Origin of the sequence: Sphingobacterium multivorum, assembly GCF_900457465.1 — a bacterium.
Classification (GTDB): Bacteria; Bacteroidota; Bacteroidia; order Sphingobacteriales; family Sphingobacteriaceae; genus Sphingobacterium; species Sphingobacterium multivorum.
Window position 1 is genome coordinate 1 of sequence record NZ_UAUU01000011.1, and the last position, 57671, is coordinate 57671.

General features: G+C 40.1%; 45 protein-coding genes, 2 tRNA genes, 2 rRNA genes and 4 pseudogenes. 34 read left to right on the plus strand and 19 right to left on the minus strand.

The window, feature by feature from the left end:
- The first annotated feature begins 142 nt into the window (after positions 1 to 142).
- The 5 genes from DTA23_RS16885 to mnmL all read left to right on the plus strand — a co-directional run bounded on the left by DTA23_RS16885 (position 143) and on the right by mnmL (position 4773).
- Positions 143 to 216: transfer RNA gene (locus DTA23_RS16885), tRNA-Ile, on the plus strand.
- 11 nt (positions 217 to 227) lie between these two features.
- Positions 228 to 301 (plus strand) — tRNA-Ala (locus DTA23_RS16890).
- A gap of 231 nt (positions 302 to 532) precedes the next feature.
- Positions 533 to 3416 (plus strand): 23S ribosomal RNA (locus DTA23_RS16895).
- Between the two features lie 109 nt (positions 3417 to 3525).
- Positions 3526 to 3637: ribosomal RNA gene (gene rrf, locus DTA23_RS16900) — 5S ribosomal RNA — on the plus strand.
- Positions 3638 to 3831: 194 nt separating this feature from the next.
- A complete protein-coding gene (gene mnmL / locus DTA23_RS16905) occupies positions 3832 to 4773 on the plus strand; it encodes a tRNA modification radical SAM protein MnmL/YtqA (protein WP_070570068.1) in 942 nt (313 codons plus the stop codon).
- A 148-nt stretch (positions 4774 to 4921) separates the two neighbouring features.
- Here mnmL and DTA23_RS16910 read toward each other — a convergent pair whose 3' ends face one another.
- Together DTA23_RS16910 and DTA23_RS16915 are read right to left on the minus strand one after the other, a co-directional pair.
- Entirely contained in the window at positions 4922 to 5389 is a 468-nt protein-coding gene (locus tag DTA23_RS16910) for a pyrophosphohydrolase domain-containing protein (RefSeq protein WP_070570070.1), read from the minus strand.
- 94 nt (positions 5390 to 5483) lie between these two features.
- Positions 5484 to 7100, minus strand: coding sequence for a pseudouridine synthase (locus DTA23_RS16915; RefSeq protein WP_112375475.1), 1617 nt, complete (start codon positions 7098 to 7100; stop codon positions 5484 to 5486).
- A 242-nt stretch (positions 7101 to 7342) separates the two neighbouring features.
- On the opposite strand from DTA23_RS16915, the gene DTA23_RS16920 reads away from it, so the two are divergent.
- On the plus strand, positions 7343 to 8155 hold the full coding sequence (locus tag DTA23_RS16920) for a lytic transglycosylase domain-containing protein (protein WP_112375476.1): 813 nt from the start codon (positions 7343 to 7345) through the stop codon (positions 8153 to 8155).
- A gap of 97 nt (positions 8156 to 8252) precedes the next feature.
- Here DTA23_RS16920 and lolA1 read toward each other — a convergent pair whose 3' ends face one another.
- The gene (gene lolA1 / locus DTA23_RS16925) at positions 8253 to 8906 is read right to left on the minus strand and encodes an outer membrane lipoprotein periplasmic chaperone LolA1 (protein ID WP_112375477.1); all 654 of its coding nucleotides are present in this window, start codon (positions 8904 to 8906) and stop codon (positions 8253 to 8255) included.
- 1 nt (position 8907) lies between these two features.
- A pseudogene (locus DTA23_RS30470) lies at positions 8908 to 11642 on the minus strand (FtsK/SpoIIIE family DNA translocase).
- Between the two features lie 276 nt (positions 11643 to 11918).
- On the opposite strand from DTA23_RS30470, the gene DTA23_RS16940 reads away from it, so the two are divergent.
- Positions 11919 to 12428: a GNAT family N-acetyltransferase gene (locus DTA23_RS16940; protein WP_112375478.1), complete on the plus strand. Its 510-nt coding sequence runs from the start codon at positions 11919 to 11921 to the stop codon at positions 12426 to 12428.
- Between the two features lie 121 nt (positions 12429 to 12549).
- Here DTA23_RS16940 and tyrS read toward each other — a convergent pair.
- Positions 12550 to 13834: pseudogene (tyrS, locus tag DTA23_RS16945) on the minus strand (tyrosine--tRNA ligase).
- Between the two features lie 103 nt (positions 13835 to 13937).
- Here tyrS and DTA23_RS16950 point away from each other — a divergent pair.
- Both DTA23_RS16950 and DTA23_RS16955 read left to right on the plus strand, forming a co-directional pair.
- Positions 13938 to 14621 (plus strand): ACP phosphodiesterase, encoded by a 684-nt coding sequence (locus DTA23_RS16950; protein ID WP_112375479.1) that lies wholly within the window; start codon positions 13938 to 13940, stop codon positions 14619 to 14621.
- 80 nt (positions 14622 to 14701) lie between these two features.
- Complete coding sequence (locus DTA23_RS16955; RefSeq protein WP_112375480.1) at positions 14702 to 16396, plus strand: amino acid permease; 1695 nt, start codon at positions 14702 to 14704, stop codon at positions 16394 to 16396.
- 88 nt (positions 16397 to 16484) lie between these two features.
- Here the strand turns inward: DTA23_RS16955 and rlmF are convergent, their stop codons facing one another.
- From rlmF to DTA23_RS16965, 3 genes are all read right to left on the minus strand, one after another.
- Entirely contained in the window at positions 16485 to 17195 is a 711-nt protein-coding gene (gene rlmF / locus DTA23_RS16960; protein WP_370445154.1) for a 23S rRNA (adenine(1618)-N(6))-methyltransferase RlmF, read from the minus strand.
- Positions 17095 to 17397, minus strand: a complete 303-nt coding sequence (locus DTA23_RS29315; protein ID WP_256604112.1) for an RlmF-related methyltransferase — start codon at positions 17395 to 17397, stop codon at positions 17095 to 17097. The genes rlmF and DTA23_RS29315 overlap by 101 nt, the downstream gene beginning before the upstream one ends.
- A gap of 77 nt (positions 17398 to 17474) precedes the next feature.
- Entirely contained in the window at positions 17475 to 19421 is a 1947-nt protein-coding gene (locus DTA23_RS16965) for a KUP/HAK/KT family potassium transporter (protein WP_046671947.1), read from the minus strand.
- Positions 19422 to 19680: 259 nt separating this feature from the next.
- Here DTA23_RS16965 and DTA23_RS16970 point away from each other — a divergent pair, with 259 nt between their 5' ends.
- Positions 19681 to 20115: a T9SS type A sorting domain-containing protein gene (locus tag DTA23_RS16970; protein ID WP_070563202.1), complete on the plus strand. Its 435-nt coding sequence runs from the start codon at positions 19681 to 19683 to the stop codon at positions 20113 to 20115.
- Positions 20116 to 20229: 114 nt separating this feature from the next.
- On the opposite strand, the gene ispG is transcribed toward DTA23_RS16970, so the two are convergent.
- Both ispG and DTA23_RS16980 read right to left on the minus strand, forming a co-directional pair.
- Positions 20230 to 22245, minus strand: coding sequence for a (E)-4-hydroxy-3-methylbut-2-enyl-diphosphate synthase (gene ispG, locus DTA23_RS16975; protein WP_172462447.1), 2016 nt, complete (start codon positions 22243 to 22245; stop codon positions 20230 to 20232).
- A gap of 45 nt (positions 22246 to 22290) precedes the next feature.
- Positions 22291 to 23238: a toast rack family protein gene (locus tag DTA23_RS16980; RefSeq protein WP_112375482.1), complete on the minus strand. Its 948-nt coding sequence runs from the start codon at positions 23236 to 23238 to the stop codon at positions 22291 to 22293.
- A 246-nt stretch (positions 23239 to 23484) separates the two neighbouring features.
- Here DTA23_RS16980 and DTA23_RS16985 point away from each other — a divergent pair, with 246 nt between their 5' ends.
- From DTA23_RS16985 to DTA23_RS17000, 4 genes and pseudogenes are all read left to right on the plus strand, one after another.
- Positions 23485 to 24219 carry an MlaE family ABC transporter permease gene (locus tag DTA23_RS16985; RefSeq protein WP_112375483.1) on the plus strand — a complete coding sequence of 245 codons (735 nt, stop codon included), beginning with the start codon at positions 23485 to 23487 and terminating at the stop codon, positions 24217 to 24219.
- A 9-nt stretch (positions 24220 to 24228) separates the two neighbouring features.
- Positions 24229 to 24986: pseudogene (locus tag DTA23_RS16990) on the plus strand (ABC transporter ATP-binding protein).
- 107 nt (positions 24987 to 25093) lie between these two features.
- Complete coding sequence (locus DTA23_RS16995) at positions 25094 to 25999, plus strand: class I SAM-dependent methyltransferase (protein ID WP_112375484.1); 906 nt, start codon at positions 25094 to 25096, stop codon at positions 25997 to 25999.
- A gap of 135 nt (positions 26000 to 26134) precedes the next feature.
- Positions 26135 to 27670: an IS1182 family transposase gene (locus DTA23_RS17000; protein WP_070560775.1), complete on the plus strand. Its 1536-nt coding sequence runs from the start codon at positions 26135 to 26137 to the stop codon at positions 27668 to 27670.
- 154 nt (positions 27671 to 27824) lie between these two features.
- On the opposite strand, the gene DTA23_RS17005 is transcribed toward DTA23_RS17000, so the two are convergent.
- From DTA23_RS17005 to DTA23_RS17015, 3 genes are all read right to left on the minus strand, one after another.
- Positions 27825 to 29603 carry a hypothetical protein gene (locus tag DTA23_RS17005; RefSeq protein ID WP_112375485.1) on the minus strand — a complete coding sequence of 593 codons (1779 nt, stop codon included), beginning with the start codon at positions 29601 to 29603 and terminating at the stop codon, positions 27825 to 27827.
- A gap of 83 nt (positions 29604 to 29686) precedes the next feature.
- Complete coding sequence (purU, locus tag DTA23_RS17010; RefSeq protein WP_112375486.1) at positions 29687 to 30529, minus strand: formyltetrahydrofolate deformylase; 843 nt, start codon at positions 30527 to 30529, stop codon at positions 29687 to 29689.
- Positions 30530 to 30566: 37 nt separating this feature from the next.
- Positions 30567 to 32420: a DNA topoisomerase IV subunit B gene (locus DTA23_RS17015; RefSeq protein ID WP_070563183.1), complete on the minus strand. Its 1854-nt coding sequence runs from the start codon at positions 32418 to 32420 to the stop codon at positions 30567 to 30569.
- Positions 32421 to 32587: 167 nt separating this feature from the next.
- Here DTA23_RS17015 and DTA23_RS17020 point away from each other — a divergent pair, with 167 nt between their 5' ends.
- Both DTA23_RS17020 and DTA23_RS17025 read left to right on the plus strand, forming a co-directional pair.
- Positions 32588 to 33742 carry an SPFH domain-containing protein gene (locus DTA23_RS17020; RefSeq protein ID WP_112375487.1) on the plus strand — a complete coding sequence of 385 codons (1155 nt, stop codon included), beginning with the start codon at positions 32588 to 32590 and terminating at the stop codon, positions 33740 to 33742.
- A 23-nt stretch (positions 33743 to 33765) separates the two neighbouring features.
- A complete protein-coding gene (locus DTA23_RS17025; protein WP_112375488.1) occupies positions 33766 to 34875 on the plus strand; it encodes a TFIIB-type zinc ribbon-containing protein in 1110 nt (369 codons plus the stop codon).
- A gap of 71 nt (positions 34876 to 34946) precedes the next feature.
- On the opposite strand, the gene DTA23_RS17030 is transcribed toward DTA23_RS17025, so the two are convergent.
- The 4 genes from DTA23_RS17030 to DTA23_RS17045 form a co-directional block, all read right to left on the minus strand.
- A complete protein-coding gene (locus DTA23_RS17030) occupies positions 34947 to 35942 on the minus strand; it encodes a hypothetical protein (protein WP_112375489.1) in 996 nt (331 codons plus the stop codon).
- Positions 35943 to 35976: 34 nt separating this feature from the next.
- On the minus strand, positions 35977 to 37086 hold the full coding sequence (locus DTA23_RS17035; RefSeq protein ID WP_112375490.1) for a hypothetical protein: 1110 nt from the start codon (positions 37084 to 37086) through the stop codon (positions 35977 to 35979).
- A gap of 10 nt (positions 37087 to 37096) precedes the next feature.
- Positions 37097 to 37843 (minus strand): hypothetical protein, encoded by a 747-nt coding sequence (locus DTA23_RS17040; RefSeq protein WP_112375491.1) that lies wholly within the window; start codon positions 37841 to 37843, stop codon positions 37097 to 37099.
- Positions 37844 to 38081: 238 nt separating this feature from the next.
- Positions 38082 to 38579: a cupin domain-containing protein gene (locus DTA23_RS17045; RefSeq protein WP_046671961.1), complete on the minus strand. Its 498-nt coding sequence runs from the start codon at positions 38577 to 38579 to the stop codon at positions 38082 to 38084.
- A 197-nt stretch (positions 38580 to 38776) separates the two neighbouring features.
- Here DTA23_RS17045 and DTA23_RS17050 point away from each other — a divergent pair, with 197 nt between their 5' ends.
- The 9 genes from DTA23_RS17050 (at position 38777) to atpG (ending at position 46985) form a co-directional block, all read left to right on the plus strand.
- Positions 38777 to 41002: a helix-turn-helix domain-containing protein gene (locus DTA23_RS17050; RefSeq protein ID WP_112375492.1), complete on the plus strand. Its 2226-nt coding sequence runs from the start codon at positions 38777 to 38779 to the stop codon at positions 41000 to 41002.
- Between the two features lie 83 nt (positions 41003 to 41085).
- Positions 41086 to 41301 (plus strand): AtpZ/AtpI family protein, encoded by a 216-nt coding sequence (locus tag DTA23_RS30475; protein WP_112375493.1) that lies wholly within the window; start codon positions 41086 to 41088, stop codon positions 41299 to 41301.
- The gene (locus DTA23_RS17060) at positions 41298 to 41684 is read left to right on the plus strand and encodes a hypothetical protein (RefSeq protein ID WP_046671964.1); all 387 of its coding nucleotides are present in this window, start codon (positions 41298 to 41300) and stop codon (positions 41682 to 41684) included. The genes DTA23_RS30475 and DTA23_RS17060 overlap by 4 nt, the downstream gene beginning before the upstream one ends.
- Before the next feature lie 106 nt (positions 41685 to 41790).
- The gene (atpB, locus tag DTA23_RS29320) at positions 41791 to 42987 is read left to right on the plus strand and encodes a F0F1 ATP synthase subunit A (RefSeq protein WP_239468755.1); all 1197 of its coding nucleotides are present in this window, start codon (positions 41791 to 41793) and stop codon (positions 42985 to 42987) included.
- Positions 42988 to 43021: 34 nt separating this feature from the next.
- Positions 43022 to 43210 carry an ATP synthase F0 subunit C gene (atpE, locus tag DTA23_RS17070; protein WP_021188666.1) on the plus strand — a complete coding sequence of 63 codons (189 nt, stop codon included), beginning with the start codon at positions 43022 to 43024 and terminating at the stop codon, positions 43208 to 43210.
- A gap of 96 nt (positions 43211 to 43306) precedes the next feature.
- Positions 43307 to 43807 carry a F0F1 ATP synthase subunit B gene (locus tag DTA23_RS17075; protein ID WP_112375495.1) on the plus strand — a complete coding sequence of 167 codons (501 nt, stop codon included), beginning with the start codon at positions 43307 to 43309 and terminating at the stop codon, positions 43805 to 43807.
- A gap of 29 nt (positions 43808 to 43836) precedes the next feature.
- The gene (atpH, locus tag DTA23_RS17080; protein WP_112375496.1) at positions 43837 to 44379 is read left to right on the plus strand and encodes an ATP synthase F1 subunit delta; all 543 of its coding nucleotides are present in this window, start codon (positions 43837 to 43839) and stop codon (positions 44377 to 44379) included.
- Between the two features lie 54 nt (positions 44380 to 44433).
- Positions 44434 to 46008, plus strand: coding sequence for a F0F1 ATP synthase subunit alpha (gene atpA / locus DTA23_RS17085; RefSeq protein WP_070563151.1), 1575 nt, complete (start codon positions 44434 to 44436; stop codon positions 46006 to 46008).
- Between the two features lie 77 nt (positions 46009 to 46085).
- The gene (gene atpG, locus DTA23_RS17090) at positions 46086 to 46985 is read left to right on the plus strand and encodes an ATP synthase F1 subunit gamma (RefSeq protein WP_070563149.1); all 900 of its coding nucleotides are present in this window, start codon (positions 46086 to 46088) and stop codon (positions 46983 to 46985) included.
- Positions 46986 to 47055: 70 nt separating this feature from the next.
- On the opposite strand, the gene DTA23_RS17095 is transcribed toward atpG, so the two are convergent.
- Complete coding sequence (locus tag DTA23_RS17095; protein ID WP_112375497.1) at positions 47056 to 48102, minus strand: 3-oxoacyl-ACP synthase III family protein; 1047 nt, start codon at positions 48100 to 48102, stop codon at positions 47056 to 47058.
- A 78-nt stretch (positions 48103 to 48180) separates the two neighbouring features.
- On the opposite strand from DTA23_RS17095, the gene DTA23_RS17100 reads away from it, so the two are divergent.
- The 3 genes from DTA23_RS17100 to DTA23_RS17110 all read left to right on the plus strand — a co-directional run bounded on the left by DTA23_RS17100 (position 48181) and on the right by DTA23_RS17110 (position 51881).
- Positions 48181 to 48462, plus strand: coding sequence for an ATP-dependent Clp protease adaptor ClpS (locus DTA23_RS17100; protein ID WP_046671971.1), 282 nt, complete (start codon positions 48181 to 48183; stop codon positions 48460 to 48462).
- A 307-nt stretch (positions 48463 to 48769) separates the two neighbouring features.
- Positions 48770 to 51004, plus strand: coding sequence for a TonB-dependent receptor (locus DTA23_RS17105; protein WP_256604129.1), 2235 nt, complete (start codon positions 48770 to 48772; stop codon positions 51002 to 51004).
- A 67-nt stretch (positions 51005 to 51071) separates the two neighbouring features.
- Entirely contained in the window at positions 51072 to 51881 is an 810-nt protein-coding gene (locus DTA23_RS17110; protein ID WP_083295832.1) for a 3-keto-disaccharide hydrolase, read from the plus strand.
- A 32-nt stretch (positions 51882 to 51913) separates the two neighbouring features.
- Here the strand turns inward: DTA23_RS17110 and DTA23_RS17115 are convergent, their stop codons facing one another.
- The gene (locus DTA23_RS17115; protein ID WP_070563144.1) at positions 51914 to 52618 is read right to left on the minus strand and encodes a YjjG family noncanonical pyrimidine nucleotidase; all 705 of its coding nucleotides are present in this window, start codon (positions 52616 to 52618) and stop codon (positions 51914 to 51916) included.
- 213 nt (positions 52619 to 52831) lie between these two features.
- Between DTA23_RS17115 and DTA23_RS17120 the strand changes: the two genes are divergently transcribed.
- The 6 genes and pseudogenes from DTA23_RS17120 to DTA23_RS17145 all read left to right on the plus strand — a co-directional run bounded on the left by DTA23_RS17120 (position 52832) and on the right by DTA23_RS17145 (position 57652).
- Positions 52832 to 53707, plus strand: a complete 876-nt coding sequence (locus DTA23_RS17120; protein ID WP_070563141.1) for a sensor histidine kinase — start codon at positions 52832 to 52834, stop codon at positions 53705 to 53707.
- Entirely contained in the window at positions 53697 to 54404 is a 708-nt protein-coding gene (locus DTA23_RS17125) for a response regulator transcription factor (protein ID WP_070563139.1), read from the plus strand. Before DTA23_RS17120 ends, DTA23_RS17125 begins: the two co-directional genes overlap by 11 nt.
- A 10-nt stretch (positions 54405 to 54414) precedes the next feature.
- Positions 54415 to 54933, plus strand: a complete 519-nt coding sequence (locus DTA23_RS17130; RefSeq protein ID WP_236560284.1) for a hypothetical protein — start codon at positions 54415 to 54417, stop codon at positions 54931 to 54933.
- 74 nt (positions 54934 to 55007) lie between these two features.
- Positions 55008 to 55971, plus strand: a pseudogene (gene hemE, locus DTA23_RS17135) (uroporphyrinogen decarboxylase).
- Between the two features lie 171 nt (positions 55972 to 56142).
- Positions 56143 to 56682 carry a CopD family protein gene (locus DTA23_RS17140; protein ID WP_070563133.1) on the plus strand — a complete coding sequence of 180 codons (540 nt, stop codon included), beginning with the start codon at positions 56143 to 56145 and terminating at the stop codon, positions 56680 to 56682.
- A gap of 76 nt (positions 56683 to 56758) precedes the next feature.
- The gene (locus DTA23_RS17145) at positions 56759 to 57652 is read left to right on the plus strand and encodes a proline and serine-rich protein 1 family protein (RefSeq protein ID WP_070563131.1); all 894 of its coding nucleotides are present in this window, start codon (positions 56759 to 56761) and stop codon (positions 57650 to 57652) included.
- Positions 57653 to 57671 lie beyond the last annotated feature (19 nt).

Genomic DNA, 57671 nt, shown 5'->3' on the forward strand with positions numbered 1-57671 from the left:
GCGGCTGGAATACCTCCTTTCTAGAGTATCGAAGATCGGTGCTCGTCACGTTACATATGATTGCAAAGAAGAAAAACATCAGAAGAAAGTGCCCGCCCCGAAAGGAGCAGGACCGAGAGAGATAGATGAACAGGAAATAGCTAGTCCCGTAGCTCAGTTGGTTAGAGCACTACACTGATAATGTAGGGGTCAGCAGTTCAAATCTGCTCGGGACTACGAAAAGTTAAGGGGAATTAGCTCAGCTGGCTAGAGCACCTGCCTTGCACGCAGGGGGTCAACGGTTCGAATCCGTTATTCTCCACATCTCCGGGAGGAACATCGACAGATGCTCCGAAGAAACAAACCGGAAAAAGAGTTCTTTGACATATTGAAAGAGAAAAAAAATTACAAGAGAAGACAACAGTATAGAGACAATACGTGTATGTGTTTGATGTAGAGAGGAGACCCTCGGTGAATGCCGAACGAATCTCTGCGTAGCATATGGGTATATATATCAAAAGCAGCCGCATAGTAGCAAAAGGCTATGCCGGTGAAGAAAGTAAATAAGGGCACACGGGGGATGCCTAGGCTCTCAGAGGCGAAGAAGGACGTGATAAGCTGCGATAAGCTACGGGGATTGGCAAATGCGAACCGATCCGTAGATTTCCGAATGGGGCAACCTGACTATTTGAAGAATAGTCGTATAAAACGCGAACGCGCTGAACTGAAACATCTAAGTAGGCGTAGGAGAAGAAAATAACAATGATTTCCCAAGTAGTGGCGAGCGAACGGGAAAGAGCCCAAACCGTTTATGTTACGGCATAGACGGGGTTGTAGGACCACGACATTGTACAGCGCTATGAACTGGAAGCAGGTGGGAAACTGCGCGACAAGGGTGAGAGCCCCGTACAGGTAAAGAATGTTGACATAGTGGTATCCTGAGTACCGCGGGACCGGAGAAATCCTGTGGGAATCCACCAGCACCATCTGGTAAGGCTAAATACTCCTGAGAGACCGATAGTGAACCAGTACCGTGAGGGAAAGGTGAAAAGAACCCCGAACAGGGGAGTGAAAAGAACCTGAAACCGTGTGCTTACAAGCGGTTGGAGCAGGCAGGTCCTGTGACAGCGTGCCTTTTGCATAATGAGCCTACGAGTTACTCTTGTCTGGCAAGGTTAAGTCCTTCAGGGACGCAGCCGAAGCGAAAGCGAGTCTTAATAGGGCGCATAGTCAGATGAGGTAGACGCGAAACCTTGTGATCTACCCTTGGGCAGGTTGAAGTTGCAGTAACATGTAATGGAGGACCGAACCGATAAACGTTGAAAAGTTTCCGGATGACCTGAGGGTAGGGGTGAAAGGCCAATCAAACTGGGAAATAGCTCGTACTCCCCGAAATGTTTTTAGGAACAGCGTCGGCGTAGAGTTTGATAGAGGTAGAGCTACCGATTGGGTGCGGGGGAGTCAAATCCTACCAAATCCAGACGAACTCCGAATGCTATCAAATATAGCCGGCAGTGAGGCTTTGGGTGCTAAGGTCCAAGGCCGAGAGGGAAAGAACCCAGACCATCAGCTAAGGTCCCCAAATTCGTTCTAAGTTGAACTAACGAGGTCCGGTTGCCCAGACAGCTAGGATGTTGGCTTGGAAGCAGCCATTCATTTAAAGAGTGCGTAACAGCTCACTAGTCGAGCGGCCGGGCGTGGATAATAAACGGGCATCAAGAACGGTACCGAAGCTATGGATTTGCATTGAAAGATATGCATCTGGTAGGGGAGCATTCCATCGCCGGGGAAGCAGTTTGGCAATGAACTGTGGAGGTTATGGAAAAGCAAATGTAGGCATAAGTAACGATAAGGCGGGTGAGAAACCCGCCCACCGAAAGACCAAGGTTTCCTGATCAACGTTAATCGGATCAGGGTCAGTCGGGACCTAAGGCGCACCCGAAGGGGGCAAGCCGATGGACAACTGGTTAATATTCCAGTACTCTTCATAACTGCGATGTGGTGACGGAGTAGTGACACTGCCGCGAACTGACGGAATAGTTCGTTGAAAGGCGTAGGTATTGGAGTTGTAGGCAAATCCGCAACTCTAGCTGAAACCCAATAGTACAGCAAAGCTCCGGTGGCGCTGATAGAGCAGGTAAACAGACTTCCAAGAAAACCCGCTAAGCTTCAGGTTATGAAGACCCGTACCGCAAACCGACACAGGTGGTCGAGGAGAGAATCCTAAGGTGCTCGAGTGAGTCATGGCTAAGGAACTCGGCAAAATGGCCCTGTAACTTCGGGAGAAGGGGCGCTGTCTCTGAGAGGAGCAGCCGCAGTGAAAAGGCCCAGGCGACTGTTTAACAAAAACATATGGCTTTGCAAAATCGCAAGATGAAGTATAAGGCCTGACACCTGCCCGGTGCTGGAAGGTTAAGAGGGGATGTCATCGCAAGAGAAGCATTGAATCGAAGCCCCAGTAAACGGCGGCCGTAACTATAACGGTCCTAAGGTAGCGAAATTCCTTGTCGGGTAAGTTCCGACCTGCACGAATGGTGTAACGATCTGGGCGCTGTCTCAGCCATGAGCTCGGTGAAATTGTGGTATCGGTGAAGACGCCGATTACCCGCAACGGGACGGAAAGACCCCATGCACCTTCACTATAGCTTAACATTGAGATTGGGTACAGGATGTGTAGGATAGGCGGGAGATGTTGAAGTGGCTTCGCCAGGAGTCATGGAATCAACCTTGAAATACCGCCCTTTCTGTATTCGGTTTCTAACTCCTTAATGAGGAGGACATTGTTTGGTGGGTAGTTTGACTGGGGTGGTCGCCTCCAAAAAGGTAACGGAGGCTTTCAAAGGTAAGCTCAGTACGCTTGGTAACCGTACGCGGAGTGCAATGGCATAAGCTTGCTTGACTGTGAGACCGACAAGTCGAACAGGGTCGAAAGACGGACATAGTGATCCGGTGGTTCTGTATGGAAGGGCCATCGCTCAAAGGATAAAAGGTACGCTGGGGATAACAGGCTGATCTCCCCCAAGAGCTCATATCGACGGGGAGGTTTGGCACCTCGATGTCGGCTCGTCACATCCTGGGGCTGGAGAAGGTCCCAAGGGTTGGGCTGTTCGCCCATTAAAGTGGCACGCGAGCTGGGTTCAGAACGTCGCGAGACAGTTCGGTCCCTATCTGTTGTGGGCGTTGGAAGTTTGAGTGGATCTGACCTTAGTACGAGAGGACCGGGTTGGACAGACCTCTGGTGAACCTGTTATGCCGCCAGGTGTACGGCAGGGTAGCTACGTCTGGAATAGATAAGCGCTGAAAGCATCTAAGTGCGAAACTAGCCACGAGATGAGACTTCCTTATAGGGTCGTAGAAGATGACTACGTTGATAGGCCATAGGTGTAAAGGTTGAGAGACCAAAGCCAAGTGGTACTAATAGCCCGAAGCTTTCTCAAGCAGACAGACACTGTTGTCTTCCTCTTTAATTTTTAAAATGATCTTTCAATATATATGTCAGTTGGCCTGACGATGATATATTATCATAAGACAGACCAATAAAGATTTTTAGGTGCCTATATCGGCGGTGTCTACCTCTTCCCATTCCGAACAGAGTAGTCAAGCCCGCCAGAGCCGATGGTATTGCCGTAACAGGTGGGAGAGTAGGTCGGTGCCTTTTTTTACACGGAAGCCCTTGCTGGAAACAGTCAAGGGCTTCTTTCGTTTAGCTACCTGCCTATCTATTACTGTAAAAATAGTGTTTATCCTTACAACTGATATCTTTTACAATGACGCAACAATGGGTGATGTCATAGTGCTTTGTTCCTGAGCAATAATACAATTATGATTTTTATTGAGTAACTTTGCAGCGCAATGGGTACATTATTGGACAACGGAATTAAACCGTATAATCATTACGGGGCTTATTTAAAGCAAAAGTATAACGGACAGAAAGTGTTTAAAGTGATTGTGGATGGTAATTTTACCTGCCCCAATCGTGATGGTAGTAAGGGCTATGGTGGTTGTACGTACTGTAATGTAGATTCTTTTACACCGGATACTGCCCGGAAAATTCCTTCTATACGCGAGCAGGTGGAATCGGGTATTGAAAGAGCACGTAATAGCTATGGCGCTGAGAAGTTTATTATTTATTTCCAGCCAAATACAAATACATATGCGCCGACTCATCTACTGAAGATGATGTATGATGAGGCTTTAAGTATTGATCCTGAAAATACTTTGGGTCTTTCTGTGGGTACACGTCCTGATTGTTTGGATTTTGAAAAGATAGCATTGTTGGAGTCTTATACAGATCGTTACGATGTGGATTTGGAAATGGGTATGGAATCTATTTACAACGATACATTGGAGCAGATCAATAGAGGCTGTTCTCACGACGAATTTGTTCAGGCCATGAATATGCTGAAAGATACTCCGTTGGAGCTTTGTGTGCATACCATCTTTGGCTTCCCGTGGGAATCTGAAGAAATGATGTTGAAATATGCAGATGAAATCAACCGCTTTCCACAAATTAAATTTGTGAAGTTGCATCACTTACATATTGTAGAGGGATCTATTATGGGCGTTAAGTTCAAACGTGAGCCTTTTGAACTTTTCTCGATAGAAGGTTATACGGAATTCTTAGCAAAGTTTATTCCTCGATTGCGTCCTGATCTGATCATTCAACGTATTTTCGGGATTGCAGATAAAGAATTGTTAATTGCTCCGAATTGGGGCTTACCGAAATCAGGTATTCAAACATACATCGATAAGGGATTGGAAGCACGTCAGGTCGTGCAGGGGAGTCTTTTTTAGCCGTTCCTAATATTTTATACTCTTTTGATAGATCATTGTATGCTATCGCGTTTAATGAATATATTCAGCGCTATAAAAACAGCAAAGGCTTCTCTAATGAAGCCTTTGCTGTTTACCTACAAAAAAAGGGTACGATTACCATCTTTATTTAGCCCTCAACAATTGTTTTTAGATCGGCTGGAGAGTAATTGATGGATTTTAACGTTTTATTGTCAGCTGTTCTGAATACCAGAAATTTGCCATCAACTTCTTTATAATAGGATTCTACACCTTTTAATTTATAGTGCTCCTGTGTAGCGATGGCTTCTGCTTCGTCTTTACATGCTTTGCTCATATTGGAACGTTGAACTTCATCAAAAAGAGCAGAGAATTTATCTTTTAAACCAAATTCCAATACCGCTCCAGCAAGTACATATTGAATGTCACATAGCGCATCTGCAATCTCGACCAAATCTTTATCCCGGATGGCCTCTTCTAATTCTTTTAATTCCTCAGCGATCAACGATACCCGTAAGGCACATCTTTGTTCAGATGGAATAGTAGGCGTGTCTAGGATTGGATGTTGGAATGTTTTATGGAATTCCGCAACGGATGAAAGTGTTTTCGGATCAGTCATATTCTTTGTTTTATTATTTGAAAGAGCAAATATAAAAAATAAAGGACGGTTAACTGAATGACCGTCCTTTATTTTTATTTATCTGCTTAAGCGATTAAATCAGGTGCTTTAACTGCACGATTTCACGCTCTTCTAAATATCTCCAACGGCCACGTGGAAGGTCTTTTTTCGTTAAGTTTGCATAAACCACACGATCCAATTTAACGACTTCATATCCTAATGACTCAAAAATACGACGTACGATACGATTTTTCCCCGAGTGGATTTGGATACCGACTTCACGTTTCGATCCGCCTTGAACATAGCTCAAGTCATCTGGTTTAATTACACCGTCCTCTAATTCGATACCAAAGCTGATTTTGTTAAAATCGCCTTGTGTAAGGCTTTTGTTTAACTCGACATTATAGATTTTGCTGATGCTGTTGCGCGGGTGTGAAAGTTTTTCAGCAAGACTACCATCATTTGTCATCAAAAGTAGTCCTGTTGTGTTTCTGTCAAGACGACCAACAGGATAGATTCTTTCTTTTGTCGCTTTAGAAACAAGTTCCATTACGGTATGACGCTCCTGCGGATCATCTGTAGTCGTGATATAATCTTTTGGTTTGTTCAACAAAACATAAACATTTTTTTCACGTTTTAGACGTTCGTTGTTGTAACGGATTTCATCTGTTGCAGGATCCACCTTGGTACCCAATTCCGTAACAGGTTCTCCATTTACCCAAATAACACCAGCAGTGATAAGCTCATCCGCTTTACGTCTTGAACAGATACCAGCATTGGCGATGTAACGATTTAAACGAACTAAGCCGTCATCTTCTGCATCCTCTGCTTTTTTCTTTGGACGTTTAATATATTGTTTATCACCAAAGTTTTTGTTGTCGTCAAAATTTCTACTTTTATCGCCATCAAACTTTCTGTTAGAAGGTCTTGAAGAGTCATTTCTGTCTGAACGTTTGAAACTGTCTCTTTTGTCAAAAGAACGCTCTGATCTATCGAATGATCTTGGGCTGTCATTTCTGTCTGAACGTTTGAAGTTATCTTTTTTATCGAAAGAACGCTCTGAACGGTCAAAAGATCTTGGAGCGTCATTTCTGTCTGAACGTTTGAAACTGTCTCTTTTGTCAAAAGAACGTTCTGAACGGTCAAAAGATCTTGAAGAGTCATTTCTGTCTGAACGTTTGAAACTATCTCTTTTATCAAAAGAACGCTCTGAACGGTCAAAAGATCTTGAGGAATCATTTCTATCTGTACGTTTGAAACTATCTCTTTTATCAAAAGAACGTTCTGAACGGTCAAAAGATCTTGAAGAGTCATTTCTATCGGAACGTTTGAAGTTATCTTTTTTGTCAAAAGAACGTTCTGATCTATCAAATTTATTGAAGGAATCTTTTTTGTCAAAAGATCTTGAAGAATCATTTTTATCAAATGAGCGGCCTCCTCTACCAAAGGATTTTTCTGAATTATCTTTTGAACGGAAGGAATTGTTATCTCCTCGGAAGGAAGGTTTGTCTGAGAATTTTTTAGATCCGAATGATCTGTTCTCACGATTATCATCTTTTCTGAAAGAGCCTCTTTCAGATTGGTCATTCGACCCATATGATTTTTTTCCGAAACTATTGTTCTTATCGCCTCTAGATTTGAAACTATCTGAGTTGCCTCGTGACTTTCTGGAGTTGTCATCACGACTGTTCCTTTTATTGCTGAATGGCATTGTGTTTTGCTAAAATGTGAACGACAAAGTTAGGTATAATTTTGGGTTTTGCGAAAAAATCCTTATCTTTTTGTCTTTTCTTGAATTTGCTGCGTTTTTACGCTAACAAACCCGCTTTAAGTTGTCTAGAATGTAACTATTTGTTTTTTAAATAAATAGTGTTTACCTTTGTACCCTTGAATTTGAACCAAGCTATTTTTTGATCGATTGCAGTCGTGGATAGGGTAGCATTAAGGGAGTGAATGATAAGAAAGAAAGTTTTATGTAGTAGTTTGATTTTGTTTGCTTTATTGCTGTCAAAGTTATACTCAACCCCACACAACAATGCTTCAAACGGCGATAAGATCGTTGAACCGAAGCTCGTAGTAGTTCCCGTTCATCATGGGGATGAAGAAGAAAAAAAAGAAAAAAGCAATTCCTTTGAATCGTATATGAATTCATTGACATTTGCCGAAGATTCATTACCGATGGATCGTCCGCTTGTGGAAAGTAAATTGCGTAAATTTTTCAGTCGATTCTCGTTTAAAAAAACAGGATCGTACGATATGCACAAAAAGGCAGAGACCTACTTGCCTATGATTGCAAAGATCCTTAAATCACATGGTATTCCGGAAGATTTCAAGTACATTCCATTGGTGGAAAGTGGCCTTAGTAAAGCTGTTGTTTCATCGAAGGGAGCTGGTGGCTATTGGCAATTTATGCCGGCAACAGCCCGTTTGTATGGCTTAAAAGTCAATGGTACGGTAGACGACCGAAAGGATCTTGTTAAATCTACGCATGCTGCAGCGAGATACCTCAAATACCTCTATGGCCAATTTGGTAACTGGACCTTGGTTGCTGCGGCGTATAATGTTGGTGATGGCAGTTTAAGAGGTTCTATAAGAAGACAAAAAAAGGACGACTATTTTGCCTTGAAATTGAATAATGAAACGGGTTCGTATGTGTACAAACTTGTTTCTATGAAGGAAATTATCGAACATCCACAGAAGCATGGCTATTCACGTTATGCCAATAAAGAAAGTGAGACGTTGGATAAGGAACCGAACATGCTGTAAAATAGTGTACTTCACAATAAAAAGGGCTTTCCACTGCATAGTGGAAAGCCCTTTTTATTGTACTGTCTTTAATCAGACCTGTAGTATTGTTCTATTTTTACCTCAGATCGACGATGTCGAAGCCTTTATAATCATTTTTGTTGAATACGAATAGACTACCGGAAAGCGCCTTATTACCTTCCTGAGAAGTTAATGTATACGTATAGCGATTACCACTTTTATCAAATACGGTGGTATCATAGATCAGACTGCTTGCTTTGTTAATGCGCAGCTTGATCTTTGAATAGTTTTTTTTGCTATCAAGAGGACTTAATTCAACAACACTTAGTGTAAGCCCTTTTACCTTTTCTGTATTGGTCAAGGTATATTTAAAACCGGTGGTATAAAAGCTGAATATATTTGTTGGATTGATCTCGTTGGTCGAATTGCTTGCTTCTGAGATTTCAACTTCTTTTTCCGCTTTCATGATATTCCACTGTGTCTTGGAATCCGATATCAATACTTGATTTTTGGTATTGAGCTGGTACTTGTTGTTACTCTTGTCCAGGTATATTGTTCCGGCATCAGTATGCGAGCCGCCATTAGCTTGTTTAATATCTAATGAGAAATTGGCCTGTATTGTTTTGTATGCATTGTACTTTTGGCTTACTTTCGTCAGTAGCGCCTTGGCAGCAGCGTCATTTTGTGCATAACTGTTTTGGCTGTATGCCATGATTAGCAGACCTACAATAAACCATACTTGTTTTTTCATCTTAGTTGTCCTTTCTTAACGTCTCCAAAAATTGTTCTAATGAATACTCATCTGGATAAAGCACTTCCCGGGCCTTACTTCCTTCAAATGGACCTACAATTCCTGCAGCTTCCAATTGATCGATGATTCGTCCTGCTCTGTTATAACCCAATTTTAATTTACGTTGGATTAATGACGTAGAGCCTTGCTGATGCATGACAATCAATCGGGCAGCTTCTTCGAACAACTGATCGCGGTCTTTGGGGTCAAAATCTACACTACCAGAACCATCTCCGTTTTCGTCTACGTACTCCGGAAGCATAAATGCCGAAGGATAGCCTCGTTGCGCACCGATGTAATCGGAAATTTGTTCAACCTCAGGCGTATCCACAAAAGCACATTGAATACGTATCAAATCACTTCCAGTCGCTAGAAGCATGTCACCCCGACCGATCAACTGATCTGCACCGCCTGTATCTAGAATGGTCCGTGAATCGACTTTCGACAACACACGGAATGCCAGACGTGCAGGGAAGTTGGCCTTGATTGTACCGGTAATGATATTGACAGAAGGACGCTGGGTTGCAATAACCAGGTGAATTCCTACCGCACGGGCCAATTGTGCCAATCGTGCAATCGGTGTTTCGACCTCTTTTCCTGCTGTCATCATCAAGTCGGCAAACTCATCAACAATAAGAACGATATATGGTAAGAATCGATGACCCTCCTCAGGGTTTAATCTGCGATTGATAAATTTTGCATTATATTCCTTTAAATTCCGTACCTGCGCATTTTTTAACAAATCATAACGTTGATCCATTTCTATACAGAGGGAATTTAAGGTGTTGATTACTTTCTTCGTATCGGTGATAATCGCATCTCCGTCGTCAGGCAATTTTGCAAGGAAGTGGCGCTCTACTTTTTTGAATAGAGAAAGTTCCACTTTCTTAGGGTCAACAAGGACAAATTTTAGTTCGGCTGGATGCTTTTTATACAGTAGAGAGGTCAGAATCGCGTTAATACCTACTGATTTACCTTGCCCGGTAGCCCCCGCAACCAGAAGGTGAGGCATTTTAGCTAAATCGGCAATATACACTTCATTTGAAATTGTCTTACCTAAAGCGATCGGGAGATCCATATCTGTTTTCTGAAACTTCTCCGTAGCAAGGACCGATCGCATGGACACCATTTCCGGACTGGAGTTTGGTACCTCAATACCAATAGTTCCTTTTCCGGGCATCGGTGCAATGATCCGGATACCTAAGGCCGCAAGACTTAAGGCAATGTCATCTTCCAGATTTTTGATTTTTGAAATCCGTACACCTGGTTTTGGTATAATTTCATACAAAGTCACCGTTGGTCCTATCGTTGCCTTGATGCTTTCGATCTCGATGCTATAGTTTCTCAGTGTATCAACAATCCTATTTTTGTTCGCTTCGAGTTCCTGTTGATTGATGGTAATTTTACCACCACCATAGTCCTTCAATAAATCCAATGCCGGATGTTGGTAGCCAGAAAGATCCAATTTTGGGTCATACTGTCCGAATTGGGCCACAAGATCACTGGCGGTAATTTCTTTTTCCTCTTTGATATCTTCGACCACCAGACCGGGTACTGCATCGGGTTCAATAATAGCTTCTGGCTCTCGTTGGGGTTCTGCTTCGATTTTCGGCGCTTGATATTCCTGGATTAACGGTAAGTCTTCGGCTTCAAATTCTTCATTTGGCTGATCAATTGTAAAACTGATTGAAGGTGTATTCTCTGTTCTTTCAAGCGGACTATCGTCGAAGGTGAGCACCACTTTGTCCTTCGGATCAATTTGTACTTCGGGTACAGGTGATGCGTAAAGGCAGGACGCTGAAGTTCTTCCTGTACCTCTTTGTCCCGAGCAGATTGAAATCGCTCATTGATTGACGTTGACCGTTGGAAAGATTCTCGCACCGACTGGATGGAATCATCTTCAATATGAATTTTGTTTCTAAGATTTTGTGGAGCGTATTCATCCTCATCCTCTTCGTCCGTATCTTCGGAGAATGACTTGGATTTCCTGTTACTGAATAGGACAAATTTAAAATCGAGGTTGTAAAGTAAGATCAATGTCGTCAGGTAGGCAAAAGCCAATATACAGCCAACGCCGACAATGCCAACTTGTGCTTCCAATAATTTATTGGTCCAAAAGCCAAATTTGCCCTCAAGCATATGCGGTGTATCGGCCATAAATCCATGCAGGAAGCCTAATGTTACCGAGATAAAAACGATAGCAACGAAAGAATAGACTACCGTACGGTACAACGGAAGTAATGATTTCTTGAACAACAGGCGATATCCTAAAATGAATAATACCGGGATAAAAAGAAAAGATGCGACACCAAACCATTCGTACATGAATTGGTTGGCAAGCAATGCACCAAATTTCCCTAGTTTATTGTCAACAACGGGTAGATCAACACTTTCATCATGAATTTCTTCCGTAGATCTAAATAATGTTGACCATCCGCCATTAGTTTTTGCGATATAACTTTGATCGTCTTCCCAAGTGAATAGGTAGGATACGAAAGCGGTAGCAAATGCTAATGAAAGCAAGATCAATAAAATCCCTAATATCTTGACAGCCTTTTGCTGTGCATCAGAATAATCTCTTGGTACACTATTTTTTTGACTTTTTTCTTTTTTAAATGTTGTTGATTCCTTTTGAGGGGCACGTTTGCCGGAAACTGAATTCCCTGTCTGCCTAAATGTATTTCCTTTGTTTGACATTGAAAAGCTCACAATTATACTGCTTACAAACTTAGTTATTTTGATAGTATTTTAAAGATGCCGATAGCCTAATTATTTTAAGTTTGTCGTTTTTTATGAATGAATAAATTTAGATGTAGCTAAAAAGCTTGATAGTTATAATGACTAGCAAATACTATGCCCTGCAAATGGGGTTGACCAAAGAATGTGGATATCAATATAGATTGCCACTGTTTTGGTGTATTCGTTGGAGTTGCTGTAAAATATGTAGTTTTACGAATAAAAATAACAGAGCGGATGAACAAGTTTGAAATACGAAAAGCGACTTTAGCTGATAAAGAACGGATTTGGGAAATTATACAACAAGCAATTGCCCTCAGGAAAGAACAAGGTAGCCGACAATGGCAAGATGGTTATCCGAATGAAGATGTGGTGCAGTCGGATATTGATAAGGGCTACGGGCATGTCGTTGAAGTGGAGCGTAGGATTGTAGGTTATGTTGCTATTATTTTTGATGTCGAACCTGCATATAATGATATTGACGGAAAATGGTTAAGTGATGGTCCTTATGTCGGTATACACCGACTGGCCTCGGCGCAGGATCCGCATATGAAAGGTGTGGGGACGGCTATTATGTCCGGGGTGGAGGAGATCGCTGTTGATCATGACGTTTATAGTATTAAGGTGGATACTAATTTTGACAATGGGGGTATGCTGCATGTGTTCGAAAAGTTGGGATACCACTATTGTGGGGAGGTACATTTTAGAGGCGCATCACGTAAGGCATTTGAAAAGCTATTAAAATAATCTAACCGATTTTTTCAGCGGATGAAGAATAGCATTGGATTGCATAAAAAAGTCCCTTTTGAACAAATCAAAAGGGACTTTTTTATATTTATGGATTATTAAATCAGGATACTGCTGATCATTAATCTGCAATAATCAAGTAGTAATTCTTTTTACCGCGTTGTGCAACTATATATTTATTGTTTACAAGGTGATTGTCCGTAATCGAATCTTCAATATCGGTTGCTTTTTCTCGGTTGATAGAAACGCCGCCGCCCTGAAGCATTTTGCGGGCTTCACCTTTTGAGGGGAATACCTGTGTCTGAACAGCTAGTAAATCAAGAATATTGATGCCTGCTGCGAGATCTGCTTTAGCGACCTGAAACTGCGGAATGCCTTCAAATACCTCTAAAACTGCGTCGTGATCTAAGTTGTTTAAGAATTCTAAAGAGCCATTTCCAAAAAGAAATTCAGAAGTTTTGATCGCAGTTTCGTACGCTTCTTCGGAGTGGGTACGAATGGTGATATCTTTTGCCAGTGCTTTTTGAACTAAACGTAAGTGTGGCGCTGCATCATGTTCTGCAATAATGGACTCAATTTCTTCCTGAGGTTTGAGTGTAAAAATTTTGATCCAGTTTTTAGCATCATCATCTGACGTATTCAACCAAAATTGGTAGTACTTATACGGAGAAGTTTTTTTTTGGATCTAACCATATGGCACCAGATTCGGTCTTTCCAAATTTCTGGCCGTCGGCTTTTTTGATTAATTGCGTCGTGATGGCATAGGCTGTTCCCTGATCTTGGCGACGGATCATTTCGCTTCCTGTTACGATGTTACCCCATTGGTCCGACCCGCCCATTTGAACTTTACAGTTGTGGTGCTTCCAAAGATAGTAGAAGTCATATCCTTGAATCAATTGATAGGTAAACTCTGTAAATGAGAGACCATTGTCGCCTTCCAGACGTTTTTTTACAGAATCTTTTGACATCATATAGTTAACGGTAATCATTTTACCGATATCACGAATAAAATCCAAAAATTTAAAATCTTTAAACCAGTCGTAATTATTAACCATTTGGGCGTCATTTTCCCCTTCTCCAAATTCAAGAAATTTGCCTAACTGCTTTTTCAGACAAGCGACATTATGCTGTAAGGTAGCTTCGTCCAACAAGTTACGCTCTGCAGATTTGAAAGAAGGGTCTCCGATCATGCCTGTTGCTCCTCCAACCAGGGCAACTGGTTTGTGGCCTGCATTTTGGAAATGGATCAACGTCATGATTTGCGTCAAGTGTCCTACGTGTAGAGAGTCGCCTGTGGGATCAAAGCCGATATAACCAGCGACTTTTTCTTTATTCAGTAAGTCTTCAGTGCCTGGCATAATATCTTGCAACATGCCTCTCCAACGTAATTCTTCTACAAAGCTCATTGTTAAATGGATTTAATTTTTTAATTTACAAGATGCAAAGATAGGAGATTAAGCGTATATTGAGCGAATTATTTCCCATAAAAGCACACGCTAATAAGCTGGTATGAATTTTTTATCACATTTCTATTTTGAACGGTTTTCAACTAATCCCGAACGTATGGTGGGTGGATTGTTACCCGATCTATTAAAAAATGCGGATAAATCCTTTATGCTAAAACCGCGTCAGTATGAAGATGAGCTCTTGGACAATCCTTTACTGGAACAATTGTACATAGGCTGGAATCGTCATATCGAGGTCGATCGTCTATTTCACAATTCACCTTACTTTTTTCATCATACACATCAGCTGAAACTAAAAATCCAGTCTAGTTTAGCCGGGCTGCCTATCCGTCCGTCCTTTATGGCCCATATTGCGTTGGAGCTATTGTTGGATCATATCCTAACACAAAATAAAGCGGTCTCCATCGATAAATTCTACGCTGCACTGGTACATGTCAATGAAGATGCTGTTCGGAAGTTTTTGAAAATTAATCAGCTGAGTGATATTCCTAAGTTTGAAAAGTTCTATCATCAGTTTATTGAGTGGGCGTATATTTATGACTATGCACAGGTAGAAAAAATTGCAAGTGCGCTTTTCAATATTTGTAAGCGATTGTGGAAATTTGAAGTTTCAGTGGAGCAAAGACAGCTTCTGACAGAACAGCTGATTTCCTATTTACATACGCAGATGACCGATTATCAAGAAATTTACCAGTATATTCAATATGAGCTGGTGGACTTTAATTAGTCTGTCAGAAAATACCAATAGTATAAGACCTTGAAAATATTTATTTTCGCATAATTTTAAGTATCAAAAACTAAATTTACATGTCACATAGACTTTTTCGGAAGAAAAGTGTTGATCAGATTCTGCATGACACTCAAAAAGAGGAGGGGACGGGCCTTGCAAAGGTATTGGGGGTAACAGATCTGGTTTCGTTGGGTATCGCCGCTATTGTAGGGGCTGGAATCTTCAGCACAATTGGATTGGCGAGTTATGAAGGTGGACCAGCGGTATCACTCCTCTTCGTTTTTACGGCTTTTGCCTGTGTTTTTACGGCATTGGCCTATGCGCAATTTGCCAGTACAGTTCCTGTGTCTGGCTCAGCATATACATACGCTTATGTGGCCTTTGGTGAGTTGTTTGCATGGATTATAGGTTGGGCATTGGTCTTGGAGTATGCTGTTTCCAATACGGTTATTGCCATTTCCTGGTCGCAGTATTTTGTCTCCATGCTGGAGGGCTTTGGACTCCACATACCGGCTTGGTTGTCCATGGCGCCAGGCTATGCTTATGATGCTGTAGAGAAGATGAACCAACATGGTGCGGCTGCACTGACCGCAATCGACCAACATGGTCTGGATGCTTTTAATAGTGCACCACGAATAGGAGGAATGCCTATTATTTTCGATTTACCAGCAGGTGTCATTACATTTTTGGTTACTTGGTTGGTTTATATCGGAATCAAAGAGTCCCAGAAAGCGAGTATGATTATGGTTATGATCAAGGTAGCGATTATCCTTGCCGTAATTTTTGGGGGTATATTTTTCATTAAACCTGAAAATTGGACACCTTTTGCGCCGAACGGCCTCAAAGGTGTACTCGGAAGTGTGGCCGCGGTTTTCTTTGCCTTTATCGGATTCGATTCGATCTCCACAACTGCCGAAGAGTGTAAAAACCCGCAGCGCGATCTACCTAAGGCGATGATCTATTGCCTATTGATTTGTACTGTATTGTATGTCGCTATTACCTTAGTCTTGACGGGGATGGTTAATTACACCGAATTAAATGTGAAGGATCCGCTTGCTTTCGTGTTTAAATATGTGGGTTTCGACCATATGGCCGGAATTATATCGGTGACCTCTGTGATTGCCATCACCAGTGCCTTGCTGGTGTATCAATTGGCGCAACCAAGAATCTGGATGACGATGAGTCGGGATGGTTTGTTGTGGAAGAAATTTGCGACCATTCACCCAAAATATAAAACACCTTCGTTTGCAACTATTGTAACGGGTTTGGTGGTTGCTATCCCTTCGTTATTTTTTAAAATGGATTTCTTTGTGGATTTAACGAGCGTCGGTACCTTTTTTGCCTTTATACTTGTGTGCGCCGGTGTATTGTATATGGATTATTCGGGTTTATCGGCAAAATCCAAATTTAAAGTTCCTTACATCAACGGTAAGTATTTGGTTGGTGCAGGGCTACTGATTGCTATTGTGTTTATTTTTAGCTATGCGCAAGAGACGATACAGGAGTGGAAATCGCTTACCATCCTTGAAATTCTAGAACATAAAATGTTAGTCATCATATTTTGGTTAACTTGGCTTGGACTGGGGATTTATAGCTTTAAAATGAACTTTTCCCTATTGCCTGTCGTTGGTATTCTGATCAATCTGTATTTAATGACGGAGCTGGGGGCAAGTAACTGGATAATATTTGTGATCTGGCTCGTGATTGGATTGGCTGTATATTTTATGTATGGCTATAAACATTCAAAGTTAAATAAACAGGCGCAAGCCTAGTATAGGAGAAGCGTCGTACAGTAATGGATCAAAGAAAAGGAGCTATCTGCATAAAAGATAGCTCCTTTTTTTTAATATCATGGACTTATTAGAATCTCCATAAAAGGATCCGGCTTACCTTATTACCTTGTTCCATGCGGATCACTTCGGTCTCTTTTACGTTTATTTTCTTTAGTTTGTGTTGTAGAAAGCGAATGTCTTCGCGGTGGGCAACTAATGTTGTGAACCATTTTACTTGATCTTTGTGAAATTGGCTTTCAAAGATCATGCGTGACAAGAACGCTTTTTCACCACCATCGCACCATAACTCGCTTCCTTGTCCAGAAAATGCCTGTGTGACCGGTTTTTCGTCTATTTTAGCGTCTTTGATACCTGTGGTCTTACGGATGGACTGCTGTAAAGCCTCGGTCTGAGAGCTAAAAAATGGGGGATTACAGATCACCACATCATATTTTTCCCCTGGAAGAATAATGTCTTTGAATATGGCCTTCGGATTATTTTGGAGGCGGATCTGTATGCTCTTTTTTAAGCTCATATTTGTCCGTGTTATCTCGATGGCGTTTTTGTATGCGCTCTTGATGATTTCAGACCCTACAAAGCTCCATCCATACTCCTGATGTCCGATGATGGGGTAGATACAATTTGCACCAACACCGATGTCGAGGACGTGGATGTTTCCGCCTTTTGGAATTTCACCATTATTGTCCCTTGCAAGAACGTCTGCGATATAATGAATATAATCTGCCCGGCCCGGAATAGGGGGGCAAAGATTCTCTTTGGGGATATCCCAGTGTTGAATGTGGTAATATTTTTTTTAGAAGTGCCTTGTTTAACGTTTTAACAGCATCGGGGTTGTTAAAATCAATGGACTTTACTTTATACGCATTTTCTATAACAAAATCTTTGAGCGAAGGTTCCACTTTGCTCAATTCTTCAAAATTGTAGTTATCGAGATGTCTATTTCTAGGATGTAATTTCTTTTTTGGATTAGCGTCTGCCATGATGTATTATTTGCAACAAAAGTAATGCAATTCTATTGAATAAAAAAGGTGATGCTTGAGCATCACCTTGAGGAGTCTTAATCTTTCCGTATGAGATGGACCTCTGAAGTCTGTGGAAAATTGAGCGGAACCCGTTCAATTGTAACAAAGCTGGAATCTAAACCAAAACCTTTTTCTTCGGACAAACTCATTTTTTTGAGGTAACCATAGATGTCCATAATTACTTTTTCTATCCATGTCATCTGGTTGGTTTTGGAGAGTACTTTTTCCAAAACAACAAACTTAAAGTCACCAGGAATATTGTGTTTACGTAGGGTGTCGTATTGACTGGTGATGTCAATTTCACCTTTTTTCACCATTTCCTCAACTACTTTTCTGAACAGTAGACTGATGCGCTGTTCCTCTCTAAAGCCAAGTTTAAAATCAACCCGTATTAACTTACCCGGGATAAGCTGATCGATTGAATATTCTTTTGTATGTGGATGATCCATCACATCAACGTGGACGAGCCAATATACATCCGCACGTTTTGGCTTTTTATTAATAATTGAATAAATAATTTTAGCCTCTATCTCGGATTTGAAATTTGCACTTGTCAGATAGACCAAATGCGACGCATAGGGAGGGACGGATTTGTCCTCGCTCAATTCGGAGATAATGGGGTAGTATTTATTGATGTTAATGAAGTTAACAAAACGATTTTTAATTTTTCGCGCTGTGTACCAGCAATACATTGTTATATATAGCGCAGTAGCAAGCAGAAGAGTCAACCAACCACCATGGGCTATTTTGACACCATTTCCTATTAAGAAAGTTAGTTCAATAACAAAATAAGCAATCAAAAATACCGCAATTAGTACACGGTTGACTTTTTTCATGGCGAGGAAGTATCCCATTAAAATCGTGGTCATCAATACCGTTAAATTGATCGCAAGACCATAGGCTGCATCCATACGGCTTGATTCTTCAAAAACCCAGATGACAATCATACAGCCGACCCATAAAATTAAATTGATGGATGGTACATACAACTGACCTTTATGTTCACTGGGGTAGCGGATAGCCACCTTGGGCCATATATTCAACCGTACTGCTTCCGAGATTAAGGTATAGGATCCGGATATCATGGCTTGACTGGCGATGACCGCTGCAATCGTCGCGATAGCGATACCGTAGCCTATAAACCAATCGGGCATGATTGAGTAGAACGGATTTTCACCTCCAAGGACGCGTCCTTCCTGTGTCAACAACCAGGCTCCTTGTCCGAAATAATTTAGTATAAGTGTGATTTTTACGTAGATCCAGCTGATACGGATATTGTTTTTACCACAGTGTCCCATATCCGAATACAATGCTTCGGCACCTGTAGTACATAAAAACACGGCACCGATCAGTAATAGCGAATGGGGGTAGGTAATCAAAATATGGAAAGCATAATAGGGGTTGATCGCTTTCATCACTTCTGGTGCGAGGTGAAGATGAGATAAACCGATTACACCAATGATTGTAAACCAGATGGTCATCAATGGGCCGAAAACCTTTCCTACAACAGATGTTCCAAATCGTTGGATAATAAACAATAAGGAGATAATTGTAACTACAATAGGTACTGTAGGTAATCCTGGGAATTTGAGATCCAAACCTTCAATAGCCGAGGATATTGTGATGGCAGGGGTGATCATTCCGTCCGCTAACAAGGTCGCTGCACCGATCATCGCCGGGAAAATTAACCAAGGGGCACGTTTGCGTACCAATGAATAGAGGGATAGGATACCGCCTTCACCTTTATTGTCTGCCCGGAGTGTGATCCAAACATACTTTACTGTTGTTTGGAGCGTCAGTGTCCAAAAAACACAGGATAGCCCGCCCAAGACTAAGTCTTTTTGAATGGCTCCTTGTCCCATGATTGCTTTGAAAACATACAATGGAGAAGTTCCGATATCTCCAAAAACGATTCCTAAACTGATCAATAATCCGGCGAAACTCACCTTATTGATACTGTTGTGATGACTGTTGTCTGCCATTTATCAATTATTTTATTTCAAAATATACTGCAAAAATATACTTTTTGCCTGTACTTTAAGTAGGTACATTTCCTGCGCCAAATTTTAGCATTTACTTTGACATGCGCAAGAGCTGTTAAAATTTGTTAAAAGAAACTTAGAATGAATCTATTTGCTGAAAAACTTTTAAACAAAATACTAACTTTGTTGTTGATAATTCAAATAGTTAGCGTTATATTTGATTAAACCGTAACCAGTATTTGAAGTCTAATTTAACACTATGGGGAGAAATCTACTTAAAGCAGCTTGTTTAACACTTTTATCCGCACTGACATTGTGTAGCGGGTTGACTCGGGTGTATGCAAAGTCTCCTTATGACCATACTATTTCGCAACATATTTGGGACGGCAGTGAGGCATTCGGAGAAGATAATAACATCAAGGAGACAGAGAAACTTATCAATAATGTGAAGGTTTTCTACAATCCGATTGCTGAACAAATAAATCTTTCTTTTAAATTGGCAAAATCGTCGAGTGTGTCTATCAAAGTAATGGATGCATTGGGCAATGAGATTCTCCAATTAATGAATGGTAATCTGGATTCAGGAATTCAAAATCTTTCCTTTGAGCATGGTGGGAAATTAACGACAGGATTTTACTTTGTACGCGTAGTTGCAGGTTCGGAAACCGTGGTGAAAAGATTTTCTATTCGATAAGAAAGTAACATTTTTCGATAAAAAGGTAATTTGTAATGTACGTTCATTCGTATACATAAAACAGCAAAGGGGATCAAATGATCCCCTTTGCTATTTTATGTATAGCTTGATTTGTTAATTTTGGTCTTGTTGTAGTTCTTCGATCCACAGTCCATCATCTTGAATGATCTTGATCAATTCATCTAAGGCATGGGCTGAACTCACATTTTTCTTAACCACCTGCTGACCTCTATATAATGTCACTTTATCAGGGCCCGCCCCAACATAACCATAGTCTGCATCTGCCATTTCTCCAGGGCCATTAACAATACAGCCCATGATTCCAATTTTTAAGCCTTTTAAGTGATTGGTACGGCTTCGGATCATCTGCGTGGTTTCTTGGAGATCAAATAAGGTTCTGCCACAGCTTGGACAGGAAATATATTCTGTCTTGGATATTCTGGATCGTGTCGCCTGTAAAATTCCGAACGAAAGTGAGGCGATATTTTCCAATGCCGTTGCCGGAGAGTCAATCCAAATTCCTGAACCTAAACCATCAATTAATAATGCCCCTAGATCTGTAGAAGCGTACAGCTGTATTTTTGATATCGGTTCTTCGGGATTCATAAAATCACCAATGGGTCCTGAGAATTCTTCCGCTAAATAAGAACGCTTGATAATGACAGGATTGTCAATACCGATTTCCTGCAGATTTCGAAAGAACTGTCTTTGATCTGCCATACCGTGCAAGTAATCGGTTTCTACGATAAATACGATTGTTTTGTCTAGCTGTAAGGATTCAAACAATGGGGTTAATAAATCTGAATTACAGATTTTGACCATATTCAGGACTTTATCCTTATTGTCTGACTTTACGAATTCTTCTAAGGTAAAGAGGGGATGAATATTGGTTTGATCGGTAAGTTTTGACCAGGTATTATAGTTATATACTTGCTTCAGATTTGCCGGCATCGTAAAGGATGGTAAACTGTCTGCGAGATAAACAAAGTCTACAGACTGCTCACCCATGTGGTATTTATCTAATAGGATATCGTAGCGATAACCTACTTTGGTAAGGATCTGAGCGTCCTTTAGATTTTCCTTAGAAATGTCGACCACAACCCTAGGTACCAAAGAGCCGCCGATGAAGGTATTTACTTCTTGGCTGGCATAAGCAATATGTGGTGTCTCCGGAGAGAGCTGAACAATCTCTTGTTTGGGCTGACTCGCGATGTTTGCCTTTCTTTTGCTATATCTATTGACAAGTGCTATAGCGACCGGAGCTTCCCGTTCAGGCTCTTCGGTTAGCGATACACGTACCGTATCGCCCAATCCATCTTCCAACAGTGTTCCGATACCGACGGCAGATTTTACACGACCATCTTCACCGTCTCCAGCTTCAGTTACACCGAGATGTAGGGGATAGTTCATGTTTTCGGAAACCATTTTTTCGACCAGCAATCGATAGGCTTTGACCATGACCTGCGGGTTGGACGATTTCATGGAGATACAGAGATTGTAGAAACTCAGATCTTCACACATCCGGATAAACTCCATGGCTGATTCGACCATCCCTTCCGGAGTGTCACCATAATGACTCATGATCCTATCCGAAAGTGAGCCGTGGTTGGTACCAATACGCATAGCGGTACCATTTTCCTTACAGATATTTACGAGCGGAGTGAATTTTTGATAGATGCGATCTAACTCGCGCTTGTATTCAGCATCGGTATAAGATAGCTGATCAAATTTCTTCTTGTCTGCATAGTTACCGGGATTGACCCTTACTTTCTCGACGATGCGCGCAGCGACCTCGGCAGCATTTGGTGTAAAATGAATATCAGCGACTAAAGGGACTTTATAGCCTCTTCTGCGAAGTTCATCTTTTATGTTAGCTAAATTTTGCGCTTCTTTAATACTTGGAGCGGTAATACGAACGTATTCGCAGCCCGCCTCTACCATTCGAATGGTCTGCTCAACTGAGCCCATCGTATCCATTGTATCTACCGTAGTCATACTTTGAATACGAATGGGATTATCGCCACCCATGGGAATATCACCGATCTGAATTTCCCTTGTTTTCCATCTCGAATAATCTACCTTGGAATTGCAATAGATTCCAGGTAATGTCAACATATTACTTGTGTCCATATCTAACACAAAGTTAGCTTTTCTTGACTAAAAATCGGGTGTCAATTAATATCTTCTAATTTTTATTGACGCGATGCCACCGTTGATATCGAAATCGAATTTTTGAGCGGCAGAGTCGTAATTTGTCGATTTTACTTCGCCTTCACTTTTTAGGAAATCGCCCTCATAATCTGTCGAGGATAATGCATTGTCGCTTGTAATACGACAGGCCGCGTTTTTGGGGATGGAGATTTCAATAGAGGAGGCTCCAGCATCCATAGAAATTTTAGTTGTTGCCAGCGGTTGACCTAATTTTAACTTTAGACTAGTCGCTCCAGCATCGATATCCAATGTTTCTATCTTGTAGGGTGAAAGATCTAACCTGGCATCAATTGCACCTACATCAAAATTCAGATTCCATAGGATGTTGGGGTTTAAAGCGATAAACGTATTGTTGTTTTTGCTGTTAAAATCCTTGTTTTTGAATTTTCCCTTTAGGTTGATATCTAATTTGTCTGCAGATTCTCCATGTACAGTTATGCCCAGTAGATATTCTTTTGAGGTGTTAAATGCCGAGAAGATTTCTGAAGTAGTGCTACTATCATTTCTTAATGAAGTGGCCCCCAAATCGAGGTTTAGGGTAGCACTATGGATTTTATCATCCAGCGGGACGTTTAATTTTTCTGTTGTATAATTTGTTTTATCGTTGGGATCGTCGACATTGATGTTGACGCCTTTACTTTTTAAAAGCTGTGTTAAAAGTGGTTCCTTTGGTGTCGACAGCCCTATGTAAGTCAAAAAACCTAAAATTACGACGGTAGAACCGATGGCGACAAACTGTCCAATCTGTTGGTCTTTGGGTACCAGCATACGAATTCCGGCAAGCACAATAAACAGCGGCCAGTATCTAAAAATACCTACCCAGTTGAAAGAAATTGTGTTGAGCTGTGATAATAATAAGACAACTCCTATAAAGAGAATGGTGATACCAGTTGTTATTCTTCGTGTATTCATAACTAATTCCGTTTGTTAATATATCTCAAAAGTAAGTCGCTTTGGGAGATACCGTATGAATGTTTAGGCTATTATACATAAAAAATCGGTAAATGTGACTAATTGATCGGTAAGTAATTTCGTTTTTCGTATACTTTTTGGGTTTTTGCTTGTTTATATATTTGCTGGAATTAATTACCTTTAATGGATAGCTTGGCTCAGTATAGCCGTTAAATTGGCGTAATACATTGAAATTAAATAGATAATATGATCTTTCATCACATTGGTGCATATCTCATACTCCTGAAATCAGTTTTTAAAAGACCGGAGAAAGGGCGAATTTATTGGAAGGAAACAGTATTGGCAATGACCGATATTGGTATAGGATCTCTAGGACTTATCGTTATTATTTCCACCTTCATTGGCGCTGTTATGACCATGCAAATTGCCTTTCAGATGGTATCCGACTTGATCCCAAATTCAATTATAGGTTCGATCAACCGGGATTCAAATATTTTGGAATTAGGACCGACGATCTCGGGATTGGTCTTAATGGGGAAAATTGGGTCGTCTATATCTTCACAGATCGGATCCATGCGTGTTACAGAGCAGATTGATGCTTTGGAAATTATGGGGATCAATGCTCCTGGTTATTTGATATTACCCAAAATATTGGCGGGTATCACCATGATTCCGATGTTGGTGATTATTTCTATCGTGTGCGCTTTAGTGGGCGGTTTGTTAGGTGGATCCCTTTCGGGCGCTGTGACACAGGCGGATTATATTTTAGGAATTCAAGATGGCTTCAACGGCTTCACGGTGACAGTTGCCCTTGTTAAAGCTGTTTTGTTTGGGTTTATTATTACCTCGATATCTGCTTATAAAGGGTATAATGTAAAGGGCGGAGCGTTGGAAGTTGGGCAAGCTAGCACAGAAGCAGTTGTCGTTGGCTGTATAACTATTCTTGCGGCGGATTATGTGATAACCGCATTAATGCTTTAAAAAGATTTTATGATTCAAATCGAAGATATTAACAAATCGTTTGGTGACAACCATGTTCTGAAAGGAATTAGTGCAAATTTCGAACCCGGAAAGGTGAGTCTGATTATTGGAGGTCGGGTTCGGGAAAGAGTACTTTATTGAAATGTATCGTAGGCCTGCACCAACCGGAAAAAGGAAAGGTAATTTTTGATGGCAAGGATTTTACTCGGATGAATTTTGAAGAGCGTGTTCCTATTCGAAAAGAAATAGGTATGCTTTTTCAAAATTCAGCGCTGTTTGATTCGATGACGGTAGAGCAGAATATCATGTTTTCGTTGGACATGTTTACGGATATGTCCAAAGCGGAAAAATTAGACCGTGCAAATCATTGTTTGGAACAGGTTAATCTGGAGGGACGAAATAAACTGTTCCCTGCGGAGCTTTCGGGGGGGATGAAAAAGCGGGTTGGAATTGCACGTGCAATTAGTATGAACCCTAAATATCTATTTTGTGATGAACCCAATTCGGGATTGGATCCGGAGACTTCGATTGTTATTGATGAATTGGTACTAAAAATTACGCAAGAGTTGAAATGTACGACAGTCGTTGTTACACATGATATGAATTCTGTGATGGGAATTGGTGAGTATATTTTGTTTCTCTATAAAGGAGAGAAATTCTGGGAAGGTTCCAATAAGGATATGATGCGGTCAGATGTGGAGGAATTGAACAACTTTGTTTTTGCAAGCCCATTAATGAAAAGTGCGAAAGCTTCTATGGGGCAATAAGGGCTGGGAACGTGGCTTTATTGCGCGTAATTTTATGTGTTTGATCTGTGTTAGCATCATGCAGATTTCTTTTATATTGAAATTTAGCTTAGTTTTGTCGGAAAATTTTGATTTTGGCAGCAACAAATATACAACTATTGACCCCACAGCATTGGAAGGACTATGAACTCATTGATTGTGGTGATTTTGAAAAACTGGAACGTTTTGGTGATTTAATTTTAATCAGACCAGAACCTCAGGCTGTATGGCCTAAGGCATTGACTGATGCGGAGTGGAACAAGCGTTATCATATCAAATTCAAAGGTCGTTCGGCTACTTCAGGAGAATGGTTGAAGAAAAATCCTCAAGCCCAAGACCGTTGGCATATCGAATATAAAAATAAGGATGTGGCCATCAAATTTAGATTGGGCTTGACATCTTTTAAACACGTCGGGATATTTCCGGAACAGGCTGTAAATTGGGACTATATTTCGGAATCTGTACGTTCATTTAAGACGGAAAGACCGAAGGTCCTAAATCTTTTTGCATACACTGGTGGAGCATCTTTAATAGCAAAGGCTGCGGGCGCGGATACGACTCACGTAGATTCGATTAAACAGGTTGTTACCTGGGCAAATGAAAATATGGAAATTTCCAATTTGGATAACATTCGTTGGGTGGTTGAAGATGCTTTGAAATTTGTAAAGCGTGAGCTGAAAAGAGGTAATACATATAATGGGATTATTTTGGATCCACCCGCATATGGGCATGGGCCAAAGGGCGAGAAATGGAAATTGGAAGATCACATTATGGAAATGATGACTGAAGTCGTTCAACTATTGGATCCTAAAGAGCATTTCTTGATTTTGAATACGTATTCATTAGGGTTTTCCTCTGTTATTGTTGAAAATTTAATTAAGACAGCTTTCCCAAAAGTGGAAAACTTGGAAATAGGCGAGTTGTTCTTACAAGCAACAGCAGGACCGAAACTTCCACTTGGGGTATTCGGTAAATTTCGCAAAATAGCGAAGTAAGGCTTGTCAAAAGATTCCTGATAATAACACGAGGCTGTCTCAAAAAGGCAGTCTCTTTTTTTGCATTATCTAAGGTTTATTATTTGTTTTAACGGTTTGATTTTCATATATTTATAGTGTAAACAAAAAGGATATATGCCATCTCAAAGAGCTACTTTTAAGCCTTACTATCAGGACCAGATCATGGCCATTCCTCCAACTTTGGACGAACTGGTGTCCAAAGGTCATCCGGTACGTATCGTTAACGATGTAATCAACCGGATCAACATCCAGTCCCTATTGGACGCTTATAAGATAAAAGGCTGCTCCAGTTATCATCCGCAGATGTTGTTGAAAGTTTTGGTGTTTGGCTACGTAAGCAATGTCTACAGCAGTCGCAAATTGGAAACGGCGTGCCGGGAGAACATCAATTTCATGTGGCTGAGCGGCATGAGCTATCCCGACCACAATACCATCAACAGATTTCGAGGCGTTCGTTTGAAAGAAGCACTTCGTAGTGTATTTGAAGAAGTTGTCAAACTCCTGTCCGAAGAAGGTCTGCTGAGTATAGAAGATGTTTACACCGATGGCACCAAGATTGAAGCCAATGCTAACAAATACACCTTTGTCTGGAAAAAAGCTATCCAGACCAATAAGGAGAAGATGAAAGCTGCCTTAAAAGATATTTGGGAATACGCCCAAAGTATCGCCAAAGCAGAGGACAACCTTCCGGAACCTCCCGATCTGACAACAATTGACCGCGAAAAAGTTCAGGCTACGGTCGATAACCTGAACCGGGTCTTGTCCGATAAACCTTCGGTAAGCAAGAAGATGAGGGCAAAGTTGCGCTATGCGACTAAAAACTACCCGGCCAAGATTGTTCAATATGAAGAGCAGGAAGTAACGCTTGGAGATAGAAATAGTTATAGCAAGACAGATCCCGATGCTACTTTTATGCGCATGAAAGAGGATCATATGAAAAATGGCCAGCTCAAACCAGGTTATAACATTCAGATATCTACTTCCAATCAATACATCGTCAATTACACCATACATCCCACCCCCACAGATACCACAACGCTACCCGGTCATCTGGCACAACATGAGGCGAGCTTTGGGGAAATACTGAAAACCATTACCGCAGATGCTGGCTATGGCAGCCAGGAGAACTATGCGTTACTAGAAGGGAAAAACATTGGGGCCTATGTGAAATATGGTATGTTTGACAAGGAGCAGAAAAAGAGTTATTCGGGCAAGAAGCCATTCTCCGTTGATAAACTACATTATAACCCTGCAAAAGATTGCTATATCTGTCCAATGGGACAGGAAATGAACTGCATAGGTCTATTTACACAAAAGACCTCCACAGGTTTCGAGCAAAAAATAAAAAGATATCAGGCAAAAAACTGCACAAACTGCCCATTGAACGGTGCTTGCCACAAATCACAGGGCAATAGAATCATCCAGATAAATGAACAGCTTGAGGCTTATAAAGATAGAGCATACGGATTGCTTAACAGCGATGTCGGTATAGCCAAAAGAAAACAGCGATGTCACGATGTCGAACCAGTCTTTGGAAACATAAAACAGAACCACGGGTTCCGAAGATTTATGCTCCGCGGTAAGGAAAAAGTGTCCATAGAATGGGGTTTATTGGCTATAGCGCAAAATCTAAGGAAAAAAGCAGCTTAAAAAGCTACTTTTTGTTCTTTTTCTTCCCAAATGAACAGTTCTGTGAAATAATCAACAAACAACTCACAAATCTATCGCATAGCCATATTTAATAAAAAAGCTGCCTCAATAAATTTGAGACAGCTTCGTGTTTGTTTAAAGTTATATTAGGAGGTTACATATGGATGTCTTTTAAACGTAGTGATGCCAGTTCAAGCTGTCTGGGTATCGCTGTGCTGATATTTTGTGGAATAAGCGATAAGTGCTGGGTAAGTTCGTTGTAATAAGCTATTCCAGCTTGTAATTGTGCTTTGAATCTAGCTACATATTTTATCTTTTTATCGTTCATGATATTTTTATTGTCTGTTACATATTTTTGAATATGATCGATATACAGGTTGAGTTCGTTGATCATAACAAAAGGTCTGTTGTCATTTTCAAAAACTGATATACGGCCATAGATGTGGTCGATCATTTCCCGCAAAGAATATTGTTTTTTGAACCAGACAAGATTCGGGCCTGGGCAGATGGATACAGCGGTCTGTTCTTTGCTCTTTTGGATATTGTACTTAAGATAAGCTGGTGCTGCGAGCCCTTCACAAAGACAGGTTTTTTCTGTAATGTCGTCAAAGGATTTATCGTATTCCGCAGCGGACAGATTTTGTTTTTGTAGTTCCTGGATCTTTTGATGTTGATAGACGCGTGATGCAGTGCAGATCGGTTTATCACCAAACTCGGTGTTCGAAATAAGGTATTCTTTTTTACAAGGGCTACCGGGGCGCCCTTTTTTTATACGTTCCAACCGTAGGTACTCTGCGCCACTTTGTCTGAAATTGTTAAAGGGAATTCCCAATGGAGATGCTCCACTACAGTAGAAGTCTTCTTTCTTGGCAAGTTCCAATGCTTTCAGGGTTTCTTGATCTACTGTGGTTGCTTCGGGAACCATCAGGAATGGGGATCCCCATCCTACGGCATCGAATCCATAATAGTCTAATAAGAACTGATGTTCTGAAGCTGTTCCCACGCCTCCTTGAACTGTATATTTGATGCTGGGAGGAGTTGTTAATGAGCGCTCCTGGGAAACCCAATATGCGTGGTATATCTCGAAAAGTTCGGTTTTCAAACTTTCTTTTTTCTCTTTAAACTCTTGAAGGATTGGTCCCAGAAGAAGACCATCGGTTGCGAAAGCATGACCACCGCAGTTCAAACCGGATTCTATTCTGAATTCAGATACCCATACACCACGCTTAGCGAGATATTTTGCCTGGATGAGCGCCGATCGAAAGTCACTTACTTTCAAAACGACTTTTTTGTCAAATAGACCTTCACTATTGGGGAAGAAAGCCGGTAATTCAGCGAGGTAAGCGTATAGGTGTGGATTCATCCCTGCGGAAAGGATAAGGGAGGAATGCAAGTTGGAATTTGCAAAACCACGTAAGGCTGCTGAAGCATCAGAATAACGCTGATCCAATAGGTTACCATCCTGGTAATTCATTTTATCTACTTTGGACATAATATTAACATCGATGTCTCCCGGTTTGAGATAATTGATCAATAGATCTTGCAGCTCGGTTTTAATCGCGCGATTGGTTTCCATTTCCATCGCGTGATAAATCGGTTTTGAAGGATGTGACTCGGGTAAAAGCTGAAAATATTTGGTAAGTTCTGAATTTTCGGTAAAGGGCTGACGCTTCAAGGCCACGACTTGCTTCTTGACCACAAACTGTACGAGATTGAGATAGGCCGTAATTCTTTTTGCCCGGTAATCTTCTTCTGTTTTAGTGATCGGATGATAGACGATTTGATATTGTCCGCAGTAATAGCGGCGCATGCGCTCGATGAGTTCATCGTCAACAATAGACATTACGGTGGAGATACCATATTGTGCGACCTTAAGTGCGGAGTCGATGGAGAAAGCTAAGCCTAATACGGGGATATGAAAAGTATGCGTCATTCTTAAATATTTCTTTTACGAAATAATAGAGAATAACGCTGAAAAAAAGTAATGATTGTTTTATCTGGACATGATTGTAATCACTATTCAAATACAATTGTCTTGTAATCGTTGCGCATCACACGATCTTCACTAAGCAGACGAATTGCTCTGCTCAGAACAGCCTTTTCTATTTCTTTGCCGGCAGTTACCATATCTTTTACAGTATAGGTGTGATTGACATGTCGTATATCCTGTACGATGATGGGGCCTTCATCGAGTTGGTCGGTAACGAAATGCGCTGTGGCACCGATGATCTTAACGCCTCTTGCATGAGCCTGCTTGTACGGGTTGGCACCAATAAAAGCGGGTAGAAATGAATGGTGTATGTTGACCAGTTTATTTTCAAAGGTACTGACAAACTGAGGAGACAAGATTCGCATGAACTTCGCCAGAATGATGTAATCGAAATTATAGTTTTGGATTTGTGCGATCAGTTGTTTTTCGAATGTTTCCTTTGTTAGGTTTTCATGTGAGATGCAATGAAAAGGAATATCAAACTTTTCCGTAAAGGAGCGTAATGATTCATAATTACCAATTACGGCCTGTACTTCGGCTCCCCATGTTTCGAAGTGTTGACGTACCAGGATATCGGCAAGGCAGTGATGCTCTTTGGTCACGAGGACGACGATTTTTTTGCGGTTATTGGGATTTATCTGTATCTGAGCAGATGGGGGAAGTACTTCGGCAAGGGAATCCGAAAGCTGTTTCTGCTCAGGCACGATACCGTTACACACGACACGCACGAAGAATTTGTTGGCTTCTTCATCCACATATTCACGCATGGTGACAATATTGAGTTGATATTTTGCCAGCGTATTTGAAATGTTGGCGACCAATCCAACGGCATCTTGACATTGGATCAGAATTAAGGTTTGGTTGTGCATGAAAGGTGGTTGTAGGTTGCTAAAAAAGCGGGTTATTTTAACCCGCTTTTTTTGTTAGTTCTTCTTCAAGGTCAACTTCAACACGCAGATTTTCGACAATATGCTTTTGTCGATCTGGTGTGTTTTTGCCCATGTAATATTCTAATAACTGTTGAATTTTATTGTCTTTGGACAAGATAACCGGGTCAAGACGGATATCTTTTCCGATAAATAATCCAAATTCGGAAGGTGATATCTCACCCAAACCTTTGAATCGGGTAATTTCAGGTTTAGCGCCTAATTTTGCGATTGCTTTTTGTCGTTCTTCATCGGAATAGCAATAGATCGTTTCCTTTTTGTTGCGGACACGGAAAAGTGGTGTCTGTAAGATGGAAACGTGGCCAGCTTTGACAAGGTCTGGGAAAAACTGCAAGAAAAATGTCAATAGCAACAGGCGGATGTGCATGCCGTCGACATCGGCATCGGTAGCAATTACGATATTGTTGTAGCGTAATCCATCGAGACCGTCTTCAATATTAAGCGCATGTTGTAAGAGGTTAAATTCCTCGTTTTCATAAACAATCTTTTTGGACATACCGTAGGAGTTTAACGGTTTTCCTTTCAGACTGAAAACAGCTTGAGTCTGCACATCCCGCGATTTGGTAATAGAACCAGATGCAGAATCCCCCTCGGTGATAAACAACGTTGTTTCTTGGTTACGTTCATTTTTATCGCTGAAGTGCACTTTACAGTCACGTAGTTTACGGTTGTGCAAAGAGGCTTTCTTCGCTCTTTCGTTGGCGAGTTTTTTGATACCGGCGATATCCTTACGTTCACGTTCCGATTGAAGAATACGTTTTTGAAGAGCATCTGCCGTAGCCGGATTTTTATGTAAGTAATCATCCAATGCTTTTTTAACAAAGTCATTGATAAATCCTCTTACCGTAGGGCCTTCTGGGCCTACACTTTGAGATCCTAGCTTTGTTTTGGTCTGTGATTCAAAAACGGGTTCCTGCACTTTGATGGCGATGGCACCGATAATTGATGAACGAATATCCGATGCGTCAAATTCTTTTCTGTAAAAATCGCGGATTGTTTTGACTAGTGCTTCACGGAAGGCTGCCTGGTGTGTTCCACCCTGTGTGGTGTGCTGACCGTTGACAAAAGAATAATATTCTTCTCCATATTGCTGGCCGTGAGTCATCGCGATTTCAATATCATCCCCCCGTAAGTGGATAATTGGATAGCGCATGGACTCGGCATCAATATTTCGTTCCAGTAGATCTTTTAGTCCGTGCTCAGAAATAAACTTTTGCCCATTAAAGTTGATCGTAAGACCTGAGTTTAGAAAAACATAGTTCCAGATCATATTCTCTACAAATTCGGGACGGTATTTGTAGTTTCTGAAAATAGAATCGTCTGGATAGAATGTTACAGATGTACCATTCCGTTGCGTCGTATCTTTTTGTTCATCATTGACTAATTCCCCTTTAGAGAATTGGGCAATGCGTGTTATATTTTGACGGTATGACTGGACGGTAAACTGACTGGACAAAGCATTTACGGCTTTTGTACCGACACCATTTAAACCGACGGACTTTTGGAAAGCCTTACTATCATATTTACCACCCGTATTGATTTTAGAAACAACATCAACCACAGAACCAATTGGGATACCACGTCCATAATCGCGTACGGAAACTTTATTTTCGTTTACCGTGATATCAATAGTTTTACCGGCACCCATAACAAACTCATCAATTGAGTTGTCAACGACCTCTTTCAATAAAACATAGATACCATCATCATAGGCCGAACCGTCCCCCAACTTTCCAATGTACATTCCCGGACGGAGGCGGATATGCTCTTTCCAATCCAGGGACCTAATGCTGTCTTCGTTATATGTACTCATAAATTAATGTAGAACTTAGCTAACAAAAGTAAAAAAAATAAACTACGATAAGTAGTTTAAAAGGCTAAATTTTTTAGATATCGCTAGTTTGCGTACTGCTGGAGAAAATTGCCGGTTTGCGGGGAAATGTTTACATTTAGTGTAAGTAATTGTAAAGAGAATAATTTATGGGATTATTTGATAAAATCAGGAATGAGTTTGTCGATATTATCGAATGGGTCGATAATAGCACAGATACGATTGTGTGGAAGTTTCCACGATATCAGAATGAAATAAAAATGGGGGCACAGTTGACTGTGCGAGAAGGGCAGGCTGCGGTATTTTTGAATGAAGGCGTGGTTGCGGACGTCTTTCAGCCTGGTCGTTACGAACTGACGACCCAAAATATGCCGACCATGACAACCCTCAGAGGTTGGAAATATGGGTTCAATAGTCCATTCAAAGCCGATGTTTATTTTGTCAACCTTCGACAATTTGTCAATCAGAAATGGGGAACTAAAAATCCGATTATGTTGCGGGATCCTGAATTTGGTCCCATTCGACTTCGGGCTTTCGGTAATTTCTCTTTTCAGGTGAAGGACGTTACTGTTTTTATGAAACAGCTTGTTGCGACGACGCCTGTATTTACAGTTGAGGATATCACAGAGCAGCTTCGAAACATTGCGGTATCGCGGGGGATGGATGCTATTGCTGAGTCGAAGATACCGGCCTTGGATCTTGCATCCAACTATGATGAAGTTTCGGCCTTGATACAGCAAAAAATTGGGGTTGATTTTGATGAGTTGGGTTTGAGCTTAACGAAGTTCTTAATTGAAAATATTTCATTCCCAGAAGAAGTCGAGAAAGCCCTTGATAAGCGAAGCAGTATGGGGGTCGTTGGTAATCTGGGGGCCTATGCCCAATTCCAAGCCGCAAATTCAATGGAGAAAGCTGCTGAGAATCCCAGTAGTGGAGGGATTGTAGGTGCTGGATTTGGTGCTGGGTTGGGAGCAGGAATGGTTGGTCAAATGGGTAATGTATTTCAGCAAAACAGTTTTGATGGGAATAATCCTACTGGTACGGGATCAGCTGCTGCGGCTTCGTCTGCAGGGGCCGTTGGACCTCCTCCATTGCCCAAAGCGGTCGCTTATTACCTGGCCGTTAAAGGCAAACAGGAAGGGCCCTTTGATTCGGAACAGCTGCGCGCTCTGATAAAAGAGGGGACGATGACACTTGCTACCTTGGTCTGGAAAGAGGGACTTGAAAACTGGATTGAGGCTGAAAAGGTAGTCGAATTAAAGGATCTGTTTTCGCAGAACCCGCCACCGATACCAGGAGTTTAGGGTAAAATGCATTACCGAGTTTTATGAGTTTTGAAGAAAAAACCTCCGAAATAGAGCAGGGGTTAAAATGTCAGGGCTGTGGTGCTATTTTGACTTATCAGCCCGGTACGTCCTATTTAGCGTGTTCCTATTGTGGAACCAGGAATGAAATAGCGGATCAGCTACCGGAAGATGGGCATATTGAATCTACAGATTATAAAGTTTTTGGACAAGCAATGGAGGGGCTCGCCGATGAGCGCTATAGCTATTTGGCTGAAGTTGTGCATTGTAGTAACTGTGGGGCAAACTCGCGTTTGAATCCTCATGTTACGGCAGATTTATGTGCTTTTTGTGCTTCACCATTGGTAATTGACCATCAGCAAAAGCGTATTTTGAAGCCACATGGTCTTGTTCCCTTTTCCGTTGATTACAAAAATGCTTTTAGGCTATTGACACAATGGGCGGGTAAGATATGGTTCGCTCCGAATGACTTTAAGCGAATTTTTAATTCAAGAAATGATCGTTTAAAAGGGGTGTATGTGCCATTTTGGTCCTATGATGCAGATGTACAATCTGATTACGTAGGATCACGTGGAGAATATTATTATGTGACGCGTACAAGACGCAATTCGGATGGCGAGACGGAAGAATACGAAGAAAGACGCACAAACTGGTATCCGGCTTCAGGAAGTATCTATAGCCAATTTAAGGATATTGTTATATCGGGATCAACATCTCTTCCCGAAAAGTTTTCTGATAAAATTGGACCTTGGAATTTGGGTTACCTAAAACCTTTCAATGAGCAATATTTAAGTGGCTTTATCGCTGAAACTTTTAGCGTGGATCATGTAAAAGCGGCGGAGACTGCCCGGACTATTATGGATCGGGAAATCGAACGTCAGGTTGAGCATGACATCGGTGGTGATACACAGGATATTGATTCTATTGATAGCGATTTTAAATCCATTAAATTGAAGTACATTCTTTTACCTGTATGGTTATCTGCTTATCAGTACAAAGGAAAGAGTTATCAGATCATGGTCAATGCTTTTAACGGTAAAGTTTATGGACAACGACCTTATAGCTTTTGGAAAATTGCTTTTTTGGTATTGGCGATCATTGTTGTGTTGTATCTATTGAGTTTTATGGTATAACAAAAACGGTTATAAAAAAAGCGCTGTTCTCAATAAAAGAGAACAGCGCTTTTTTATGCTAATCGTCTTGACTATTTGTTTAGTGAAAGTAGGAATCCGATCGTGAAATTGGCATCCCAATCAAATACGAAGGTGTCGCAATTGGTTGCATCTTTAATTGCTTTATAGATGTTGACACCGCTCTTTGTTTTTACTTTATCTGCTTTGTAAGATGCTGGATCGTTCAAAACTGTAAAACGCTCTTCACCTTGGCGTGTCTGCGATGCTAATTCAAAAGGAACCCCGCCAATAATAAAACAAACCTCTCTTTTATTTGCCGGAATTTTTTCGCCTAATTTTTTTACTTCTGTATAGACCGCATCATCTTTAAGGTCTTTTTCATAATATTTCGCACCAGGTGCTTCTACCGATTTTGTGTCACCGTCGATCCAGGAGATTTTGGTGTTACCGGAGCCAATGTCAACAACAAATGAATTGTCTTCGTAAGCTTTCGGAAGAACCGATTTTAACGCTAATTTTCCTTCCTGCTCTGCTGTAACTAGGTTGACCACAAAGCCCATTTTTCTAAGTTCAGCACTGATAACTGAAGTTTTAGGTTCTTTTTGAGCTCCGGAGCTAATAACGAAATGTATGTTTTTGGATTTGACGCCTTTATCGAGCATCATGCCTATATAATCTTTTAATCCTTTACGGATGTCTTCCGTATTTGCCAATCCTTCGTAGGCAAATGACTTTCCGAAGTCTTTGGAAATGATCTCCCAGCGATTTTCTTTGTCCATATTGACGACAAAGGAATTGAAACCCGAAGCGCCGACTTCAACGACACCCTTGTATTCGCCGTCGACTGGTTTTTCGGGTTGATAGTTGAATGAACGAGTCGTTTCTGAGCCTGATGAAGGTGCGGCCGCATGACCATTATTGCTTGTTGAATCTGTTGTTTGGACTGTCGAATTAGCATCAAATTTGCCTGATTGAATGGCCCAATAACCGATTGCGAGAATAGGTAAGGCGATGATAATTGCTTTGATTGGCCATCTTAATCTTGCCCATGTTGATTTTTCTTCCATAATGTTCGTATAGTAAGTTTGATTTTAGTTAATATTAATCGAGTAATGTAAATCCTTTATCTACTTTTTCTTCGGGTTTGAGTTCATAGCTGGCATCGGCCATTTGCGTTACGTTTAATACATTTAGATTACGTTCGTCAACTTTTCGGATAAACTCTTCCAGTTCACCTTGAGTAGGCGTACCACCCACTGTGATATTGTTGTTTTGATCCAAGAAATCAAGATTGGATCGGATAGAGGCAATATTTTGACTGATGGCACCTGTTGCTGCATTCATGGCCTCTTGAAATGCCCAGCCATCTTTAATATTGAACACATCGGCTAGGCCATCGGTGGCATTTTTCATCTTTTGCGTTGCTTCCAGCTTCTTGGAAATAATGGAAATGCTGCTATCCAAGGTGCTGACATAGATACGTGCTGCGCTTTCATTATCTTTTAGGACTTCCAATACTTTTGCAAATTGATTGGCATATTGTACATAACTGCGCGCATTTTGCTCTTCAGATTCACCTTCTTTTCCCAATAGAAATGCTTTGGTGCGTGTTTCTTTGGCATCTCTTGCATAAGCATTGGCCTTCTCTGCATTATTTTTGCTCGTTTCCTCCTTTGATTTCTCGTCGAGATTAGCCGCTTCTGCGGTGAAACGTTTCGCATAGGTGTACTTCTCTTCGGCTGTTTTTTGAGCAGTTTCACCGCTTTGAATCATGTCGATGCGGACACCGTCAACATTGCTGATTTTTTCCTTCACACGTTTCAGGGTGTCTTTTGCATCTCTTGATAACAGTTGTAAGGTTTCTATGGGGTTATTTCTAATGATGGATTTTTCACCTTTAAAAAGTAGGACGGTTCCCAATCTGTGCAATAGCGCAATGATCTTTGGCGCTAGCAATAATAAGGTAATTAGGATTATACTGAATAGCACAAAAAGTATACTTTTTCCGGCATATTCCAGCATAATCGGTAAGTATTTGAAAAAAGCAAAGGCTCCGCCAAGTAAAAGCGCCCAAAAGAAGATCGACGAAGCTGTCTTCTTCGCTTCTGGTGATTTTAATTGTGCAGGCAAATGATCGCCCAGTACTTGAAATATCGGAAGTTGCGTTTTTATCTCAGCGGGAATATTAACATACTGATCTTTTCTTTCCATTGATTTGTTTTTATGTTATTGATTGATTAATCATACGCAATGCAGTGTTGATTTCGGTGACCACTTCATCAACGGCCGCGTTGCCGATGTTTATTTTTTGTTCGATATCTTTAATCCTTGGTTCGTACTTTTCATTAATTTGTGCCAAAGCGAGTTGTTTTTTCTGTAGATCATCTTGCAATTTGGCGATATTCTCCGTTATTGTTTTGATTTCAGTGTTCAGATTTGCAATCTCCATGGTTCGGTCCTGTTCAGTCTTTTTCTTTTCAGCCTGTTTTTGTTCCGATTCTTTGGCAATGGTTTCTTTCAATTTATTAGCATAATTTGTGCCAGTTGCTACCAGTTTATCCTTGGTTAACGAACTGTCTACAAATTTCAATGAAGTATAGGCCGCTTTTAATGTGTTTTCCTCTACTTTTCCCATTGCGGCAGCAGCGTTCCATACTTCGAAAAAATCGACACCCTGCTCGTTGAGTTTTTCAAGAATGGCATAGACCTTTAATTTCATTTCTTTGAGGTCGGTTGTTCCGTCATTGGCTGTTAGGGGGATTGGGGGAGGTGTTTTTCCAGTTGGAGCCTGGGCCGTGGGCGATGTATATGCCGGTGGTACATGGGGTCTTTCTGGAGCAGCGTTAGTAGCTGGTGCTGGAGGGGCTTGTGCCGGTGGCGTTTGCTGCGGCTGATCGTCCTCAAAAATTAATTTCTTTAGACTGTTTAATATACTGGATCCTCTTTTAGTATCGTCGTTACTCATCATATCATAGTTGATTATATCTGTACTAAAATAATAAAAATTAATATTCTCTTCTAATGAATTGCGCTATGGAATACCTGAAATGGATACAGGAGGTATAGGAGCTTGGATAGAAGCGATGAAATGGACCTGTAGGGCGAGTGAATCAGCTGCTATCGCATTTTATGTTAGGGATAAAAACAAAGATTCCCAATTGTTGATTGGGAATCTTTGTTTTGGTGGTCATGGTCCTGTGGGACTACTATCTGCCAAAATCATCTTGTACGCGAACAATATCGTCTTCATCAGAAGGGTTGTTGGCATCGGTGTGTTGCCAGATCTCGGCTAGAATACCGAAGCCATCCAATCCAATTAAACGGTGACGCTGTCCTTGGCGTAATCTAATTGTTTCGCCTTCTTTCAAGGTTGAAACAACCGATTCTTCATCGGTGTCAGAAACCATAACACCTACGTTACCTTGGATAACACGCCATATTTCGGCACGACGGTGGTGATATTGCCATGAAAGTCTTTTTTCTGGTGCAACAATTAAAATTTTTGGACTTAATTTTCCTGAGATTCTTAATTCTTGTACATCCATTCCGCCGAAGTACTCATCGGCAAATTCTTGCGCTTGGGATTCGTCGATTACGAAAAATCCTCCCCAAGGGCGTGCAGCATCTGATTTATCAATACGAAAACCTTTGGATGTCAGCATTTCCTGTACTTTTTCAAACAATGCGATTTTATCTATAGCCATATTAAAAATTCTAAAAATTTGTTATTCGTTAATTCAGTTGCTAAATATAAAAAAAATCCATTTAATATTTTAAATTAACCGTTTTAGCTTAATCTAAATCCTTTATAATGGAGCTGCGTTAGATACCCTAAGCTATACTATATCGCGTAAAGTTAAAAATGAAATTGCTAATTTTGTGATCAATCTAATTTCAGGATATGTCAAACTTTCAAGTCGATCGGGAAAATACTGCATTTATGCAGGCTGTTGCTTTTGTTAACCAAACGAACCAGAATGTATTTATTACAGGAAAGGCGGGTACCGGAAAAACGACTTTCTTGAAGTATATCCGTGAGCATAGCTACAAAAAGATGGCTATTACTGCACCTACAGGTGTTGCGGCGATGAATGCGGGCGGAACAACTTTACATTCTTTATTTTGGCTTCCTTTTGGGACTTTTATTGAAGATTATGAGTTACGTTGGGACGAACAGGATAGTCATATCTACAATAAATCACGTTTATTCAGCACGATTAAATTGACCAAGCAGCGTCGGGCCATCTTGCAGGAGCTAGAGCTTTTGGTGATTGATGAGGTTTCGATGGTCCGTGCAGATACATTAGATGCGATTAATGTAATTCTGCAATCTGTTCGTCGCGATATGCGGCCTTTTGGTGGATTACAAGTGCTGTTTATCGGAGATTTGTACCAGTTGCCGCCAGTTGTGAAAGATGCCGAATGGAATGTTTTGCGGGATCATTATTCTTCTGTTTTCTTCTTTAATGCTAAAATTTTGAGGGATAATCCGCTGGTGATGTTAGAGCTCAATAAAATCTATCGTCAACAAGATGAAGGTTTTATTTCAATTTTGAATGCCATACGAAACAATCAGTGTACAAGTGACATGCTCACGACCTTAAATGGTTATTATCAACAGGACTTTGTTCCAAATGAAGAGGAACAGTATATTACATTGACCTCCCATAATCGAAATGCGGATGAAATAAATGGAGCCAAGCTGGCATCATTATCGGGTAAAATGTTAAATCTTAAAGCAGTTGTAAAGGACGATTTTGCGCAGGGCTCCTATCCTGCTGAAGAAACGTTGTCCTTAAAGATAGGGGCTCAGGTGATGTTTATTCGAAACGATTCCGGTGATGAACGTAAATATTACAATGGAAAGATCGGTACGGTAAAGGACATCGATACGGTGCAGGGCACGGTAACGGTTACATTTCCTGATGGGTCGGAATCTGTAACGGTAAAAAGGGAGACCTGGGAGAATATTCGGTATAATTACGATAAGGGGCAAGATCAGATTAAAGAGGAGATATTGGGTACATTTTCGCAATTTCCACTTCGATTGGCTTGGGCTATCACTATTCATAAAAGTCAGGGTTTAACTTTTCAAAAAGCGATCATTGACGCAGGGACCTCGTTTGCCGCGGGACAGGTGTACGTTGCATTGAGCCGTTTAACGAGTTTAGATGGACTTGTATTAAAATCCATTATCCCTTCTTATGCCATCCGTACCGATTACCAAGTGGTCGAATTTGCACAGCGTGCTCAGGGGCAGGCTGACGTCAATGAGATTTTGGAGCAATGCCAACGGAATTATCTTGGCCAGATTTTAATGCACGGTTTCCGTTGGGACGGACTATTGGCCGAGACTTCGGAGCTGCTGAAATCACTTGAAGAGCGTAATATTGATGGAAAGGAACAAGCCGTATTATTTTTCCAACAATTGGTCAAGCACCTTCAGACCCAAGAGAAAGTTGCACATAAATTTATTGTTGTACTGTATGATTTGTTGCGGGATAAAAACGCAATCGATTATGATGTCATCTGTGAACGTTCTACTGCTGCGGTCAATTGGTTTTTACCGAAAATGGATGTAGATCTGATTGAGGCTTTAACCAAACATATTGAGGAGTACCAGATACGAAAACGTACGAAGAAATATATTGATGAGTTAAAAGCATTATTGCTTGATTACAAGCGAAAACGCGAGCAGTTGCAACATTGTCTACTTATTGCTGATACGCTTTCAAAACGGGAAGATTTTCAAACAGCGATGCTCGATGTTGCTGCTAGTGTGAAGACCAAAGAAAAAGATGAATTGGCTGCGCAAAGTGCAGATGAAGAAGGGCCGAAGAAGTTGGATACAAAGGAGATTTCCTTAGAAATGTTTAAAGATGGTATGAGCATTGCTGATATAGCGGTTAAGCGCGGGATGGTCGCAGGTACGATATATGGACATTTAATTAATTTTGTTGGTACGGAAGTGGAAGCAACAGAGTTGATCGAGCAGGAGAAGTTGGATCGTATTCTTGGTGTTATTCGTGCAAATCCGGATAAATCCTCTTCGGAACTTAAGATGCTTTTGGGCGTGGATATTGATTATCCGGATATTAAAATTGGACAAAAAGTTTTGGGATTGTAGGCAATAAAAATTTATAGCGTATATTTGTAACAAATTGTGTGATATAGTTTGTTGAAAGCCCATTGATAACCTTAAGATTGCTTATGGAAGACAAGAAAGATCCTAACAAGTGGCTTGTGCTGACGACTATTTCAACCCAGATGGTTTTTACCATTTATGTATTTTATTTATTAGGGGATTGGCTGGACGGTAAGTTTCATGCGGAGAACCAACTATGGATGAAGATCTGTACCCTTGGCGGGATTGGATTTTCTCTATATCAAGTCATTAGACAAGTGAATCGATTAAACGATAGATGATAGTATATATAAAGCAGACCCTTATTTTATTTTTTGTTGCGGTTTTGATTTTTGCCGTTCATTTCTTTTTATTAAAATCTTTTGATGGTATTCATTCCTTGGAAGATCTACATTTTCCATTGTATGAAATTTATATTTTTCAACTGATATTATCCGTGATCATCATGGTGGGGATAAGTTACTGTTCGCAGAAATTTCCGCAGTATGTTGGTTTTGTTTTCTTGGGATTATTGACTTTAAAGTTTGTCCTAAATTATGTATACATCCATAATGGGTTGGCAAAACCGCAGGCTGATATTTTAAAATATAACTATTTGATCGTTGTCGTTTTATTCCTTTTTTACGATGTTATATTTGCTTACAAGGCTTTAAACAAATCCTAAGGGAGAAAAACGATAGTTTTTTCAAAAAAATGTAATATTAAAGTAGCTTTTGTGCTTTATATATAGTATTTTCGCAAAAAATTTTAAATAACATAATAGTAGTATCGTGAGTCTTAAAAGAACACTTCAATTTTTAGCAGTTATTCTGTTTGCAGTTGCGCCATTTTTAACAAAGGCGAATGAGAATGCACACGGAGAAAAATCGCAGGCTGAGGAAATCAATAGCCATATTGAGCATCACTTACAAGATGATTATTATTTTAGCTTCTTTTCGGATGAAGAGACAGGTAAACATTATGGCTTTTCATTGCCCGTTATTTTGATCGATAATGGCTTGAAAGTTTTTATGGCTTCGGCATTCGATCACGGTAATAAAGTTGCTGAGGTTGACGGTCAGTATTATGCATTGTACCACGGAAAAATTTATAAGACTGATGCTGCCGGTAATTTGGCTGGTCATGAGTATCGTAAAAATGCTGATGGTAGTTATGTTATGACTATAAATGAAGATGGAAAAGAAGAGAAAAAGGAATTTGAAACTTCTTATGTGATTGGTTCTCATGAAATTCATGATGCTGTTGATTTTCATCCATCTGTAGCGATGCCTTTAGATTTCTCGATCACTAAAAATGTTGTCGGTTTGTTTTTGGCTGCATTTTTAATGTTTTGGGCATTTATTAGTTTGGCTAAAACGTATAAAAAAGGTGCTAACAATTTGCCAAAAGGTGTTGGACGTGTATTGGAGCCTTTGGTTATCTATGTACGTGATGAGATGGCTATTCCAAACATTGGTCATCGTTACAAGGAATTCATGCCTTATTTATTGTCTGTATTCTTTTTGATCTGGATTTTGAATTTGGTTGGTTTGACACCACTAGGGTTTAACGTTACAGGAAACATCACAGTCACTTTATGTTTGGCTCTTTTTACATTCTTAATTGTCAATATCAAAGCAAACGCAAACTACTGGAAGCATATTTTTTGGATGCCAGGTGTTCCGGTTCCATTTAAATTTGTTTTAGCACCAATTGAAGTATTGGGATTGTTTACAAAACCATTTTCGTTGATGGTACGTTTGTTTGCAAATATTACAGCTGGTCACACTGTCGTAATGGGACTGATTGCAATTGTTTATTTATTGCAACACCAATTGACTGTAGTGGGTAGTATCGGTGTTTCCATGTTCTTGACAATCTTCTTGATGGTTATCGAATTATTGGTAGCATTCTTACAAGCATTTATTTTTACGATGTTGTCATCCTTATTTATCGGTATGGCTGTTGAAGAACATCACGATCATTAATTAGTAAATTTTTTAATTATTCAAATCATACATTATGTACAATTTAATTGGAGCCGGTTTAATCGTTATCGGTGCAGGTTTAGGCTTAGGTAAAATTGGTGGTTCTGCAATGGAAGCTATCGCTCGTCAACCAGAAGCAGCATCTAAAATCCAAACTGCAATGATTATCATTGGTGCCTTACTTGAAGGTTTAGCATTCGGTGCTTTATTATTAGGTAAATAGTCACAACGGTTTTATAATATAACCTGCAACGGTTGGTTGCAGGTTATATTATTCCTGAATCTTAAAAAATAAGAATTATCATTATATAGTATAACAATGGATAAATTAATACATTCGTTTTCGTACGGTTTGTTTTTTTGGATGGTCATCGTCCTTGTGGTTATTATCTTTTTATTAGGTAAATTCGCTTGGAAACCAATTGTTGATGCCCTAGACGAACGTGAAAAAGGTATTGCAGGTGCTTTAGAGGCTGCTGAAAAAGCGAAATTAGAAATGGCTCGTTTAACAAATGAGAACGAACAATTACTAAAAGAAGCTCGCGCAGAACGCGATGTTATCCTTAAGGAAGCAAAAGAACTTAAAGATAAGATTGTAGCTGAGGCAAAAACGCAGGCACAGGCTGAAGGTGCAAAATTGATTGCACAAGCAAAAATCGAGATCAACGAACAAAAGAACAAAGCTTTGGCTGAGGTTAAGTCTCAGGTTTCTTCTTTGTCTTTGGATATTGCTCGTAAAGTGTTAAACAAAGAATTTGAGGACCAAGGAAAGCAAGAAGCTCTAGTAGCAGATTTGCTTAATGACGTTAAATTGAACTAATCCGGTCACTCAAATTACGAAATAGAATTATGTCAGTATTTAAAGTAGCATCAAGATACGCTAAGTCATTAATTGACTTGGCTAGCGAGCAAGGCTCACTGGAGACAGTCAAGGCGGATATGGATTCATTCATTGCTGTTTTAAAATCCAGTACAGAATTGCAAGCTGTTTTTGCCAATCCTATTGTTCCTTTGGACAAGAAGAAAAACATATTGGATGCGCTATTTAAAGATAAGATCAATCCCAATATCGTGGCATTCTTTAAGATCATGATCAACAAAGGTCGTGGCGAGATTGTGTATGCCACTGCTCAAGAATTTATTCGTGAGTATAACGAGGTAAAAGGAATTGTGAAAGCTACAGTTACATCTGCAGCGCCACTTTCTGAAGCTAATTTGGCAGCTATGAAAGATGTACTTGCGAAGGAAACCAACGCTCAAGTGATATTGATCAATAAAGTTGATCATAGTTTGATCGGTGGATTTGTAGTCAATATCGGCGATCGCCAAATTGATGCAAGTATTGCTGGTAAGTTGAATAAATTGGAAAGATATTTGAATCAGAATAATTAATTTGTTCTGATACTTGAAGTAAAATAAATCAAAAAACCCCTTATAATAATTAAAATGATAGAGGTAAGACCAGATGAAGTTTCGGCAATTCTAAGAGAGCAATTGTCGGGCTTTAAATCAGAAGCCGAACTAGAGGAAGTGGGTACCGTACTTGCTGTAGGTGACGGTATTGCTCGTATTTACGGCTTAACTAAAGTTCAGTCCGGTGAGTTGGTTGAATTTGATAACGGATTACAAGGTATTGTATTAAACTTAGAAGAAGACAACGTTGGTGTTGTACTTTTAGGTCCTTCGGATGAGATCAAAGAAGGAGATACTATTAAACGTACCAACCGTATTGCATCCATCAAAGTTGGTGAAGGCTTGTTGGGACGTGTTGTAAATACTTTAGGTCAACCAATCGATGGTAAAGGACCTATTCAAGGTGATTTGTATGAAATGCCTATCGAGCGTAAAGCTCCGGGTGTTATCTACCGTCAACCGGTAACTGAACCATTACAAACAGGTATTAAAGCGATCGATGCAATGATTCCAGTAGGTCGTGGTCAACGTGAGTTGGTTATTGGTGACCGTCAGACAGGTAAAACAGCTGTTTGTATCGATACAATCTTGAACCAAAAAGAATTCTATGATGCAGGAGAACCTGTATTTTGTATCTACGTTGCCGTAGGTCAAAAGAATTCTACAGTTGCGAATATCGTGCGTACATTGGAGGAGAGAGGCGCTATGGCTTATACAGTAGTTGTGGCTGCATCTGCTGCTGATCCAGCTCCACTTCAGTTTTATGCACCAATGTCAGGTGCTGCTATCGGTGAGTTTTTCCGTGATACAGGTCGTCCAGCATTGATCGTTTATGATGATTTGTCTAAGCAAGCAGTAGCTTACCGTGAGGTTTCTTTATTGTTACGTCGTCCACCGGGCCGCGAAGCATACCCAGGTGACGTATTTTATCTACACAGCCGTTTGTTGGAGCGTGCAGCGAAAATCAACTCTTCAGATGATATCGCGCGCAACATGAATGATCTACCTGAATCGATCAAACACTTGGTGAAAGGCGGTGGCTCATTAACTGCCCTTCCGATCATTGAAACCCAAGCTGGTGACGTTTCTGCATATATCCCAACCAACGTAATTTCAATTACAGACGGTCAGATTTTCTTGGAGTCTAACTTGTTTAACGCAGGTATTCGTCCAGCGATCAACGTAGGTATCTCTGTATCTCGTGTAGGTGGTAATGCGCAGATCAAACCGATGAAAAAGGTATCTGGTACATTAAAGTTAGATCAAGCTCAGTACCGTGAATTGGAAGCTTTTGCGAAATTCGGTTCTGATCTAGATGCTGCTACTAAATCTGTCTTAGATAAAGGTGTTCGTAACGTTGAGATCTTGAAACAAGGTCAATATTCTCCAGTTTCTGTAGAGAAACAAGTTGCGATTATTTATATCGGAACTAAAGGTTTATTGCGTAATGTTCCTGTAAATAAAGTGAGAGAATTTGAAGAAGAATTCTTGACTCAATTGGAACAACGTCATCCAGAAGTATTGTCAGCTTTCAAAGCTAATAAGTTCTCCGATGAATTAACTGCAGTGTTAGAAACAGTAGCTAAGGATTTAGCATCAAAATATTAATAGTAATGAGTATTTGGTATTGAGTCTATTGACTAGGCTCGATACTCAATACTAGGTACTTAATACTTAAAACAAATATGGCAAATTTAAAAGAAGTAAGAAACCGGATTACCTCGGTATCATCAACACAGCAGATCACGAAAGCTATGAAAATGGTTTCGGCTGCTAAATTGAAGCGCGCTACTAACGCTATCTTACAATTGCGCCCATATGCGAATAAACTAAGAGATATTTTGGCGGATGTTTCTGCGAGTGTTGAGGGAAGTAACTCTCCTTTTACAGTGGATCGCGAGCCAAATAAGGTATTAATCGTTGTTGTTTCTTCTAATAGAGGTTTGGCTGGAGCATTCAACGCAAATGTTATCAAAACGACTAATAACTTGATCTTTAACAAATATGCTGAGCAACATGCTAAGGGCAATTTGAGTATCATTGGTATTGGTAAAAAGGGTTATGACTTCTACTCGAAACGTAACTTCAATGTGGTAGCTAATCACTCTGATTTGTTTTCTGATTTAAATTTTGGTTCTGTATCTGTGGTGACTGAATTTATCATGGAGCAATTCAAAGAAGGTAATTTTGATCGTGTTGAAGTGGTTTATAATCAGTTCAAAAATGCTGCAGTTCAAGAGTTGACTGCAGAACAGATTTTACCATTATTACCTGCGGAGGAAAACAAACAACATACGCATAAAGCAAAAATAGAAGCTGAGGTGGATTATATCATCGAGCCTTCCAAAGAGAAGATTATCGAGGAATTGATTCCTAAAGCAATCAAGATTCAATTATACAAAGCTGTTTTAGACTCGAATGCTTCTGAGCATGGAGCACGTATGACGGCAATGGATAAAGCTACAGAGAATGCCGGTGACTTAATCAAATCACTGAAGCTATCTTACAACCAGGCACGTCAAGCTGCAATTACAACAGAATTGACGGAGATCGTATCTGGTGCAGCGGCATTATCAAACGGATAATCCTTTATTTGGAAATATATAAAAAAGGTGATAATCGAAAGATTATCACCTTTTTTATATATGCTATTTTTTACCATCGAATTAAGGCTGAACCCCACGTAAATCCTGCTCCAAAAGCTGCCAAACATACGAGATCACCGTCTTTAATCTTTCCTTCTTCCCAAGCCTCGCATAGTGCTATCGGTACAGAGGCTGCAGTGGTATTACCATATTTCTGAATATTGTTGAATACCTGATCCTCCCTTAATCCAAGTGTTTTCTGTACAAATTGCGAAATGCGAAGATTGGCCTGATGTGGAATTAATAAATCGATATCATTAGTTTTTAAATTATTTTTTGCTAGCGCTTCATGAATAACCTCAGGGAATTTGACAACAGCTTTTTTGAAGACGGCCTGTCCATCCATATTTGGAAACGCAGTCCCATCTTCGAGCATCTCCTTGGTCATCAATAATCCCCCCAATTCTTGGTCCGGCCAATCGGGCATTTTATCCAGCCAAATTCCACTGGATGCACCGGGATAATACATAGCTAGCTTTTCGGCATCGTCTCCGTCTGAATGTAAGTGCGTGCTCAGGATTCCTTTGCCGTTTTCGGCTGTGGGTTGCACAACCACTGCTCCGGCACCATCGCCGAAAATAACAGAAACGGCTCGTCCTCTCGTAGAAAAGTCAAGTGCAAAAGAGTGTTTCTCCGAACCAACCACTAGCACATTTTTGTACATCCCTGTTCTGACAAATTGATCGGCAATAGAAAGTGCATATATAAAACCTGAACATTGGTTTCTAATATCCAGTGCCCCGACCTCCTTCATCTTCATTTCCCGTTGCAGTAGAACGGCGCAGCCCGGGAAATAATAATCTGGCGATAAGGTGGCAAAGATGATGAAGTCGACATCTTCAGGTGTAATATGGGCTCGTTCGATAGCAATTTTAGCGGCTTCGACCCCCATAGTGGTGGTGGTTTCGCCTATTCGGTCTGCATATCTACGTTCTTTAATGCCAGTTCGTTCTTGAATCCATTCGTCACTGGTATCCATAAAGCGTGTTAGGTCATTATTGGTATATACATTTTTTGGAACGTAATAGCCAATTCCTGCAATTTTTGACTGTAACATAATAAATTCCTCTAATTGATTGTATTCTTCCCTTTTATATTATCGTTAATTTAGAAAAAAATATTCTATTTTTGCAGCATGGGTACCCAAACTGCTGAAGAAACCTTTACGTTAGAAGAGATATTAGCCTCTGTGAAAGAGTCTAATCGACTCATTTTGTGGAATGATGAAACCAATACGTTTGAACATGTGATTCATTGTCTCATCTATCATTTACAATATACCGAGAAGCAAGCTGAGAAGATTGCCTGGAAAGTACACACTGAGGGGAAATGTGCTGTATTGGAAGGCACCTATACGGAGATGGAAATCTATCGTAAAATTCTGAAAGCCGAGGGATTGACTGTTTCTGTGGAGTAATTTACTATTCTTTTGTTACCGTAATAATATGGTTACGCTTCAGTTTTGTCTATAAGTTTTAGTTTTCTTTGCACTATAACATATAAACTAAGCTGAAGCATGTTTTTTTTACGCTAAATCGTTTAAATCTTTCTTATTTGTATTTTTTTTACCTGTTGTCCTTTTTGCTCAAACAGGTCAAATCAAAGCTATTTTAGTTGATAGCGAAACCTCTAAACCTATTTCATCGGCTAGTGTCGCGCTCTTGGACGCCCATAGTAACGTTCTTGTTAAGGGGGGACAGTCTGTATCCCAAGGATTCCTTTTGTTGTCTGATATTAAACCTGGTAAATATATTGTCCGTATCACTTATGTTGGCTACGAAACACAAACTATAGATAGTATAGCGGTCTTAGGGGGTAAAAGTAAGGACTTAGGTCGAATTGCTTTGAAACCTACGGGTAATATGTTGAATGAAGTTGTTATTGAAGGACGAGCTCCAGCCATGCAGATTGGTATAGACCGTAAAATCTTCAATGTAGGTGAGAGTTTGGTCAGCGCGGGTGGAACAGCGACTGATGTGCTTGCTAATGTTCCCACTTTGCAAGTTGATCAGGATGGATCGGTCAGTTTGCGTGGATCAAGTAGTGTGAAGATTTTAATCGACGGCCGGGAGTCTGCTTTAGCAGGAAATGATGTAACTTCTTTGCTTCAGAGTCTACCTGCCAATTCAATTGAAAAAGTTGAAGTCATCACAAATCCATCCTCTAAATATGATGCAGAGGGCCAAACTGGGATTATCAATATTGTTTTAAAGAAAAATATTCGAACAGGGCTGAACGGATCGATAAATACATCCGCTGGTTCTTATGATAATTATATGGCTGGTATAACATTGAATTATCGTGATCGGAAATTCAATTACTTCGGATCCTATAACTTCAATAAACGAAACATGTTGGGAAGTGGGAAAACGGACAACACGTTTTTTGGTGATAGCACGCGTAATTATAGCGAATCCGAATCGTCAAGAAAGGGCAATAGCCATACGGTAAAAGCTGGGTTTGATTATAATATGTCAGATCGAACTTCATTGAGTTTTTCGGGTAATTTAAGTATACGTGATAACAAGCGAATAGAGGACTTGAATTATGAGTTCTTCAAGCAATCGCAGATGACAGGAACGAGTGTTCGAAATTCAACGCAATTTGAGGACGATCTGGGTTATGAATTAAATGCTGATTTTAAACATCAATTTAAGCGAGAAGGAGAGGAGTTGACGGGGAATGCAAGTTATGGAAGAGACAAGGAAGATGGTACAAATGATTTTTCTCAAAATTATACCGATGGACGGAAGGCCACTTCACGGAAGAATGTTACGTCTGAGGATGGCAAGAATATCAACCTTCAATTAGATTATGTTTTACCTTTCTCTGAAGTAAGCAAATTTGAGGCGGGTTACCGTTCTCAAATCAGAAAGTCATTTGATACCCAGTTTTCCAGATCACTCGATTCTATAGGTAACTATGTGCCAGATTATAGAATCAGCAACGATTTTGATTTCACGAGTACAGTCCATGCGATCTATGCGAATTATCAAAATAAATTAACGGATAAAATTGGCTATCAAATCGGACTACGTGGAGAACAATTTGAGCTGAAGTCTACCTATTTCTCCAAGGATCCAGCTGCTGTGGAAACGGAATCCAATGCTAAACAGAAATTTTTCAGGTTATATCCAACACTGTTTTTAACCTACGATGTTGGTGAAAATGGGGATAAAGTTCAATTTAGCTACTCGCGCCGTGTTCAACGGGCTCGTGGTTGGCAAGTTAACCCATTTTTAAACGTATCCGATGATTTAAATTATCGTCAGGGAAATCCGAATCTGAAACCGGAAGATGTGCACAGTTTGGAAATGAGCTTTGCCAAAACCTTTGGTAAAGTAAACCTCATATCTTCGGCTTATTTCAATCACGCAAGTGAGGTTATTCAGCCATTTGTTTACAAGATAGAGGATGGAAGAACATACAGTAGATGGGAGAATATGACCAGTCGTAATCTTTCGGGTTTTGAGTTTATTTCAAAGATCAACGCAACGAAGGATTTTGACTTTACATTTAATCTCAATTTGATCCACATTCAGTATAATGCAAACCCGGACTATGATATTAAAGAACGAAATGATTTCGCTTATAATGCTAATCTGACCGCTAATTATCGTTTTACGCCAACATTTTCTGCACAAGTGCGCGGCGAGTATAATTCTTCCCGTGTAATGGCTCAGGGACAGATGAATGCAATGAAAGGTATGGATCTGGCCTTGAAAAAAGATGTGTTTAAGAAGAAAGCTTCAATTATGTTGAATGTTAGAGATGTATTTAATTCGCGGAAAATGAATGGTGTGACAGAAACCTCTCAACTTATATCCAATTTTGAGCACCGTTGGATGAAGCGGATGGTAACTTTATCACTTTCCTATCGGTTTGGTAGCCAAGATTTAAACAAATCAAAGAAGAAAGAGTCAAATACAAATGAAATGGGCGGTGGAGAGGAATATTAAAAAATATTCCTCTTTATACACTCAAATGCTTAAATTTAATTTTAAAACAAACCTAAAACTAAAAAGAATGAAGTTATTAAAAACAGTTCTTGCGGTATCGGTGATTGCTTTTTCAGCACATCTTAATACTGCCGTAGCGCAAGCAAAAAAAGAGGTTCCTGCTTACAAAATCTTAGATTTACCTCGTGTAGATATCAAGAAATTTAAAAAGAATAAAGCTGGAGCCTATGTTATTTTTGATGGTACTTCGCTGGAAGGCTGGAGAGGATATGATAAGACCGTAGTCCCGAAAAGATGGGTAATTAATGAGGGGGCGATCAAATTTGATAGCCAGGCTAATGTTGGTAAAGAAGAAGGCGGAGATTTGGTCTTTGCTCATGATTTTAAGAATTTCGAATTGGAGATGGAATGGAAAGTTGCTAAAGGAGCAAATTCGGGTATCTTCTTTTTAGCGAAGGAAGTGGAAGGACAGCCGATTTATATCTCGTCTCCAGAATGCCAGGTCCTGGACAATGAAAACCATCCTGATGCTAAAATGGGGGTAGATGGAAACCGTAAATCGACTTCATTGTACGATATGATTCCTGCCAAGCCGCAGAATGGTAAACCGTATGGCGAGTGGAATAAGGTTAAGATCAGAGTAAACAATGGCAAGGTCGAGCATTTTCAAAATGGTGTAAAGGTTGTTGAATATACATTATGGGATAAGTCGTGGATTGATTTATTGCAAAAAAGTAAATTCAGTGAAGAAAAATGGCCTTTGGCTTTTGAATTGTTGAGCCATGTTGGTGGCGATAGCAAATCAGGGCTTATCGGTCTTCAGGATCATGGAAATGATGTCTGGTTTAAGAATATTACCGTTAAGGTTCTAAAATAGAAAAAGCAGCTTTAAGCTGCTTTTTCTATTTGCTATAGTATCGATTGTAACTCTTTTAAGTCGATAATCATATGTGATACATCGTCCGGTTTTTCAATAACATTTGGGTTAAAGAAAATGGCATCCATGCCTACATTTACGGCTCCACGGATGTCGGCATCCAGGTTATCTCCAATCATCAGTGATTGCTGCGCCCGAGCTTGAGCAGTCGTCATAGCGAACTCAAATATTCGGGGGTCCGGTTTATTCACGCCGATGACTTCCGAAATAAAAATATGTTTGAAATATTTGCTGAGGTTGCTCTTTTCCAGTTTGGTCTCACAGGCCTCTTTAAAACCATTCGATATCAGGTGAAGATTGTATCTGTCACCCAAATAAGCCAAGGTTTCATGTGCATGTGGAAACAGATTTGTTTTTTTGGGACAGATAGCGAGGTATTCCAGTTCGAATTCTTCAGGAAACAACTCCGGATCGACACCGAGCTCAGTAAAGGTGTCGGCAAAGCGTGCTTTCCTGAGTTCTGGTTTTGATATCTTTCCGTGATGATAGAGCCCCCAAAGGCGATGATTGTTAACCGTATAAGTTTCTATAAAACGAGTGGATGACTCTTGATTGAACAAGTGATCAAACTTGTATTTAAAATATAACTCGTGCAGACTTTCTTCGGCATTTTTATCAAAATCCCATATGGTATGATCCAGGTCGAAGAAAATGTCTTTTTTCTCGTGATTAAACATATACAAAATTAAAACAAATTAATTTTAAATTCCAGGTCAGTTGGGTTAGCTAGTGATGAAATTAAAGGTCACTTTTAGCGCTATCGGGTCTCCGATGGTTTATATGAGTCTGTTTGGTGATTTTAGTCTTATTGCGAATCGGTTAATTTTCTTCTTTGTGTCATAATCCTCCGGATATTTCCAAATACATAGGTGAATACCTATTTTTGTCACATGAAGAAAGCGCTGTTACTCTTTTATTTTCTATTGTTCTATGCGGTTATGCAACTGATATGGTGGGGGGTGATGTTTATTCGTTTTGATCCGAGTAAAAAGAACATGATCATAGGGGAGGGAATATTCTTCTTGATTATTTTCTTGTGGGGTGCATGGCGATTGAAGCGACTGGTTGAAAGGGAGCAGAAACTGTTGCAGCAACAGCAGAACTTTCTTTTGGCTATCACACATGAACTTAAATCGCCGTTGGCTTCTGTCAAATTGTATATTCAAACGATTTTGAGACGTGATCTTGACAAGGAGCAACAACAAACGTTCTTGAGAAATTCGCTGAAGGATATCGAGCGTTTGGATGATCTGGTTGAAAATGTATTGATGACAACCAAGTTGGACAGCCGTAACTACAGTATGCCGAAAGAGGATTTTAATTTTACTGCTTTGGTAGAACAGGTTGTGGATAGACTTCAAAAGAATTCCTGTAGTTCGCAAGTCTTGAAACCTTATTTGGAGTCGGATATCATTATTCATGCTGATAAGTTTGCGATTAGTAATGTGGTTACTAATCTGATAGAAAATGCCATTAAGTATTCACCGGCATGTGCTATGGTGGATGTGAAATTATATACGGAGAATAATAAAATAATTTTTTCTGTTGCTGACCATGGTATCGGTATCAGTGATGAAGAGAAAAAACTTATCTTTAATAAGTTTTATCGCGTGGGAAGTGAGGCAACACGAAAAACCAAAGGTACAGGTTTGGGGTTATATATCGTGAAAACCGTATTGCAGAAGCACGACGCGACCATAAAAGTTAAAGATAACACTCCTAAAGGGAGTATTTTTGAAGTAACATTTGAAAGAAATGCAAAGTAAACAAAGAATATTACTTGTCGAAGATGAAGAACACTTGTTAGAAGCTATCAAGTTGAATCTCGAAATGGAAGGTTACCGTGTTACTACGGCTACCGATGGAAAAAAAGCACTAAAAGTCTTCAAGGAGGAACGTTTCAACTTGGTGGTTTTGGATGTGATGATTCCCGAAATAGATGGATTCCAAGTAGCTGAAACTATTCGACTGCAAAACACTGAAGTTCCTATCATGTTTTTAACTGCGAAAAATAGCAGTGAGGATCGAATTACGGGTCTTAAGAAAGGGGCGGATGATTATTTGGTAAAACCTTTCAACTTAGAAGAATTGATCCTTCGCGTTGGAAATTTGGTGCGTCGTGGCATGAAACCGGATGATTTGAAAGAACTAAATTCTTATCAAATCGGTGATAAAACGATCTATTTTAATTCGTATGAGCTACATCATGCGGATGGCACGATCACTTCTTTGACAAAGAAGGAGACTATGCTGTTGAAACTGTTGATTGAACGACGTAATGAGGCAGTATCACGGGAACAAATATTGGAGACCGTATGGAATTACGATGTTTATCCATCTACGCGTACCATCGACAATTTTATCTTAACCTTCCGAAAATATTTCGAACCAGATCAAAAGCATCCGATTTATTTCCATTCTATCAGAGGTGTTGGTTATAAGTTTACCGACAATAACGCATAGGTAGAAAGAGATGATGACAATCAAGGCTAGAATAGCCGTTATTTTTATTGCTGCATTATTTTTAGGCTATGGCTTATACCAGGGGCATTATCAAACTGCTGTGCTGATAGCGGGTGGAATAGGCTACTTGATTTGGAGTCATTTTAGAGAAGGGTCCGTTTTTTTGGCAACGCAGGCTTTTCATAGACAAGATTATGAAAAGGCAAAAAACTTACTTGCTGAGATAAAGAATCCGGATGCACTTCGTAAAGGCAGGCGCAATTTCTATGAATTTATGATGGGAAACATTGCGCTTAAAGAGGAACGCGTCGATGAGGCTGAATATCATTTTCAGCTAGCTTCGCGTCTGCCTTGGAAAAAAGATAATGAAAAGGGTATGGTTATGATTAATCTAGCAAATATCGCGCTGCGAAAGTTGGATTATGAAAGAGCTAGAGCTTATACAGATGTTGCCAATAAGCTACATCTGACGGCTAGGCAGAACAGCATTATTACAAAAATAGAAAACGAAATTTCAAAACATTTATAGTGAGTACTACTTTACAAAACGACTTATTGATTAGAGCTGCGTTCTCGCAGCAAACGGAAAGACCTCCTGTGTGGATGATGCGTCAAGCTGGACGCTTTATGAAGGAATATTGGGATATCAAGAATAAATATTCCTTTTTGGAGATGTGCAAAACACCAGAAATTGCTGCGGATGTCACTATGCTCCCAGTAGATTTGCTAGGCATTGATGCCGCTATTTTATTTTCTGATATTTTAGTTACAGCTGAAGCTATGGGAGGGGATCTGTCCTTTGAGCAAGGTGTCGGTCCTCGTTTTTTCTAATCCTGTTCGCTCTGTAAAGGATGCTGAAGCTTTGTCTACCAACTGTTTGGATAAATTGCAGTATGTTGCTGATGCAATCAAGGTCATTCAACAACGTCTTGACAGCCGCATCCCTTTGATTGGTTTTGCGGGCGCACCATTTACAATTTTAAGTTATTTGGTTGAAGGTGGATCTTCAAAAGATTTTAAGTTAACGAAGTTGATGTTGAACAATCAGCCTGAGTTAGCACATCTGATCCTTCAAAAGATTGCAGATGTAACGGTTGAATATCTTAACATGCAGATTGCAGCCGGAGTAAATGCAATTCAATTATTTGATAGCTGGGCCTTGGCCTTATCTTGGAATGATTATCGTGATTTTTCGCATTATTATAATAAGCAGATTATTGCGAAGTTGAACCGTAAGGATATTCCAGTCATTTCCTTTTGCAAAGGATCTTCTGTTTTTGCACCAATGATGGTCGAAGCGCAACCTGATGTTGTTTCTATCGATTGGAATGCAGATTTAAAAAATATTAAACAATCTCTGCCGCAGGGTATTGCTGTTCAAGGGAATTTGGATCCATTTGTTTTGTATGCAGATAAACCTGTTATCAAAAAGAAGATTATCGAACTATTTGAGCGCATGAGAGGTGAAAATGGTTTTATTTTCAATTTGGGTCATGGTATTATGCCGGATATTCCTTTTGATAATGTAAAATATGCCATTGAGGTTGTAAAGGAATTTAGCTATTAGTTTGCTATCCACTTCAACAACAAAAACGACTTGCCTCTGGCAGGTCGTTTTTGTTGTTACATGCTACAATCTCGTGTTTTTGATAGTGTTCTTTTGTATAATGGATGTAAGATTTGTGCAATTGATGTTTGGACGTATTGATTGCTCTTAACTTTTCTTATTTTTGTACCTATGGTCTATTTATATGCAAAAGCAGTTCATATTATCTTTGTGATTTGTTGGATGTCAGGTCTGTTCTATATGCCTCGACTCTTTATATATCATACAGAAGCTAAGGACAAGAGTCAGGAAGCATTTGATGTTTTGCATAAAGAATTCAGTAAGATGGAAAAATTACTGTGGTGGGTAATTACTACTCCTGCGATGTACATCACAGTCTTTTCTGCACTAGTTATGTTATGGTATTCTCCTGGCTTATTATCCATGGGGTGGATGCATGTAAAACTGACATTCGTTCTGGGAATGATAATTTATCATTTTACCTGCCAGAAGATTATGTTCAAATTAAGCCGTCAAGAATCCAAATTAACCTCAACAAAACTCCGTTTGTTTAATGAGGTCGCGACAGTTTTATTATTTGCGATTGTTTTTACTGTTGTCTTAAAGTCAGCCCTGAATTGGATATTTGGTGTTTTGGGGCTCTTAATTTTATCCATCGCTTTAATGATGGCCGTAAAACTTTATAAGAAGTACCGGAACAAGAAAGCATAACAAAATGTTAAATTCGTCTGGTTTCTTAATCCTTTTTTATGCTGTGTAGTCGAAAGATTATAAATTGAATCGGATTATGTACAGGAAAATTTTGGTGACGGTCTCGTTGCTTATTGTCGCAACGGCTGGGTTCGCGCAGCGATACAGACCTTTTGGAGGAGCATTAAATATCTATTCTACTGATGTTCCATTTTTTCTTTATATCAACAACGTTTTGTATAACAATAGAGCTTCCACGGATATCAGGGTCCCCAATTTGACGAGTCGTCGTTATGATCTGCGTATTGTGTTTGCTGATAGGCAGCAACGAACGTTGAACGGTAGCGGCGTGCAACTTGTCAATAGAAATGGACAATATATGAATGTTGTATTTTCTGTCAGTAGCAGACGTGGAAATAGGGGGATTATCTTGGAGTCCATGAATCCTGTTGATCGGTATAACAACGGTAATTATCGTGAGGATTTACCTTATACTAACCGGGACGGATATCGCAATGAACAAGGTAATGATCGATACAGACAATCAGAAGATCGTGACGATTTGCCAGACAATAATCGTGAAGGATATAACAAAGGATGGAATAATGATCGATATAGGCAATCAGGAGACGATAAGGTTTATCGCGACGGTGTAGCGAATCAAAGAGGATATGCTGAAAATGAAGATAATGATCAGTCTGATAACGGAGTAATGAATAAGACGAATTCTAATCGATTGAACGATCTATTGAATCAGAAGGAAAACGATCAGGATAGGCTTGCTGTAGCTGCTCAGGAATTAAAAAGTATGCGCCTAAGTGTTACTGAAATTGTTGATTTAATGGAACTTTTTATACGAGATGATAATAAACTGGCTTTTGCCAAATATGCTTATCCGACCTGTGTGGATAAACAGCATTATGAGAGAGTAGGGGATGCCTTATCGTTCAGTTCAACCCGGGAGAAGCTAGTGGATTTTTTAAAAAAATAAAAGGAGCATTTTGCTCCTT

Coding starts and splice junctions, on each gene's coding strand:
- DTA23_RS17130 (WP_236560284.1), top strand. CDS start 54,415: ATGATGACAATCAAGGCTAGAATAGCCGTTATTTTTATTGCTGCATTA.
- DTA23_RS17025 (WP_112375488.1), top strand. CDS start 33,766: ATGAGTTTTGAAGAAAAAACCTCCGAAATAGAGCAGGGGTTAAAATGT.
- DTA23_RS16950 (WP_112375479.1), top strand. CDS start 13,938: ATGAATTTTTTATCACATTTCTATTTTGAACGGTTTTCAACTAATCCC.
- DTA23_RS17110 (WP_083295832.1), top strand. CDS start 51,072: ATGAAGTTATTAAAAACAGTTCTTGCGGTATCGGTGATTGCTTTTTCA.
- DTA23_RS17030 (WP_112375489.1), bottom strand. CDS start 35,942: ATGGAAGAAAAATCAACATGGGCAAGATTAAGATGGCCAATCAAAGCA.
- atpA (WP_070563151.1), top strand. CDS start 44,434: ATGATAGAGGTAAGACCAGATGAAGTTTCGGCAATTCTAAGAGAGCAA.
- DTA23_RS17020 (WP_112375487.1), top strand. CDS start 32,588: ATGGGATTATTTGATAAAATCAGGAATGAGTTTGTCGATATTATCGAA.
- DTA23_RS17060 (WP_046671964.1), top strand. CDS start 41,298: ATGATAGTATATATAAAGCAGACCCTTATTTTATTTTTTGTTGCGGTT.
- lolA1 (WP_112375477.1), bottom strand. CDS start 8,906: ATGAAAAAACAAGTATGGTTTATTGTAGGTCTGCTAATCATGGCATAC.
- DTA23_RS17035 (WP_112375490.1), bottom strand. CDS start 37,086: ATGGAAAGAAAAGATCAGTATGTTAATATTCCCGCTGAGATAAAAACG.
- DTA23_RS16970 (WP_070563202.1), top strand. CDS start 19,681: ATGGGGAGAAATCTACTTAAAGCAGCTTGTTTAACACTTTTATCCGCA.
- DTA23_RS17005 (WP_112375485.1), bottom strand. CDS start 29,603: ATGACGCATACTTTTCATATCCCCGTATTAGGCTTAGCTTTCTCCATC.
- DTA23_RS17015 (WP_070563183.1), bottom strand. CDS start 32,420: ATGAGTACATATAACGAAGACAGCATTAGGTCCCTGGATTGGAAAGAG.
- DTA23_RS17075 (WP_112375495.1), top strand. CDS start 43,307: ATGGATAAATTAATACATTCGTTTTCGTACGGTTTGTTTTTTTGGATG.
- DTA23_RS29315 (WP_256604112.1), bottom strand. CDS start 17,397: ATGGCAGACGCTAATCCAAAAAAGAAATTACATCCTAGAAATAGACAT.
- DTA23_RS17125 (WP_070563139.1), top strand. CDS start 53,697: ATGCAAAGTAAACAAAGAATATTACTTGTCGAAGATGAAGAACACTTG.
- DTA23_RS17095 (WP_112375497.1), bottom strand. CDS start 48,102: ATGTTACAGTCAAAAATTGCAGGAATTGGCTATTACGTTCCAAAAAAT.
- DTA23_RS17120 (WP_070563141.1), top strand. CDS start 52,832: ATGAAGAAAGCGCTGTTACTCTTTTATTTTCTATTGTTCTATGCGGTT.
- DTA23_RS16910 (WP_070570070.1), bottom strand. CDS start 5,389: ATGACTGATCCGAAAACACTTTCATCCGTTGCGGAATTCCATAAAACA.
- DTA23_RS16940 (WP_112375478.1), top strand. CDS start 11,919: ATGAACAAGTTTGAAATACGAAAAGCGACTTTAGCTGATAAAGAACGG.
- DTA23_RS17140 (WP_070563133.1), top strand. CDS start 56,143: ATGGTCTATTTATATGCAAAAGCAGTTCATATTATCTTTGTGATTTGT.
- DTA23_RS16915 (WP_112375475.1), bottom strand. CDS start 7,100: ATGCCATTCAGCAATAAAAGGAACAGTCGTGATGACAACTCCAGAAAG.
- mnmL (WP_070570068.1), top strand. CDS start 3,832: ATGGGTACATTATTGGACAACGGAATTAAACCGTATAATCATTACGGG.
- DTA23_RS16965 (WP_046671947.1), bottom strand. CDS start 19,421: ATGGCAGACAACAGTCATCACAACAGTATCAATAAGGTGAGTTTCGCC.
- atpE (WP_021188666.1), top strand. CDS start 43,022: ATGTACAATTTAATTGGAGCCGGTTTAATCGTTATCGGTGCAGGTTTA.
- atpH (WP_112375496.1), top strand. CDS start 43,837: ATGTCAGTATTTAAAGTAGCATCAAGATACGCTAAGTCATTAATTGAC.
- DTA23_RS30475 (WP_112375493.1), top strand. CDS start 41,086: ATGGAAGACAAGAAAGATCCTAACAAGTGGCTTGTGCTGACGACTATT.
- DTA23_RS16985 (WP_112375483.1), top strand. CDS start 23,485: ATGATCTTTCATCACATTGGTGCATATCTCATACTCCTGAAATCAGTT.
- DTA23_RS17050 (WP_112375492.1), top strand. CDS start 38,777: ATGTCAAACTTTCAAGTCGATCGGGAAAATACTGCATTTATGCAGGCT.
- DTA23_RS17045 (WP_046671961.1), bottom strand. CDS start 38,579: ATGGCTATAGATAAAATCGCATTGTTTGAAAAAGTACAGGAAATGCTG.
- DTA23_RS17100 (WP_046671971.1), top strand. CDS start 48,181: ATGGGTACCCAAACTGCTGAAGAAACCTTTACGTTAGAAGAGATATTA.
- DTA23_RS16980 (WP_112375482.1), bottom strand. CDS start 23,238: ATGAATACACGAAGAATAACAACTGGTATCACCATTCTCTTTATAGGA.
- DTA23_RS17145 (WP_070563131.1), top strand. CDS start 56,759: ATGTACAGGAAAATTTTGGTGACGGTCTCGTTGCTTATTGTCGCAACG.
- atpG (WP_070563149.1), top strand. CDS start 46,086: ATGGCAAATTTAAAAGAAGTAAGAAACCGGATTACCTCGGTATCATCA.
- DTA23_RS16955 (WP_112375480.1), top strand. CDS start 14,702: ATGTCACATAGACTTTTTCGGAAGAAAAGTGTTGATCAGATTCTGCAT.
- ispG (WP_172462447.1), bottom strand. CDS start 22,245: ATGGACACAAGTAATATGTTGACATTACCTGGAATCTATTGCAATTCC.
- DTA23_RS17115 (WP_070563144.1), bottom strand. CDS start 52,618: ATGTTTAATCACGAGAAAAAAGACATTTTCTTCGACCTGGATCATACC.
- DTA23_RS17000 (WP_070560775.1), top strand. CDS start 26,135: ATGCCATCTCAAAGAGCTACTTTTAAGCCTTACTATCAGGACCAGATC.
- purU (WP_112375486.1), bottom strand. CDS start 30,529: ATGCACAACCAAACCTTAATTCTGATCCAATGTCAAGATGCCGTTGGA.
- DTA23_RS16920 (WP_112375476.1), top strand. CDS start 7,343: ATGATAAGAAAGAAAGTTTTATGTAGTAGTTTGATTTTGTTTGCTTTA.
- DTA23_RS17040 (WP_112375491.1), bottom strand. CDS start 37,843: ATGATGAGTAACGACGATACTAAAAGAGGATCCAGTATATTAAACAGT.